Raw genomic sequence first — 57,671 nt, forward strand, 5'->3', positions numbered from 1 at the left:
GCTCAATTGGCTGGTTTTACACCTCAGCCCGGTGTTTTTTATTTTCTTGACGCAGGCTATTGTTGTATACTAGCTTTCAAACTATAATATTTTCATGGTTCGGCTCCTTTGAGGGTCGCTTTATCGCGTCCGTCTCTCAGGCACTTATTCAATATAGCTAACCTATTCAGGGCTGTCAACCTTTTTTCCAAGATTTCTGGAAAACATTTTTTCGTCGCTTCAAATGCTTCTACAGCAAGGCTTTTGAGATAGTGCTTCCCACGGGTGAAGTAAAGTCTATATTGATGGACTGTTGGGAAACAGAATTTTTTGTGGTCATGAGGGTAACTGGTTGAGTACCCACTTTAACCACTGTCCAAAGGAACTGACCGCATTTAAACGCCGGACACCAGGGGCGTGGGCTGAGGCAAGTCCATCGACGGCTACTAGGCAGGCGTATTGTAAGCCCAAGAAACTATCGACGGCTGCGTAAGGGCCGCCAAGGGTAATTGCCCCGGCTGCGTACATTTGTCCTTTACCGTTTCGCATTTCTGGGATTTCAAAGTTATTGGCGACGGTTAAGCGTCCGAGATGGTTTAAGGGCAAGTTGTATTGTTTTACTAGGTCTTCTAATAAGGGACTGGCTTGCACTTTGGCATCTAAACCAGTGGCATCAACTATGAAATCGGCTATGAGTTGCATTTGCCCGAAGCCTTTTTCTTGAATTTGGGTGATGGTGCGATTTTGTGAATCTCTTTCCACTCCCAAAACTTCGCCGAAGGTGATTTGATACCAGCCTTCTCTTAATCCTGCTTCTGTAATGCGTTGCCAGTCGAGGCGGTCGGCGGTGGTTGTACCACCCCAGTCTGTTAGTAAGCGTTTGCGTTCTTCTGGGGTGGCTTGTTCTAACATGACTCGAAGTTCACCACTCCAGCAGGCTTTGGGCCAATTGAAGGGTTGAAATTCGTAATGGTTTTTGACTAAACGTGTGGCTTTTTGAAATTTGTTGCCTTGGGGTTTGGGCGATCGCATCAAATGTAAAACTGTAATGTTAGAGTTTTTCCGCCTTGCTTCATAAATTCGCTGGACTATACGTGAAGCTACAATTCCTCTTCCGCGAATTAAAACTGTGCCACCTTGGCGTTCTAATTGTTCATATACATGATCGTGTGCTTCATAAGCATTGACGACGGATTTAAAGTCTTGATATTTTTCTCTATAAGTTTGCAAGTCTGGAAGAAACTGAATTGCTGGATACCCGGTAGCTAGGTGTAGATAGCGACTGACGAAAAAGGCATGATTGCCTTGTCCGCGAGAATAGGCTACACAATATCTACCATCATCTGTTTTGCGAATGGCTCTAACTCGCCCATAACGATAAATTTGACCCCAGCCGATGCGTTTGGCTTCTCGGTCGATGGAGTCGAAGACGTTACCTGCGCGGGGAGTATAAGTTTCGGCAAAGGTGGGTTCGGCGAATACCTGCCATAGATATTGTAGTGCTGTGTTTAGCTTACCTTTGGTGAAGTCCTGCCAAGCTTCTCGCCAAGCGTAACTCGGCCAACCCCAGATATTATCAGGGCAGGAGTCTGAGTTTGAACGCAGTCTTTCATGTAGGGGTATTTGGGAGTTGAGGCAAAGGCGTTTGTAACGGGCGTAAGGTTCGGCTTCTAAGCCCAATGCGACAATTTTTTCGGTACGGACACCGCTTATTCTCAATAAATCAGCCCAAATGAAACTACCTAGTCCTCCGCCAATTGTTAAATAGTCGCATTCATCCACAGGTAGTCTTATGGCGTGGAGTGCTTGTACTGAAACTTGTTCTGCTTGAAATGCTGGTGGGGGAAAATTACTTCCTAAAGGTGTGAAGGCAGGGTTTTGTGGTATGTGGGGATCGGGAAGGTTAGTATTGGGATTGAATTGGATTAAGGAAGGTGGACTGGTGACTGGTACTGTAACACTAGCTGCCAGAGTCACCATGATGATGTAGGGGCCAATTTGCAATGTATCGCCGTGAGCGAGAACGCCGCGCTTTTGTTGCTGGCTGTTGATGAATATACCGTTAACGCTACCTTGATCAATTACTACCAATTGATTGTTTTCCCAGACAATCAGGGCATGATAACGAGAAACTTCATTACTATTAAGTAAGATTCGTGAAACACGCTGTCCTTCCTGTTCCACAGGCAACCGGGCAAATTCTCGACCAAAGGCTATGGGCGCATTCAACTTTGGTTCTCGCCGTTCCCCTGTTGTTGGGTCTTCCCAACTTAATCGAATTTGTTGGTTAGTCATTGGTCAGTTGTCAGTTGTTTTATCTGCCTTATTGTTCCCAAGTCCTATCTCTTCAATTTGGTGCGACGAGTACGCTGACGGCTGCGGCTAGAGATGTACCACACCAAGGGCAACCAATTTGCAGATTTTCGAGTGAGGATACGCGATGGCATTTCGGACACTCTAAACCGTACATTTTTGGTGGTGGTGTTGGATGGTGATGATGTATCGGTGGTGGTGTTGGCTGTTGGCGTACTGGAGGGATAATTTGTTGACCATTTATAGGTGGTTGTGGTGGGGCTAGAATTGTGGCGGGAATGGTGTTGATGGTAATAGCAGTAACTTGGAGTTTGACTTGACCTAAGTGGATGATACTTCCTTGGTTTAAGGGTTTTTCGCCTTGTATAAGTTGCTGTCCGTCTACAAGAGGGGGGTTTGGCGATCGCAAATTTCTGATATAAAAAGTTTGTTGCTGTGGGTGAAAAAATATTTCTACGTGCAGTCCTGATACTGTTGGGTTAGTTAAAACAATATCGCACCGGAGAGGATCTCGACCAATGCGGACAGTACCAGGATTTTTACTTGGTTGTTGTTCGTAAATTTGTTGTTTTCTCTGCTGTCCAGAATCTTGCCACTGTAGAGTTAGTGCGTTCATTGTTTTAACTTGGGTAACTCTTTGATTTAGTTACTTCAACTTCCTTCTGTGCGATTCCTAACACGAGTTAGGATTGTCAGGCAAGGTTTGAGAACAAACTTTATACTAGATTGGTACAAATGAAGTCTCTCGTTATAGGTGATCATTGGTCATTAGTAATTGATCAAGGTATTGAGCGTATTGTTTTATCGATTGGATGCTAGTTTATCAGCTACACGAGTAGTTTCTGGTAGTCTGTACTTGGGTGTGCAGCGTAATACGTAGTCGATAGCTGTGTGTAAACTGATTTTATGACCTGTAGACACGTAGACTGGCTTTACTCCTGTACGAGTTCTTAACACGGCTCCGATAGTTTCACTTTTATGTATTAATGGTTGCCAACTGCCTCTTGTGTCTGGTAGTTCTTCATGTTTACCAATTAGTAATGATTTAGCTACACCAATTGTTGGTATGTTGAGCAAGACACCTAAGTGGCTGGCTATTCCTAATCTGCGAGGGTGAGCAATTCCTTGACCGTCGCATAAAATAATATCTGGTGTGGTTTTAATTTTTTCTAGGGCATCAAGTACTGCTGGTATTTCTCGAAATGAGAGAAATCCGGGAATGTAAGGAAACGATGTGGGACGATATGCTAGGTTGGTTTCGATGACTTGCAAATCGGGGAAACTTAGTACTGCGACTGCTGCGCGGCTAATTGTACCATCGGCTTCAAAACCCATATCAACACCAGCTACATACTCTACAGGTTGTTTAAACTGATCCTCTGTGATTACTTGGGTGCGTAATTCTTCTTGAATGGCTATGGCTTCCTCTACTGTCAAAGGCCAAGGATGAGGTTGAGAAGTCTTCATACTTATAAATTACGTATAAATAATAATTTTAGCAATTTCCATAAATTTACTTAGGTATAGTAAAGATTTTTAAATTTTTCATCTGCTGTTGTTTGTGTCGATGAATGGGGAATCCTAAGTGTAGAGGATTTATTGGCTAATTTTGGGCTTGATTTGCGTATGACACAGGCAAAACTCGTAAAACTCGCTAAACAGGGAAATACTCAGGCGATCGCATTCTTGATGAATCGTTTTCTAAAGCCTAAAGGTATCACGGCAAAAGTTATCTTGAAAGATGCTTGCTTACAGGTAATGTTAGAGTCTGCTAATCTTTCTAATCAACAAGCTTTAGTAGCGTTTGTTCATAAGGGAGTTACTAGTTTAGGTATTACATCTATTGAAAAGGTGAAAGTATACGGACAAACACCTGGCGAGGAATTACCAGTTTGGGCTGAAGAATTTGAACTAGAAGCAATAGAAAAAATAGAAGATAATCATGTTTTTACTGTTTCTATTATTTTAAATGGTAACAGTGAATGCGGTTTAAATAATCAAACTTTTGAAAGCATTGCTAATTTAATGACAAATGATATTTTGTCATCTTGTAAAGATTTTTTGATTAAAAAAGTAAGTATAAGTGATGGCGTATCTGTAATTACGAAAGAAGTTTAAACTCTCCAACTGGTTTTCATAGTAATTGCGTTATTCTCACGCTGTAGTAATTTTGTTATTTAGGCTTTCATAGCGGGGATTTTTTCAAACCATAAATCTGTTTGATTAACTGTAACAGGTAATCATAGCGCTGGTAAATTGATCGTGATGGTATTAGCATTAACTGATTATGACAAAGCCAAATTTTTTAGAGCAGGCCAAGCATAACCTGAGAGATTTTTCTTGGTCTGTATGGTTTCCATATCCTAGTTCTTGGCTTAGAGCATTAATTTTAGTACCAATTGCTTTACCAAGTACAAATCTAATAGTGTTTGGTTTAACTGGCATAATTATATCTTTAGTTGAAAGTAGTCCTTTACTTTTATCCTTTTCTATTTTAATTGGCTTAATATTACCAGCAAGTGTTTTAGCTTTTTTTTATCACTTTGTTTGGTATATATGGCATCAGCGTAGCTCAAGAAGTTACCTATCTAAACTTATGCCTAGTTTTATCAGCTTTTGGCATGGTTTGTATACTATTTTTGTATTAGCATTATCTTTTATTATTATCATGTCTGTCTTTTCAGAGCTAGCTTTTCTAGATTGTAAGGTTTCTGAAAAGTTAGAGTTTTTAAATGTATGTACAGGACGGTTTACTGAACGAGCATTAAAGTTAATTTTTAACAGTATTAACAATGGAGATTTTTTATTTAAACCTTGGTTTATAGTTTGGTTATTCAATGCTAGTTATCTATACCAAGTTGAGTACTTATTTAGGAAGTTTTTGCATAATAAAATCACAGCAATCTTTAAAAAGAAAAATAATATTTCTCCCAAAGATTCTAACTTAGAGTTTGGCTATGATGTTCAGGATGAGATAGCAGTAGTACCAGCCAAGAAAAGAAAGAAACAACAGACCCAAGTCGGATTAAGTGACCAGAATTATCGACCAAGAGCTAAAAGATTTAAAATAGTAAGATTAATCTTTAATTTATTAATTTTAGGTGGAGCCGGAATATACTTATATTTTAAGTTTCCAGAAATGAAAAATAATTTAAGTCTTTATATATCTTCTCCGCAGTTATCATACCCTGTTAAACAGGATGCAGGCATATTTCAAAAAGGGTTAAATAAAGCAATCAATGCAGCTAATTTAACAAAAACAGCCAAGTCTCACAAAGAATGGAAAACGGCTATCACTCAATGGCAAGCAGCGATCGCACTTATGAAAACAGTACCACCTTCTAGCCCTAATTATGCAATAGCTCAACAGCAAATTACTGAGTATAAAAAAGCTTGGGTTATGCAGAAAAAAATACTCAAGGTGCTAAGTAAAGCTATCGCATTTTTGTTAGCATACAAACAGAATAGCGATTTCACCTAAATTATGACAGCAAAACAGACCAGGCGTAACTTTCTGTTGACTAGTGCTGCTGTAACTGGAGGTATAATGGTGACAAGTGCTTTGCCACAAAATGCTAGTAACACTGTTACACCAACAGTAATCATGCCTGAACGCATTTTAGGGCGTACAGAAGTGAAAGTTCCTATTTTTGGCTTGGGAGGCGCAGGACAAACTCCGCTATCTTGGGAAGGAAAACAGTCTGATGCTGAAGCAATTATTCGCAAAGCTTTAGAAGTGGGTATTCGCTATTTTGATACGGCTGCAAGTTACGGGCCGAGTGAAGATTATTTAGGCAAAGTTTTACCACCCCATCGCAGTAAAATATTTTTAGCTAGTAAGACTGATCAAAGAGATAGGGATGGTGCATGGCGAGAATTGGAGCGATCGCTGAAACGTCTAAATACAGATTACCTTGATTTGTGGCAATTACATCACGTTTCTTTCCCCGAAGAACTCGATACTATATTTAGTCCCTCTGGTGCAATTAAAGCTTTAGAAGAAGCCATTACCCAAAAATTAGTTAGATTTACAGGTATTACCGGACACCGTGATCCTGAAGTAATTGTTGAAGGTTTACGTCGCTATCCTTTCCATACAACACTTATACCAGTTAACGCTGCTGACAAACATCACCCGCGTCCTTTCATCCCTGTAGTGTTACCAGTAGCGAAAGCAAAAAATGTAGGTGTAGTTGCGATGAAAGTCCCAGCTTATGGACGCTTGTTTAAACCAGATGGGTTGACGGGTATGGAACAAGCGATGGGATATACTTTGTCTCAGCCTGGAGTTCATTGTTGTGTAATTGCGGCGGAAACTGTTGCACAATTAGAAAGTAATGTGAAAGTAGCCTGTGCTTTTCGACCTCTACCGGAAAAAGAATTGGCGGCGATCGCTCAACTTACTGCTAGCATTTGGGAAGATAGTACATTCTTCCGTAGTTGGTCGTAGTATAGCAGGGAACAGGTGACAGGGGACAGGGTACAGCTTCAAAATCGGTTTGCCATAAAGACTTTATGATTCATCCATGTGGTGAATGCTGTAATTGGTAATTATAGCATTCACCACATATGTTAGGACAAAGATGAATCATAGAATCTTTATCGCAAGCGGCTTTTCAGCCTATCACCTGTCCCCTGCTATAATAGTCAACTGTCAACAAGTCCATATTTTTGTGCGGCTTGAGATATATTTAGTTGTAATAGCTTTTCCGCTCCCAATTCGTAGGATATACTGGGTTTAATAGGTGATATATTCAATTTGTGAATAATCTCTGCGGCGACAGCTTTGGCTAACAATGGCGGTACAGAGTTACCGACTTGACGAAAACCGTGCCATTTGGTGATGTGAAATCTAAACCAGTCTGGATAAGAATGTAATCTTGCTGCTTCTCTGACTGTAATACATCTTGATGTAAATGGATGAATCGGTCTAGGTGAAGTGAAAGAACCTCTATACTTGTCAGTTCCAGCCCTTAAGGTATTGCAGACACCAGCAGGATGTAATTTATAAAAACGGCTAACGGGTTCTCTTTCACCTGGAACTGTAGCTGCAAAACGTTCGATGGTTGCTTGTGAATGTTTGGTTCTCAAACTGGAGGAAAGCAGACGAGAATCAAATAGGCGATCGTATGAATAATCATCTGCTAGGCTATTAATATTGCGAAGTATTGCAGCGTAATTACTCGCCTTGCCATACTCGGCAATTATCGAATCTTTTGTTAACAAATCTGAGTATTGTTCTACCTCTGGTAAATCTCCGATCGCTTCCCAAACAGTAGGGCAAATTGGTAGATTAGATAAATCCTTAGCTTTTAATCTATTAGTATTGACTGGCTTAGTTATTGGCTGGGGATATTTTGGTAATTCCACATCTTCCCTAGCACCAAGTAGAAATAATCTTTCCCGCGCTTGCGGTACGCCATAATAGGTAGCATTAAGAATTTGATAATTTTCTTCTACTTGATAACCTTGGATTTTAAATTCATCAATTAAAGCTTTAAGGATTCGTTTATGTTCACCAACTGTAATTCCTTTGACATTTTCCATGACAAAGAATTTTGGTTGTAATTCTAAAACTAACCGATGAAAATGAAATACTAAGGAATTACGAGGGTCATCAAGAACCCTTTTACCCATCAGTGAAAAACCTTGACAGGGTGAACCGGAAATTACCACATCAATTTCCTTATTACCAATATGTGAGCGATCGCGGATTTCTTTTCCTGTCGTATCCTCTACACTTTTACACAAAACTGAGCAAAACGGGAAGTTATATTCGTGGACTGCACAGTGAATTGGATCAATTTCTACCGCCGCCAACACATCAAAGCCAGCCTGTTCAAAACCAAGCGTCATTCCACCCGCACCCGCAAATAAATCTACAGCAATGGGTCTTTTTGACAGAGGTTTGAGTTCTAAGTGCTGGGTGCTAATCATACCGATTATAGATTTAAAGCCTTTAGCTCAAAGTTCCAGAATTGCAAATAATAATATCTATTACAATGCAATATTTTTCTTGATTTAAGTGTTACTTTAAAAGTAAAATAATTATTAAAAGCATCAAGTAGGGAAATTATTACATACATTTAAATTTAGTATACTATATCACATAAAATACCCAAAAAGTATTTTTGTAAAACATCTCCATAATCTAATGAAACAGAAATTAGCATAGTATTGTCGCCGCTATCTCACTTATCTGTATGGTTATTAGTCCCTTGACATTGAACTTAGACACAGTTCATCTCACTGACGAACAGTTCTATCAATTATGTCAAAATAACAGTGAATTAAAATTTGAACGCACGGCTACTGGAGAATTGATTATTATGCCTCCTGTTGGTGGCGAAAGTGGAAATAGAGAGACAGACCTGATCGCTGATTTAGTATTTTGGAATCGGCAAACGGGACTAGGTTATACTTTTAGTTCTTCTACCATATTTAAGTTACCCAATGGCGCAGACCGTTCTCCTGATGCGGCTTGGATACGGCGGGAACGTTGGGCTGCACTCACTACTGAACAAAAACGTAGATTTCCCCCCATTGCACCAGATTTTGTCATTGAGTTAAGGTCAGCAACAGACGATTTAAAAAAGCTACGTCAAAAAATGCTGGAATATTTAGATGCTGGGGTGCAGTTAGGATGGTTAATTAATCCTCAACAGCAGCAAGTAGAAATTTATCGTCAAAGCCAAGAAGTGGAAGTGCGAAATCTGCCAACAGAATTATCAGGTGAAAATATATTACCAGGATTTAGTTTGAGTTTATCTTGTTATGGTCAATAGTCAACAGTTATTAATTCTATCTTCCAGCATTTGCAAAATTTCTTTAGCCGCGCGATCGCACACTCCCAATTCTCCCAAACAATGGCGCATTTGTTGATAATCTGCCAAGATTTGCGATCGCCGTTGCGAATTGAGTAATAATTCCATTGCAGCTTGAGTAATATTTTCAGGCGTTGCGTCTTCTTGCAACAACTCTGGTACAATTGGCTTCATCACTACTAAATTAGTTGGTGAGGCGAAGGGGATAGAACCTTTAAGAATCTTCCTGGCAATCCAAACTGTAACAGGATTCAAGCGGTAAACTACAACTTGCGGCACATTTAACAGTGCTAGTTCTAAATTAACTGTACCTGATTTAGTAATGGCGAGATCAGCTGCGGCAAAGATTTCTTTTTGTTGTCCGGAAACAACTGTCGCCCTTAAACCATATTTCTTAATAGCTTCCTCAATTGGTTGTCTATAAACCTCCAAAGATAAAGGAATCCAAAAATGAGCCTCTGGTAATTGAGTTTGAATAGTTTGGGCAGCTTGAAAAATTACTGGTAACAGATATTTTAACTCTTGCCAACGGGAAGCAGGCAATAGAGCGATCGCCTTTTGTTCTGGTGTAATTCCTAACTTATTCCGCGCCTCTTCCCTAGTCAGAACATCCTGCATCCGGTCAACCAAGGGATGACCTACCCAACTAACATTAGCACCGTTGTTACGAAAATAACGCGCCTCTTCTGGAAAAATTGCCAGCAGCTTATCTGTAAAGCCGACGATGCGCGAGGTGTTACGCAAACTTATCGACCAGACCCACTCCTGGGGCGCGATATAATATGCTACAGGTATATTTGGTAAATGCTGTTGCATATACGTACCAATACCGAGATTCGGCCCCATGTAGTCGATTAATACTACCAAGTCTGGGGGATATTGTTTTAAATAGGCGATCGCTCGACGCTGTACTCTCAAAGTAGGCAAGACATAAGGCAGAGACTCGAAGATCCCCATTGAACCAATACTAGTTGTATTGCCCAAAATCTTCGCCCCCGCCTCTGCCATTTTCTCGCCACCCAAAGCCACAATCTCTAACTCCAGCCCCATAGCCTCAGCCTGACGCATCAGCGCCGCAATCAACAGCGACCCTTGCAAGTCGCCAGATACTTCGCCAGTGCTGATAAATATGCGTATGGGGTTGGGGACTGGGGACTGGGGACTGGGGATTGGGGATTGGGGACTGGGGATTGGGGACTGGGGACTGGGGATTGGGGACTGGGGACTGGGGACTGGGGATTGGGGATTGGGAATCGAACATTTCTCCCCCCACTCCCTCATCTCCCTCATCTCCCCCCTCTCCCCCTGCATCCTACTCATCACTCCCACCCGATTTACTTCTACCGGGAATCAAACCCCGTCTTCCAGGCATTTGCGACAGTAAGAGAAAACGGCGTAGGTTTTGCAGGTGTTCCGTGTCCCCTAAAGATTCAAGCTGCTCTAACGCTTCCTTGAACGTGAGGTTAGAACGGTACAAAATGCGGAAGGCTTTTTTCAGGAGTTGCAAATCGCTAGCGTCCATACCAGAGCGTTTGAGTCCCACTAGGTTCAGGGTTCTAATTCGCCCAGGATTACCTTCTACCAACATATATGGCGGCACATCGCGGTCAATACGTGCCATCCCGCCTACCATTGCTTGTCTACCAATATGTACAAATTGATGGACACCCAAAACTCCGCTTAGTCTGGCACATGATTCTATGTGGACATGACCCGCTAAGGCTACGGAGTTAGCTATAATTACGGAGTTTTCAATCACGCAGTTGTGAGCCACATGGGTATAAGCCATTAACAAGTTATTATTGCCAATAATCGTGGCTTCTCCCGCTCCGGTAGCACGATTAATTGTCACATACTCTCGAATCAAGTTATCATTGCCAATTTTGACCCAAGTTGGTTCTCCCACAAACTTGAGATCCTGGGGTTCCATACCGATAGCTGCACCTGTAAAAATCTGATTTCGCGCCCCAATCTCACAAGGCCCTTCTAGCACTGCATGAGCGCCAATAATTGTTTCCGGGCCGACTTTGACTTGCGCTCCAATCACAGCATAAGCACCGACTTGCACTGTTGGGTGCAGTTCCGAGTTGGGATGAATTACAGCAGTTGGGTGAATAAGCGTCTTCAAGGTGAATCTCCAGAACTGTCTTGAGTAGCCAGTGCCTTGCTTTGATTGTCAAAGTTTCAGCACTTAGCGTTGCTGAGTGTATGAGTGTTCAGTGAACAATATGTCGGGCGAAGCAAGTTGAGTGTGTGAGCGGCGAAAATCAAGAAATTATAAGATGCTCTTGTGGCGATTTTTCTTTACTGCTATCCTTTTTCAGGATTGAGTTAAGGTACTTCACGGCTGTACCTACGCCACGAAAGCTAATCGTCAGTTAATCAGGGAGAACATTAACTCGCCTTCAGCTGCCAGTTGTCCGTCAACCTCAGCACGACCCTGCATTTTACCGAAACGACGCTGTTTGATCCACAACAGTTCCACCGTCATTACCAGTTGGTCGCCTGGTACTACTTGGCGGCGGAAACGGACTTTATCAATACCAGCAAACACAAATAAACCACCTTCTAGATCAGGTAGTTGTGTCATCACAATACCACCAACCTGTGCCATTGCTTCAACAATTAGCACTCCGGGCATTAGTGGTCTGCCAGGGAAATGTCCTGTAAAGTGTGGTTCGTTGACGGTGACGTTTTTAATACCTACCGCACTTTTTCCTGGTGTGTAGTCAATAATTTTGTCTACAAGCAAGAATGGGTAACGGTGGGGTAATAATTGCTGAATTTCTTCCGATGTAAAAGTTTTTTTAGGTTCTGGAGGTGTTGTTTCCGCCTGAGTTGGTGGTTGTTCAGTAGATGTGGGTGCTGTTACTTCAGAGATAATTGACATTAGCGGTGTGGTTAATTGGTAATCTGGGGGTTGACTGGTATAGTAGGGAATTTACTTAGTTACAGCGAGAATTTTTTGTGCCAGTTGAATGTGTAAATTGTGGCTGGCTTTATAAGCTAAGAAATGAGCGCGGGGAAAATACCCCAATAAACTCAAATCCCCTACTAAATCCAAAATTTTATGACGTACTGGCTCATTTGCAAATCTTAACGGTGGATTTAACCATCCATCAGGGCCGCAAACCAGCGCATTATCCAAACTACCACCTTTAATCAACCCAGATTTCTGTAAATATTCGAGTTGATGCAGTAAACCGAAAGTCCGCGCTGGGGCAATTTCTTGGGCAAAGCTTGACGCAGCTTGGTTTGGCTCGGTAGTGAGTAACCAACTGTGCCATTGATTACCAATTGCGGGTAAGTCAAAATCGATACCGTAGCTAAAACGAGTTTCTGGCGCTGGAATAGCAGCGACGAAAGCATCGTCTTGACGTATCCAAATTGGTTCGGAAATATCTAAGTAAGCTGAGTGACTGGTTGCTTGTTCTACTAAACCAACTTCAGCAATACTACTTACCCATTCCTTGGCTGAACCATCTAAAAGCGGTACTTCCGGCCCGTCAATTTCGATACGGGCGTTGTCTACACCCATCCCCGCTAAGGCTGCTAATAAATGCTCGACTGTGCGGACGCTGACTTCATCCTTGCCCAACTGAGTGGAAAGAACAGTCTGATGCACAGCCGCTACTTGAGCAGGAATTATCGGGGAATCTGGTAAATCTACTCGCACAAAGTAACGACTACTACCAGATTCAGCAGGCAGTATCCGTACCTGAGTAGCCACACCACTATGCAGCCCAACTCCCTCACGAGCGATCGCTCCCGCAAGAGAGTGCTGTTTAATACCTTGATCAATCATCTTTGGTAAAGACCCTGGTGTTAACGGTTAACTGTTGACGGTTGACAACTGACAACTGACAAATGACCAACTTAAAATCTTTCCCCAATACCGAAGTTAATCCGGCTTTCACCATCATCGTTGATACCATAGTCAACGCGAATCGGCCCCAGTGGTGATTGTACGCGCACACCAAGACCATAGCCATAGCCAGTACCATTTTTATCCAGCACTTCAGCTACTTTGGTGCTAGTTCCTAAGTCACTACCGAAATCGACAAATAAAGCACCACTGACAACAGAGAAGACCGGGAAACGATATTCAACAGTTGCTTGGACAAAACTGCGCCCATTACCTAAAGCACCGTCTTCGTAACCCCGCACGGAATTACTACCACCCAGAACAAAAGCTTCATAAGGTGGTAAATCACCAAAGACTGTACCGCCTTGGATGTTAAAAGCCAAGGTTTCCGGGCCTTTACCAAAACCTGTAAATCTCACGGGAACATATTGGCTGTAGCTACCCCGCAGTCTAGTTAGGAAAATATTACCTGAGCCTACTGGTACTGATTGGTCTATGCCGAAACGGAGGAAGGAACCGCTAGTTGGTTGCAAGGGGTTATTGCGGCGATCGCGTTGCGCTCCTAGTTGTAGTAGTAGTAAATCATCTTGCCCTGTACCAGAGGCGGTGAGGTCAACAAGCTCACTGGTAAGCTTGCCATTATCATCAAATACACCCCCTCGGCTTCTGATTCTGCCATCAGCATCAAGGGTACTGACTCGCTGATACTGAAAACCTGCTGAAGCTGTCCATTCTGCTCTTTCAAAGGGATTAGCTGCTAGAGGACGGGTAAAAGTGACACCGCCACCTAAACGAGTCACGCGGGGACGGTCTTGTCTGTCTGTATCCTCAGGTCTACTGCGGTCATATGTTCTTAAATCTTCATCTGGCCCGTCAAAAATCAGCGAAATGGAACGACGGCGGAAAATATTGGCTGTGTATGAGGTACGGTAAGGATCGCCAGCTATCCAGGGGTCGGTAAAGCGCAGGTCAAACAGTAATTCTCGCTCACCCAATTGTACTTCTGCACCTAGTTTTTGATTTCTCCCGTTGAGGTTCTGCTGTTGATAGCTGACTGTACCAAACAACCCACTAGCAGAACTGATACCAGCACCAGCCGCAATGGAACCGCTACTGCGTTCCACCACGTTGACGACTACATTCACCCTAGTCGGGTCTGTACCAGGGTCAAGAGACACATTCACATCTTCAAACAATCCTGTACCAAATACTCGTTGCAGGTCTTTCTGCACAGTGTTGCGGTTGAATACCTGTCCTGGTCGCGACTGCAATTCTCGCGTTACGATATATTCCTGTGTCCGTCCCCGAATTGGTTCTCCTTTTTCGTTGACATCCTGACCTTCTTTGTTGCGGAACCGGACGTTAATATTTTCTATCACCCCTTCTGCTACTTGTAGGGTGACAACTCCATCTTCGGAAACTTGGGGCGAGCCGACAACGTTGGCTAGGACAAAACCTTGGTCTTGATAGCGTTTAGTTAACTGCTTGATCCCTTCTTGTAAATCCCGCAAGTTGAGGATTCTACCATACTGGGATTTGAAGATTTCATCAGCAGTTGTTTGAGGTAGTACAGAGGCGACGTTAGTACCTGGGTTTGCTTGAACCTGTACTTTGGTTAATACAGGGTTGGGCTGAACAACAAAACTCACTCTTACCCCTAGTGGTGTGTCTTCTGGTACTGCTTGGACGTTGGAGAAAAAGCCAGTGCCAAAGATAGCATTAATATCTTCTTGTAACTGGGAACGGGTGGTTGTCCGTCCTGCTTGGGTACGAATTACATTGTAAACCTGTGTTTCTAATTCGGGTGTGAGTTGTCCTGATTGCGCTCTGACTGAGACTTCTGACACCAATACACGGGGTTCAGTATTTTCTGTTGGGGTGGGGTTGGGAGTGTTGAAATTTTCTGTCCCTGGTGTAGTTCCAGGGGTTGGGGTTGGTGCAGGTGTAGGTGTAGGTGTTTGCTGTTCGGTGGTGGGAGGGGTTACTTCTGGCTGGGTGTTTGGTTGTTGCTGTGGTGCTTGTACAAGCTGTTTGGCTGATGTAATGACAGTTTTGGGGTTGGGGACTCTTGACTCTTGACTGGGGTTCTGTTGTGGCTGTAAGGGGGTAAGTGCTACTGTGAGCGATCGCTGACTATTAATTGTCTGAGAATTCTTGCTTAAAGCCGCAGCTAATTTTGATTTGCCAACTTCCACAGGGGAAACTTTACTCACCTGTGGCTGTTCTACAGCCAGGTTTGGCGTTGCTGATGCTTCTAATGTCGGGACGATTATCTCTTTTTCTGCCGTTTCTGCGACTTTTGTTGATTTATCTGCGGAAACTTCCACAGATGGGAATGTAATATATGCCTGCGCTTCAACCGTTGGCAAACTAATATGTTGTTCTGGCTGCTGATTTGTCGCAGGTGGGAGCGCTTCTATTGTTTGTTCTAAACTGCTAGGAGTTTGGGCAGTTGCATTTAAAGTGCTGGTCAAAGGTGCTGTAATTGCTACAGCCGCCACAAATACGGGAGATAAACGCATCTTCATTTAATTCCTTTCTTCCTCTTCACATCCACACACACCATTACCGGGCAATTGCTGTTTTCTGCCAAAGGTAAAATAACAAATATACTTTTTTGTTTGGTAATAATCAAAAATTATTGCTTATTAACGTCAGTTGCTAGTAGTCAATTTAGGGACTGGTGATGGGTAATGAGTTCAACCAATTACCCATTCCCAGTTACCCCGTACCACATCAGCGAGTATATTCACATGACTAGCAATTTGATTTATTAACTTGGGTTGTCATAAATTTAACTTTTAATTTCTACTGCTTGTAGTACTCTTTGTAAAACCTCCTGGTAAGCATCTTCTACATTTCCCAAGTCGCGCCGGAAACGGTCTTTATCCAAAACTCGACGATTGGGATCTGTTTCTGTAGTGTTCCACAATCTACAGGTATCAGGGCTAATTTCATCAGCCAACAGCAACTGTTGTTGTGAATCTAAACCAAATTCTAGTTTGAAGTCTACTAGAGTAATACCGCAACGTTGCCAGAACACCTTGAGGAAATCGTTAATTTGCAATGCAAGATGAGTAATTGCGTTTACTTGTTCCACTGTGGCTAGTTCCATTAACAGTAGGCGATCGCTTGTTAGTAATGGATCTCCCAATTGATCGTTTTTATAATAAAACTCTACTAGAGGCTGTTTTAAAACTGTACCCAGTTCTATACCTGTTTGCTGACATAAGCTACCAGCCGCAATATTACGGATTACCACCTCTAAGGGTAGAATCTTCACAGCTTTTACCCGCATTTGATTAGGGCTGGGGCTATCAATATAATGAGTTTTAATCCCAGACGCTTCCAACTGCTGAAATAGCTGGCTGGAGATGCTACAGTTTATCCTCCCTTTGCCAAGGATACTGCCCCGCTTTTGCGCGTTGAAAGCAGTGGCATCATCCTTAAAATCAGCCAGTAAGATTTCTGGGTCGTCGGTAGCGTAGAGAATTTTCGCTTTGCCTTCGTATAGCTTGGAATAAACAGACATAGTTGGCGGTATTTGAGCAATGAGCAACTTTTGTCCTTTCGGGCTTCACCATTTTATCTTTAGTTATTCACCATTAGCTATTCGCCTGTGTCAGTAACCAATTTTGGCTTCACAAAATTAGAATACACAGCAAAGGAAAGGAATATTTAACTTAAGGCTTCACGCTGCCTTTTTTGGAAAATTATAAAGGATATGTTGAAAACCCTGTGACTTTAGTCCAGGGATGAAAACTATTTGGTAGGATGAGCGCCTACCAGTTTTGGTAAAATAGCTTTAGTTTCAACATGAGTAGGAATAACCAAGAGCGCGTTGAACAATCCTAGTAGGGGTGAAACTCCCGCACAGTAAGTCAGCCGTGATCATCGTCGCCTATACCACTGGCAGAAAATAGCAGGATTGGGAGCGTTCTTAACTTGTGAAATATGTGGACTCTGAAAGGGAAACTGCAAATAAAACTAGGTAACGTCACAGCTAAACCAAGGAGCGTTTAGCCAAGTACGGTAGGGGACGTTTGACTGTCCCACAAGGTTAATCCCTTGAAAGATAGCTGTGGAGAATGATGGCTAAAGCCTCAGCGCGGAACAACAGTTTGAATCACCGTGACTTTAGTCCGGTGAGAGTCAAATGAACTCTCTCTTTCAGTAGAAGACTATCACCTGTTATCTGCGGTATTCATTTAATACGACTGTGACGATTTATACAAGTATTAAGATTTACAAGTAAAAAATAATTTTTGTAACTATTCAAGTGTTTTTTATTATAAAAGGTATATATATATACTCTTATAGTGCCAATCAAAATTGTTAAGCAATTTACAGGCACTCTTCACATGGATGACAAAATTCTTACCTCTCATCCCTGATATCTAGCCTCACCCCTGTCTCAACCTGTACTGTATTGAAACAAAAAAATGCCTGATTATGAGCGGCCATAAGGTGAGGTTAATTATTAGTAGGAGGAAAATCAACCGTTTTGTTTTGTAGCTTTGACAACCAGTTTTTGAGAAAATGCTTAAAATTAAAACTGTAAGCATTTTCAGTTTTAGCTCCACCTTTCGATGTTCAGATAGTATATTTTCCCATTAGTCTGGTTATTAAATTAGGTCAATAAATGAAATTGATCTAACTCTGAGTTGAGAAAGCCAAGTTTGTAAAACATCAACAAAATTTTGCCCCGATAGTTTGAAAATTTATCTAAGATACGACAAACTCAATTAAGCATTTTAAAATAATCAAATACTATTATCTTGGTTTCATTTTTGTCAATGATGAAGCGGTTGCTAGTAGCAAGGGATATCCCGTAAACCATAATTGCATAGACTATTAGTGATTCAGCTTCAGCTATTAAACAAACAGGAGTCTAATAACATGGAGAAAACAACAATGAGTAAAGACAATTTTCTTTATCCCCGTGGTCGTTATTACGGCCAAGTAAAGCCAGAAAACTTAGTCTTTAATGCTAATTTACAAGAATTTGCTCAAAGAATAAGTTACATTTGCAACTTAGAAACTAATGGTAAATTATCACCTGAAGATGCTTACGACCAAATCAAAGCTTTGTGGAAACAGTTAAAACGCACAAAAAAACAACTGCAAATTGGCGAGAACCCATTTCAGGAAAGTGATGACAACTCCGAAGATTCAGGAAATTTATGAGATATTTACAGGTTCCCTAAATCCAAGGTGCAAATGTTTTGGCCCGTGGAATACAATATTATTTGCCCACTCAACTTTATCGTCTAATAACCTGAGTTCGGGTAAACGATTGAGTAAGACATTTAAGGCAATTTGAGCTTCGGCGCGAGCTAAGGCAGAACCAAGGCAGAAGTGTATACCACTGCCAAAACCACAGTGCTTGTTGTCTTGACGTTGAATATCAAGGACATCAGGATTGACAAAGCGAGCCGGATCTCGGTTGGCTGAACCAAGTATTAACCCTACGCTGTCCCCACGTCTGATCAGTTTGCTGCCAATTTCAAAATCAGCAAAAGCCCAACGTGTTACCATTTGCACAGGGCTGTCATAACGTATCAGTTCCTCTACTGCTCCAGTAATAAGTTCTGGATGAGAACGCAATAATTTGAGTGCATCTGGGTTACGCAGTAATGCTAGCGTTCCTTTACTAATTAAATTGATTGTAGTTTCGTGACCAGCTGTCAAAAGATGGATACATGTTGCTAGAACTTCTTCATCACTGAGTTTATCACCTTCATCTTGGGCTTTGACTAAAGCTGTGATTAAATCCTGACGTGGTTCGCTGTGCCGTTGGACAATTACCTGCTTAAAATATTCAATAAATCCCCAAGTTGCTTGTTCAGCTTTGGCATAAACTTCTGGTGAAGGAGTTAAGCGTGAAGCACTAGCGTGTTGTAAAGCCAACGCCCATTCTCGGAATAATGGGCGATCTTGCGGATCTACACCCAGCATAGTGGCAATTACCATAACTGGTAGAGGAAAGGCAAAATCGTCCACCAAGTCCATTTGACCATTAGCTTGCACCTGATCCAACAAACTATCAGCAATGTCAAAGATGACTGGACGAATATTTTCAATCATCTTAGGGGAAAAGACCTTATTAACGAGCGATCGCAATCTTGTATGGTCTGGCGGATCTCTAAACACCATCCAATTGTTGACCACCGTTCTAAACCCTCGATAAGCAGGTGGTACTGGTGCGCCTTCACCATCATCCCGCACTTTTGCCGCTTCACGACCGAATTTAGGGCTTTCCAGCACCTGCATCACATCTTGATAACGAAAAAGATACCAACTACCAGATAAGCGGGGGTTGGCTGCAAGTCCCCAATGAACAGGATCTAGCTCTCTATAGCGTCGGTAGAATGTATAAGGGTCTTGAATAACTTCCGGTATAAATGGGTTTAATCTCTCAACGGTAGAAACTGTCATTATTTTAGTATCCTATCATTAGATATACAGAGGGCAGAAGAAATTCTTTTGCCCTCTACTTTAGGTTGTTGGTACTGCTTCCAAAGGCGGCAATTCTAAAGGATATTGCAGTGCAGCTAGCATCTGCTTCATTTGCTCGTACCCATAATTTTGCACTTGCACTACAGAAGGTCTTGACTCTAAACGCCTCACATAATCTGTCAAATTGGGTAAATGCTGATAGCTGTAAACCATCCGCAAATATGTCAGAGTAGGAGCAGCAGCACAGTCTGCCAAGGAAAATTCTTCACCAGCTAACCAAGTACGCCCTTGAAGTTTATCCTCCAAAAGAGCGCAGGCTGTTTCTAATAGCCTTTTGGCTTTGATCACCTGTTTACCGCCTCGCTGATCAATTGGGCGTTGAGTGTCCGCAAATAATGCTTCACGTCCGCCGTTGATGTACACATCAACAACTCGTTCCAAAAGGCGAACCTCTAAAGCTAGCTCTGGATCTGTGGGAATTAGATGAGGTGCGTGAGGAAATTGTGCTTCTAAATATTGGATGATAATAGAAGCCTCAAAAATTACTTGACCATCATCAGTGATAAGGGTAGGAATTTTACCAAAAGGATTGATTTGCAGATAGTGCGATCGCACTTGTGGATCGAAAAGGTTCACCTGCCAGGGTGTAAAGTTAATACTTTTTTCCAAAAGCGCAATTAGCACTCGCTGACAGAAAGATGAACCAGGAGCATAATAAAGTTTCATTTTGGATTTGTGAACTCAGTAGCTATTCATTGGTTTAGCTTCAATTACAGAAAGGTGCGATCGTGTTGGCACAATTTTTACTATCTTCAAGCCAGCTGTTTCTAAAAGTTCACTGTGTTGTTTTACTGTACGCTCTTTGCTGCTGTGAATGACCATCATGTTAAGGTCAAGTTTGAGCTTCATACGTTGCATTGCATCGTGATCAAAAATTACCGTCTCGGCTAACAGCAACCGGGACTGTGGTTTCATAGCTTGATGAATAGTTTTATATATTTGAACTACTTGCTCATCAGGCCAGTTGTGAATCACATTTTTCAGTAGATACGCATCGACACCTGTGGGAACTGATTGAAAGAAATCACCAATCTGCAATTTTACCCGATTATCCATAGGGTCTTGTTGCCATTGTTCCTTAACTTCTGCCGTCAAGACAGCCTGTGTATCAAATAGAATACATTGCAATGAAGAATAGCGTTCAGCAATTTGTCTCAATAGATTGCCTTGTCCACCACCAATATCAGCTAGAGTACGGTAAACGGAAAAATCATAATCTTCAGCCACAGCTTGATCGAGGAGAATGCTGAGAGAAGCCATACTCTGATTATATATATCAGCAAAGTCTGAATATAGACTGTGATACTTAAAAAAAGGCGTATTGTAAGTAGAGGTAAAGGTATTCTCACCTGTTTTCACAGTATGTAGTAGATTAGCCCAGACGTTATAAGTCTCCTCATTGTATAAAAGCACTACAGGGCGCAAAGATTGGGGATGATAGCTAACCAGTAATTCCGAAACCTGGGTTAAGGTATATCTGCCGAGATGATCCTGTCCAAAAATCCCTAATTCGCACAGGTAGCGCATGATCCGCGCTAAGGGGTCAGCCTGAACCTTGAGTTCTTCAGCTAATGTTTGAATATGTTTAGGGCTATCAACTAAACAGTCTGCCACTTTTAATTTAGCCACCACATATAAGCATTGCCCCTGCTGAAAAGAACTTACCATGTCCAACAAACGAGCATTGGCTGGAATTTGAGATTCTATAAATTTAGTTAATTTGTTAGCCAGCCAGTTGCCCAACTTATGCTCAAGCCAGGAAGGTAAGGAAACGGAAGCTAGATTTTTAGCTGAATTTTCCTGGGGTTTGGAAGAAATTACTGTTGTCACTATACGCCTCAAAGATATCTGTAGCTGAATTTAGAGTAATTTAGAAGTAGCCTCTTATACGGTCAATCACTCCAGTTGGATCATCAGGCAAACTATCGCCTCTCCAAGCTACGTGTCCGTCGGGGCGTACTAAAACATAAGCACGCTCATAAATATTGGCAATGTCAGGATTGTTGATTTGGATGCTTGTAAAAGGTACAGATTTTTGCTGACAAGTTTTTGCAAAGTTTTCTACCCCTTGTTGTCCTTGGAAACACATCAAGACAAAATGATGACCAAATAAATCCAAGGTAGATTTACCAGGTTCTAACCAAGCATGAGGCGCTCGACAGCCTGGGTAGCTACTTTGCGTCCACTGGTGGGGATCGTTAGTAGGTAGTGGACAGTTATCAGGAATAATAGCAGGCGATTCGTAACGGAAACCGAAATGAATTCCTGGTGCTTCAAATTCCCTGCGTACATCACTGTGTTCCATTTTTTCAGCCATTTGTTGGCGTGCTTGCTCACCTGCGGGAGAGTCGTCCATGATTTCTGGAGCCAAGGTGCGTTTAAGAGTACGTTGTAAGTTAACGTTTGCTTCTTCCATATTTCGCAAAGCAATAGGACGGCGCTCAGTTTCGTAGGTGTCAAGTAGGTTAGAACCTGCCCAGCCTTTGAGAACAGCCGCCAACTTCCAACCTAGATCGGCTGCATCAGCAATACCAGTGTTCATACCAAAACCACCAGAAGGTGATAGTGTATGAGCAGAATCCCCAACAAAGAAGATGCGATCGCTACGGAAATTTTCAGCAACTCGGTGAGTAAGATACCACTGAACGCTGGAAAGTATTTTTATCGGTGTATTAATACCTAATGCCTCTTCAACCGCTTCTTGCGGATCGCGCGTTTCGCCGTCTACTTGTGGAACTGCTGTTAAGCGGTACAAGCCTTTACCGTCAATGGAGCGCAGAGGATAGCGCAACCTTTTGGGGTTGACCATATAAAAGACCAAAGCTTTACGTGAACCTAAAATTTCTGGTAACTCTGGAGCTTGAAAAAGAATGTTTTGAAATACTCTGGTGGGGTGATATGCTGGAGCATCTACGCCACAAGCCTTACGGATGAGGCTTTTAGCACCATCGCAAGCTACCAAATATTTGGCTTGAATTGTCTGTGTATTTCCACTCTCCAGATATGTAACTTGAGCGACTACACCATCATCTTGCTGCTCAAATTTCTCCATACGGCAGCAAAGACGTACCAGCCCATCAGGATATTTACCTAAGTTACTTATTAATAAAGGTATTAACCAGTGGTGCGGGCAAGGATGTTCTGGTTCTGGTGTGTAAACAGGTAATGGTCTTTCGCCAGCAGAGGGAAAATTCAGCCGGAAAATTTCATGACCAGCAACGGTTGTTACCCAAGCAATATCTAGAGGATGGTCGTAAGGCCAACCGGCATCGCGTAGTTGCTGGGCAATTCCCCAACGACGAAAAAGTTCCATTGACCTTGGCCCAACAGTACCTACTTTGGGATGGCTAATCACTCCATCGGATTCTTCAATAACGATGCAGTCAATTCCTTGGTAACGTAGTTCTAAGGCCATGGCTAAACCAACAGGGCCGCCACCAACAATTAAAACATCTGTGTTAATAGTTGTGTTATTCATATGTATAAATTTGTTGTGATTAAATTGGGTGATTACTAACTTGAAGCGGATCTCAGAGAAATAACACTTTCATCTTGAGCCAGCAAACTTCTTGCCCTAATGAAGTAGCCTTTGGGGATTATTGGCGAAATCTGCAAAAAATGTGGTGTAAAAATCGAACATCTCATAAATAGTGCTGGGAATCGCTTCACATTCCCTAGCTTGATGGCTTAAACGCTCAAATCGCCGGGCGATCGCTTCACAAGCAACTTCTGGTGTAGAGATATACATGGGCATGGCAATCTCAAAGCTCGGCCCTGCTGTCTTACCACGTTTACCAGAAGGCATACTCATTAATATTTCCCCTAAAGGACGCATCATCCCTGTCATCACGTCGATGGCCGCATTCATAATTCTTGAGCGCCGCAAGCTGGCGGTGGGTGTTAAGCCAAAATGTTGCACCATCAGTTGCATCATAATGAAGTAACACTCGTCAAAAATTTGCATGACAGCACGGGTTTCGGGAACTGTAACAACGCTGCTATTGTGATCCCGATAATGGAGTGTGGGATTACGTAATGCAGGATAGGCTGGGTTCCAAGGGATGGGACAATCTGTATTTTGAATTTGCTGTTGAGCTAATGCGTCAGCCATGCGTCGGTATTGCTGGAAGTGAGATTCTTCAAACTTGGGTGAATTGGGGTCGCATCCCTCTCCCTGTTCAACGATAAAATCTATGGCAAACAAGGCGCTTTCTACATCGTCAACTTGTAACTGATAATCTGGATGGACTTTGTTGAAGTCTTCCCGCAAAAATAAATGATGTTCGCCGCCGACACGACCCTTTTTGACAACAAATAAATCTGGGATATTCTCGATCGCTTGGCGGATTTGCCGATACAATTCACTCAACGAACCATAACCATGTAAACGGTCGGCTGTCGGATCATTTTCTTGGCGATCGCTATTTAAATCTTTTTCCAAAAAGTCAGGCAATTCAAAGCGCATGAAGCGTTGTATAGTCGCCGCACTCAAAGGTTCAAGGGCAAAATCCACTTCTATAGGAAAGCGACGATTCATTTCACTAAAGTTGGGTGTTGCTGGATAAAAAGGCTCACCCATCGCTATGAGGATATTATTTACCATCAAAAAGTGGATCATTTCCTCATGAGAAACTTCCAGCAATACTCCTCGCATTCCGTAATCACGCTTTTCTTCGCCGTTACCACAAGCTAGGCTTAGTTGTTCTGGTGTCCATAAACCGCGACGCACATATTCCTTACCTGTAACATAGTTGGGGATGGAATAAGCGGCATAAATGTATTGCAGCATTACTGCTACTTCTAATTCAGCCGCATGGCGTAAAGCGCTCACCAATTCCTCACGAGTTTGAATCAAGCGTTGAGTACGCTTTGGCGCTGGTTGAGCATCAGGCACATAACCCACTAACTGCTGATTATGCAGAAATTTACGTAGAAGCATAGCCTTTGGTGCTGATAAATCTCGTGATGGCGGCATATAGTATGTTTGATGGCGATTTTCGGGGTCGCACATTTGCCACATTAACCGGGCGTAAGTTTCTACCTTGCAGCGATCAGCCAGACTGAAAACTTCTGCTTTCATAAAAGAAAAGCACAGTTCGTAATAAGCCAAGATATGTTCATAAATCAGGTTGAAGTTGACTGCTTCATCTTCAACTTCTTCTAAATGCCAGTCGTTGGTCAATACTCGCACAGCAAAGGAACCAGCACTAGACCAGAAACCAAGCAAATTATCGTTATCGTAAGCAATGATTGCTTGGTCGGGATGATTGGGTTCACAAGGTAGCTCATCAGCTTGAGCCGACAACAAAATACGTGTTGTTCCTGATTGGATACCGCGTAGAGTTACCCACCCACGCCCCTGTGAGTTAGTGGAAATTACACAATTAACAGCAAAATCGTTTATTTCTTCCCGCTTACCTGGTTTGAAATGGACGATGTTCAGTTGAGAACTGGCGGGAAAGTGGAAACATTCACCAGCATTTGCAGGGTCGCGCTCAAATTCGTAACGTATCTGGGGCAATCCTTTGGGATTGTAGAATTGTCGCAAATAAACAGTTTCAATAGGTGCAGGACGACCCCGCACAAAGGAGCGTATTTCTATTTCTGGTGTATAGTCCTTGCCACGCTGTAAGTCAGCAAAATCTAAAAACAGACAACCGTCATCTACCTGAAGATTTATTTCTTTTTCTTGGGCAAGAATTTGTCCTTGTCGGTCTACAATACACAAACCTTGCTGTTCAATTTCTGTCTGTAGATTTTCAAAAGGTTCTGCTAGTGGTACATCTACAATGCCGCTTGTGAGATGATGTGCCTCTTTTTGGTAAGCTGCGCTAGGAATGCGTGCTACTAGACGTTGGCTTGTAATTGTGCGTAATTCCAAGTCACCAAAATCAAGTTTAGAAGCGATCGCATGAGTTGGCCCTGGCCCAGCTTTGACCGCCCGTCCCACACAAGGCACTGCAATCACCATATTCAAGCTAGCACATTGGGAATTTACCTGAACAGTCAGGTTAGATAAAGTTTTTCCCTCCCTTTCACCCTGTTTGTGAGCAGTCAACAACCGACCGTGAGGATAGGTACTCATTTCACCCTCACACCACAAACCGATACTTCCATGCAGTTCCCAAAAAGTTGCTGAATCTGGCTGCATTGGGCTGGACATATTGCTAACGCTAAACTGTACAACCAAACCCAATACATCATCACGGTTCATTGCCTCACGTAACAAAGATACCGTCGGTGAAAGTGCAGTTTCTTCATTCCACAGCAAATCTTTAGCTGTTTTAGGAATCGTGAACTGATGTACAGCCGCCCGTTGAAACTCGCTATTGAGACAATGGGGAGGTAATTCGCGGATATGGTGAAAATCGTGCCAGCGACTAGGCTGCATACCTACAACAGGAGCCGAAAGCATATTTGGCACTTCATGGGAATTGCCCAACCGCCCAAAAGTTAACTGTCCTACCATAATTGTAGATGTCCAGTTTGAGGCAGGATCGCAGTCAAAAATCCGCGCCCGATTGAAGGTAGTTCCCAAATATTCGTTGTAGTGACCCCACATATCAACGCTACGCCCCACTACTGGGTCGTTTTGGTCAATTTCCCCAAAACTGCGTTGGGTACTAACAATTTTTGCATCGATCGCAAAATGACCGTTACCGCCAAAATCCCATCCCATCGCCATGCTGAAAGGGCCGTTTTCATCCCATTCCCCTGCGGCGTTGAACCGAGGCCCTAATTTATATAGATATTCGTGGAATTCTGATAAAGAACGACGATGATCAAAGCGCTCCCCGTTCATATAAACAGTATTGCTACTTAGATCAACTAAACCGTTTTTTTGTCCTGTGGGTGCATGAATACGGGCAAAACCCTGAAAATGTAGACGGGGAAAATCTAAGATGCTCATAATAACTTTTTCAAAAAGGCAGGAAATGGGAAACAAGCAACAAGGGACTGGAGGCAGAAAAAACTGTACCCTGTCACTTATGCCCTACCTACTAATATGGGGGCTGTGACTTTACTACCAGACACCGATGGTATGGGAATTGTCGATGTTGTAACGGGTTTGTAAGCGGCAATATCGTAAACTGCCTCTAGAGAGGACTCGATCGCACCTTGAAGCCAAGCGGGAAATCTAGAGCAATGCTCACCTGCGAAAAACAGGGTGTTTTGGGGTCTGGCTGCTTCTAAATAATGGATGTGGTGGTTAGATTCACTGGTGATGTCGCCGCCCCAAGGAATAGAGCATCCACCCTGACTCCACTGGTAGTTACCCCAGGCGATCGTTGCCATGTCCAAAACCATACCAGGTTGCTCAATTTGCTGGTGCAGCTTGCTGACGGCGTTTTTAACGTAAGTATAGCGATCTGCTTCAGACATCATGCCCAAATGGTCTGCATCATCACCAATGGTATAACTAGCCAGCAATGTGCTACTAACAGTAGAAGCATTGTTCTTGATGGAAGGATAGTAAACTTGGCGAATACCTTCGTCGCTAAACGAAGCCCCACCTTTGATGCCATCTTTTTGCCAGAAGGGTTGGGCGCAGTGAAACAAAACTTTGGTAGCTGGACAGTAGAAGGTATTTTCAATAGAAGCCAGCTTTTTGTCGTCAAAACCACTCAGATCCATCTGACGCACGATAGAAAAAGGAATGGTACACAACACGTAATCACAACGACTTGTACGCAATTCGCCAGCTTCTAAAAAAGATACTTGCACATGGTCATTATTTATATGCAATCCCACCACTTGTTGATTGCATTTAATAGGACTCTTGATTGCCGCAGCCAGATGGTTGATGATTTGATCCATTCCTCCTTCTAGTTGCCATAAATCGTGACTTGTTTCCACCAGAATATCACTGAGGAACATATCAAGTGCCTTACTGCACCGCGCCCGTAAGCTAGGGTTCTGTTTGATTAAACTATGTAAATCTATAGTTTGGCCATCTTCGTTGAGATATGGCTCTAAATCTAACCTTTCTAACTCATCCATCAATTTTGAGGTGAGGTCAGATTCTAGACTATCGCGTAAATTTCCAGGGGAGATAGTATCTACGATGGTTTTCAGCCAAGCTGCAAACAACTTAGTCTGATAACTGTAACCTGTATTGGTAAAAATTTGGGGATAACGCTCTTGGAATAGTTGCGGTGCATCTTTCATCCGAAAAATATTACCCTGAATACTCATCAGAGCATTTGCTTCCTCAAACACGGTGACAAACTTGCACAACTTGTCTCCCAGTCCCAGTTCATTTATGTAGTGCAGAACAAATTTATGTTCATTAGGGATACGCATGGCTCCGAGTTCCCCGTAAACAGATTTTGGACTATCTCCAAAGCGATGAGTCCAGACTCGGCCGCCAATACGTGAGCTGCCTTCTATGATATCTACCTGATGCCCTAAACGCTCTAGTTCATAGGCTGCGATCAAACCTGCAATCCCAGCACCCAAGATGGTTACTCGCTTACCTTCTTGGTGATTGGCTAGTTTGCACATATCTAGCATTCTTTTAATATCCATCAGATTAATACTCCTAACTATGTAGCTTGGCGGGAAAATATTACGTGTTTTTACTGTAGAAATTTAGCAAGTTGTTCCAGTTTTTTCCAGGCATCACCACTATTAAGAGTTTCCCTGGCTAGAATCAGAGCCTGATTAAAATCGTTAAGATAATTACCAGTATCTGGTACTGCTTCACCAACATACAGAGCCAAAGCCGCATTTAAGACTACGACATCTTGCTGTGCTTGAGTACCTTTACCTTGGAGAACTGTTTGAAGAATATCTGCATTTTCTTGTACATCCCCACCTCTCAGTTCACTGGTAGAAGCAGGATTTAGTCCTAAATCCTCTGGTGCTAAAACCAGCATTTGCATTTGTTGATGAGAAACTACAACTAAATCAGTTTTATCGGCTAACCCTGCTTCGTCTAATTTTTCGCGTCCGTGTAATACGATCGCCCGGCGAATTCCTAGCTGCTGTAAAACTTGGGCAAAAGTCTCAATTACCTGGGAATCATTGACCCCAATTACTTGTCCTGTAGGTCGCAAGGGATTGAGTAAGGGGCCAAGCAAGTTAAAAATTGTCCTAACTTTCAGTGCTTTTCGTAATGGTGCGATCGCCTTTAAAGCTGGATGCCAATCAGGTGCAAATAAAAAGGTTATGCCAACTTCTGCCACTGCTTCTTGGATTTTTTTGCTGCTGGCTTTTAAATTTAAACCCAAAGCTTCTAATACATCTGCCGAGCCAGTTTTACCAGATGCTGATCGATTGCCATGTTTAGCAACCTTGACCCCAGCTGCCGCAGTCACAAAAGCCACAGCCGTAGAAATATTAAATGTTGCAGCTCCATCTCCACCAGTACCACAAGTATCAACTAGAGGTAATTCACCAACCACGCGATCGCGCAAGGTTGCTTTTACTGATTGAGAGTAAAGCACCTTCACCATACCCAGCAATTCTTCTGCTGATACTCCTTTAGCTTGAATTGCTGCTAAAATCGCGCCTGACATCACTGGGGGAATAGCTTCTGTCAACCATCCATACATTAAATCAGACGCTTGGGCTACCGAAAGTGATTGGCGATCAAGCAATTGCTGCAATAATGCCGACCAATTACTGGCATCATCTACAGGTGAGGAATTTTGTTCAACAATAATATTTGCTGTTAGCATAACTTATCGGGTAAAAGGAGATAGAGATGTGAGCGTGTAGGGAATTGGGTAATTTTTAGCTTCCTAATCCCTTTGATGCCACTGTTTGTACATCTTTGTCACCACGTCCAGAACAGTTGATGACAATTCGAGGGCTACCTGTAAGTTGCGGACAAAGTATTTCTAAATATGCGATCGCATGGGCTGTTTCTAGCGCAGGAATAATTCCTTCTAATTGCGAAAGACGTTGAAATGCTTGTAGTGCTTGTTGATCTGTGACGCTATAGTATTCGGCTCGGCCAATTTCTTTTAAATAACTATGTTCAGGCCCAACACCAGGATAATCTAACCCAGCACTAATTGAATGTGCTTCCACAATTTGACCATCTTCATCTTGCAATACATAACTCATCGCACCGTGCAGAACCCCAACTCGCCCTTTAGTCAGAGTTGCAGCGTGTTTTTCTGTATCAATACCTTCACCAGCTGCTTCCACACCAATCAAACGCACAGAAGATTCATTGACAAATTCATGAAACAGACCAATTGCATTAGAACCTCCACCTACACAAGCCAAAAGAATATCCGGTAGTCCTCCCCATTTCTCTTGTGCTTGAACGCGAGTTTCTTTGCCAATTACGGCATGAAAGTCCCGCACCATCATCGGGTAGGGATGTGGCCCCGCCACTGAACCCAGAATATAGTGGGTTGTTTCGACGTTTGTCACCCAATCTCGAATAGCCTCAGATGTCGCATCTTTAAGAGTCCCGGTTCCAGCTTCTACCGCCCTCACCTCTGCTCCCATCAAACGCATCCGAAACACATTCAGAGCTTGTCTTTCCATGTCATGGATGCCCATGTAAATCACGCACTGTAAGCCAAAACGAGCGCATACTGTAGCTGTAGCCACACCATGCTGTCCTGCTCCTGTTTCCGCGACAATACGTTGTTTGCCCATGCGCTTGGCTAATAATACCTGTGCTAAAGCATTATTGATTTTATGAGCGCCTGTATGATTTAAATCTTCACGTTTTAAATAAATCTGTGGCCCTGTACCATCAGGTTTAGCATAGTGGGCGGTTAGACGTTCGGCAAAATATAGAGGAGTAGAACGTCCCACATAATCACGTAACAAGCCTTGTAATTCTTCTTGGAACTGTGGATCAAAACGATATTGCTTAAATGCAGTTTCTAACTCAGCCAACGCCGACATCAAGGTTTCGGGTACATACTTGCCGCCGAATTTGCCAAATCTACCATTAACATCAGGTTGTTGATTCAGTTGTATTTGTATTTTTTGGGTTTCTACTAACATCAGCTTTCCTCAGAAAAACGTAATCCAAATTTTGTTTTCAGCGACAAATTCTCTTTCTCTGTGTCTGGAGTAAGGATGCAGACACAAAAAAATGTAATTATTTAGAAGTTAATCGCTTCTACCATTGACTTCTAAATAATTACTTGTAATCGATGTTTTTAATTCACCACAGAAATCTTTGATAGCTCGTAGTCCACGATAGGGCGTACTTTCCGATAAACGCTCTACAAAGGCACTACCCACGATGACAGCATCAGCACCCCATTCTTTTACCTGACGAGCTTGTTCTGGGTTAGATATGCCAAAACCAACACCGATAGGTTTATTTGTATAGCTACGAATTTCTTGCAAGACATCTCTAACACGAGTTTGGAGATGGGAGCGTGTACCAGTCACACCAGTCACACTAACGAGGTAAATAAAGCCACGAGATTGACGAGCGATCGCTTCTATTCTCGCTCTAGAGCTTGTAGGAGTTACTAGCAAAATCACTTCAATTCCTACACTATCAGCCATTTCTAATAAATCGCTGGCTTCATCCAGAGGTAAATCAGGTACTACTAGTCCTTTAATCCCTGATGCAGCTGCGCGTTCCAAAAACAACTGTTTGCCTAAATTTAAAATTAGGTTGTAGTAGGTAAACAAAATAATTGGCGATCGCAAAGTGCGAGTAACTGTTTGAGCCATTTGCAAAACATTCATCAACCGGGTTCCCTGCTTTAAAGCACGAGTTGCGGCTGCTTGAATCACTGGGCCATCTGCTAAAGGATCTGAATAAGGAATTCCCAATTCAATAAAATCCGCACCGCTAGCATCTAAAACTCTTAGGGCTTCGGCTGTAATTTCCAAATCAGGGTCGCCAGCTGTAATAAAAGGAATCAAAGCGCATTGATTCTTTGCTTGTAACAATTCAAACTTTTGCGATATAGATGTCATATGAAGTGTGAAATATCAAATGTGAAGTGTAAAACTTTTTAGCGTTTTTACTGCCTGTTCTAAATCAACTTGTTTGATTAAGGATTCTCCAACTAAAACTGCTTCAGCCCCGGCTTCAGCAACAAAAGCAAGGTCGGCACTTGTATATAGACCAGATTCACTAACAACTGTAATATCTAAACTGCTTAATCTTTCTCGACGCTCTTTTAATAGGCGTTGAGTAGTTTTTAGGTCAACAGTAAAATCCTGAAGATTACGGTTGTTAATTCCCATCAATTGCACATTTTGTAGTGCCAAAACCCGATCTAGCTCTGAAAGAGTATGTACCTCTACCAAGGCTATCATGCCTAAATTCTGAATCAGTTGGAGGTAATTTTGCAAAGCTTCATCAGATAATATAGCAGCAATTAATAATATTGCATCTGCTCCATGAACTCGTGCTAGGTAAATTTGATAAGGGTCAATAATAAATTCCTTGCACAACAAAGGTAGTGCTACACTTTTTCTAATTATTCGCAGATTCTCAAAACTACCTTGAAAAAATTTTTCATCCGTCAAAACTGATAGACAGTTAGCACCACCTCGCTCATATGCTTGAGCAATTTTGATTGGGTCGAAGTCTGGGCAAATTACTCCTTTACTGGGAGAGGCTTTTTTAACTTCTGCAATTAAGCTAGGCTTATGAGGATTTTGCCGTAAAGTACTTAAGAAATCTCGTAAGGGAGGAGCAGCAGAAATTTGATTTTGTAAATCTGCAAGCGGCAGTTGCTTGTGCAAAAATGCAACTTCTTTTTGTTTGTGCCAGACAATCTCTTCAAGAATGTGGCTTGGTTTATTTGAGGATAGACGCGAATATTCGTTTACCTCTATTTGGTAATTAATTTCTGGACTAGAAGCAATATTGCTGACATTCATAGTCAATTGTTGTAGTTGATAGTAATTCAGTAGCAGTCATCAACTGCTTACACCAAAACAAATAAAGTTCTAACTTCTTGTGTTTCTTGACTTTTATTTACTCTTATGCAGCGACAACTGGAGATGGTTTTTTAGTTGTATATGCCCTAACTACGTTCTTAATAATTGCTAAACCGACTCCTCCTGCTAAAGTCATGATTGATTCTGGATGAAACTGAACACCAGCAATAGGTAGGGTTTGATGCTCTAGACCCATAATTACACCATCATCTGAGATAGCTGTAACTTTGAGTTCTTTGGGTAAAGTTTCAGGTAGAGCATACAGCGAATGATATCTACCAACATCAAAAGATTGGGGTAAATCTTGAAAAACTAGAGAATTTTCCTCAATCACCGAAACACGAGATATTTTGCCATGTTGAGGATATGATAGGACTCCTAATTCACCTCCAAAAGCTTCCACAATAGATTGCAATCCTAAACAAACACCAAAGATAGGAATTTTTCGTTTGATGCAGGCTGCTATTGTCTCTGATACGCAGAAATCTCTGGGTCTGCCCGGACCTGGAGACAAAACAACAAGGTCTGGATGTTCTGTATCAAAGACTGATTCACAAAAACCATGACGTAGTGTTTTGACAGTGGCACCAGTTTGACGAATGTAGTTAGCAAGTGTATGTACAAAAGAGTCTTCATGGTCAATTAGTAATATATGCTTGCTCCGTTCCATACCAGCTAATTGCTGTGCAAGTTCTAAACTTTTGGAAAACTCAGTAGTTTTTTGCCTTGTTTGCTCAAGTGTCTGGAATAAGGCCGCAGCTTTGGTGATAGTTTCTTGGGCTTCAGCTTCTGGAATGGAATCATACAAAACTGTCGCACCAACCCGCACTTCAGCAATAGAGTCTTTCAACTGGATAGTTCTGAGTATCAAACCAGTATTCAAGTCTCCTTGAAAAGTCAAATATCCAACTGCTCCACCATACCAACGGCGAGGACTACGCTCATGCTGTTCAAGAAACTGCATTGCCCATCGTTTTGGCGCACCCGTCACTGTCACAGCCCAAAGATGCGTCAAGAAGGCATCTAAGGCATCAAACTCTGGTCTTAGCGTACCTTCAACATGATCTACTGTATGAATCAGATGGCTGTACATTTCTATTTGACGACGACCAATAACCCTGACCGAACCAGGTTCGCAGATCCGCGACTTATCGTTGCGATCTACGTCAGTACACATGGTCAACTCAGCCTCATCTTTATCTGAGTTTAGCAGCTTTAAAATTTGGTTGGCATCATCAATTGCATTATGTCCCCGTCTGATAGTACCACTGATTGGGCAAGTTTCTACACGTTTACCTTCTGTTCGCACAAACATTTCTGGAGATGCACCAATCAAAAACTCTCCGCCTAAGTTCAAAATGAATCCGTAGGGACTGGGATTAATCTGCTGTAGCTTCCAAAAAAGTTCTTTTGGCGACTGTTCGCAAATTTGAAAGAAGCTTTGACTAGGAACAACTTCAAATAAATCCCCACGTTGGAAGTATGAGAGTGCTTTCTCAACTTGCTGTTCATACTCTCCAGGTGCATGGTCAGAAGCATTTGTATAGGTCAGGCGTTTACCTCTGTAATCTATGATTTGACCATCTCTAGGTAAGCCTTTAGTAGTACCATTTTGGGTGACAAATTCATACTGCAAATGAAACGCGCTTTGCTGATAGTAGTCAACAATCAACAATTCATCAGGTAAATACAACACCAAATCTCTTTGATCTTCAGCACGTTGCAATTGCTTTGACATTTGCTCAAACTGAAAAACCAAGTCATAGCCAAATGCACCATATAGTCCTAAATGGCTATCCTCTGGGCTGGAGAAAGCTTTGATAATTTCTCTGACAATGCTGAAAACTGATGGTTGTTTGCTTCTTTCTTCTTCCGAAAAGACAGATTCTGTTGAGCGAACTGAGCCAGTTACACGATTAGCTTCTACTTTAACTTCTTGAAGTTGCGGTAACTTGTATAGACGTTCTGCTAAATACTCTAACAACACCATACCTCGCTCGTTAAGAGCTGTAAGTGTGAAATTGTTGCTGCAAGTAGCAAGTTCTAGAGGAGGATTTACAAAACCTATCGCCCATCTTTTATACCTGCCTGGATATTCATAGCTACTTTTAAATAAGCCTCCACGTTGAAAATCTAGACGTAACAATAACTCTTGAATAGCAATATCAATAGATGTTTTACTTGCAGAGCGAGAAACAATTATTTCGCCTTCGGTTTTATAGCAATAGATATCCGAATACATGAATATTTCCTCGAAAACTTGTTTAACATCAATTCGACGAATTTTAATTTAAAACATTTTTTATCAGAAAATCTTATTTTCATTGTAAAAAATGTTACGAGATATTAGCTATAAGCCTAATTTTAAAAAATGTTTAATGGCTTTATAACTTTTATTTTTTACTACTAAACTTTTTATCAAAATATTTTTTGAAGGTTTTTCATTTAACAGTAATTGCCATAAAATTGCTGCCAATTCTCATTTATTAATGTCTCTCGTTTTTGGTGACTACAAATAGTAATTAAACTTTGATTATTCAATATATTATCACCTAATTCCTTAATTCAAACAGAGTTCTTTATCATAATTGAAAATTTATCTCTGGCTCTAATAATCAATATTAAACGATATGCTAAACCTTGATTTACAGCCAAAAAATATTTAACTTTCCTCAATTACGGCAAAGTTGCACATTAATTTATCCAGGCGTAAAGCTGAATTCCTTTAAACCTGGGAAATTGTGAGTGTATGGTGGTTTTTATTTGACGTGAATACAAATATATGTTGTCAAACAGACAAAGGCAAAGCTAATTCTATTGCTATTTGAGAGCAGCATACGTCTTTGATAACTGAATCAGAGCTACCAACAGGAAAAATATATGCAATCGCACAACATATGTTTAACGTAATAAATGTTTTTCGATGTCATTTAATTTGACACAGCTAGAATAATAATATGCTTAACAGCTAACTTTATAGCTGGTACTGGCACAAATTCTTAGAACAGCATTTAAGAGTATATTAGCAGTGTAAGTTGATTTTCGATAGTGGTTAATCATAAGAAAATACGAGCAAAAATTAAAAAATAATAAAATATGTCAATATCTCCAATGGAGTAAGTTTAGGTATTAAAATTGACGATTTCAGAAAATATTACTTTTGTCAATATATTTTATGATATATATTTTATGAGTAATATCATCAAATTTAATTATTCAAGTTCCTTGACAGGAGACAGAAATAGAGGTTATTCGAAGAGATAAAAAAATTGCCGAATTAAAACTCTAAGCAAAATTAAGTTCTTAAATGTGTCTTAAAGAAAAGGCACTAAGAGGATGTTTGAAAAGTACTCTTATTAACATAAAAGTTTCTCAAACTTATATCTTCTACCACTTGCTTATTGCTAAAATTACAAGCCAAAAAGCCTACTACTTCTTAGGGTGGGCAGTGCATAGTTACTCCTTATTGAGAAGGTGCAAAATGTCAGCCAAACCTAATCCCATTGTCTCTTTCCTTATATACAGCACATTTTATCTGAGTGAGGTACACAAAGGCGGGCAAGATGCCCACCCCACAAAAATTTTACAATTTATATCTGTACCTCGTTAACCAGCAATTCGCTGTATAACGGTGAGTCATTGAACTAGGACTAAGGGTTATTACAATATTACGGCAGAGATTGTCAAATCGTTTCAGGATAAATACTTATAATTAAGGAAATTTTTAACCTTTTTGCATAAATTTGGAAACTATAATTAGTTATCCAATCTTGGCATTCTACCAATTTTCTCAAAGCCGATTATAAATAAAGTCAACAGAATGTATTGTTTTAGGGTAATTGATGCAATAATCTACTTGGTTAAATTGTCAATACTAATATATGAGTAGGGTTGCACAGATGTACGTCCCTACCATACAAAGGTATTATTTCACATCGTAACCAAATAAATTAGGATCAACTTCCCCTAATTGCAAATCGGCTAAACCATATTCCGCCCATCGCCTTTCTACCATCGCTGCTACATTTGCATCAGACTCTAAAGGCGCACCCCATTCATGGTCTGTTTCTGGGGGAATCTTAGTTGTAGCATCAATTCCCATACGTCCACCTAAGCCAATTTTTTCACTGGCAAAATCTAAGGTGTCAAATGGCGTATTCGGTAAAATGAATACGTCTCTTGTGGGGTCAACTTTAGAACTAATTGCCCATACCACTTGGCGTGGGTCACGAATGTTGATGTCTTTATCAACGACGATGACAAATTTAGTGTAGGTGAATTGAGGTAACGCACTCCAAAACGCCAAAGCAGCCCGCCTTGCTTGTCCGGGGTATGCTTTATCAATGGAAATAATCGCCGCTTTGTAACTTAAGGCTTCCATTGGTAAGAAGAAATCAACAATTTCTGAGACTTGTTGCCGCAGAATTGGGGTATAAATACGGTTAAGTGCGATCGCCATCATCGCTTCTTCTTTAGGTGGACGACCGCTAAATGTGGTTAAATAAATTGGGTCTTGGCGGTGCGTCATACAATGGAAGCGTACCAAGGGAGAATCCTCTACGCCACCGTAATAGCCCATGTGGTCGCCAAAGGGGCCATCCGGTAAAACTTCCCCTGGGGTAATAGTTCCTTCCAAAACAAACTCAGAATCTGCGGGTACTTCTAAGTCTACAGTTTTACACTTGGCTAACTGCACACCCGAACCACCATATAATCCAGCAAATAACCATTCCGATAAATCTACAGGGATGGGTGTAGCTGCTGCCATGATAATTAAAGGATCTACACCAAGTGCGATCGCCACCTCTAATTTTTGACCACGTTCAGCCGCCTTACGTAAATGTCTCGCGCCACCCCGCACTGATAACCAGTGGACTGTCATCGTATTTTGAGATTGCAGTTGCAAGCGATATACACCCACATTTGGCGTACCCGTCTCACAATCTTTCGTAATTACCAGTCCTAACGTGATAATTTTGCCAGCATCACCAGGATAAGGACGAATCAACGGCAACTTATTTAAATCTAAATCATTACCTTGAATCACCACTTGCTGACAAGCAGGAAAAAAGTCCCGTCCTGGTTTTGCCTTAATCACATCGAACAGCACCTTACCAAAATCTATGGCCTGGGAAATTTTCTTTGGCGGTTTTGGCTGTTGCAGCATACTCAACTTTTTACCCAGAGTCTCCAACTCCAGGGGATGCTGCATATTCATCGCCCAACATATCCTCTCCACCGTTCCCATTAAATTGACCGCCACGGGAAAAGAAGAACCTTTAACGTTTTCAAATAACAAACCCGGCCCGCCTTGTTGCAGCATCCGGTTAGAAATCTCAGCAATTTCTAAATCTGGGTCAACCAAAGCAGAAATTCGCCGTAATTGCCCTTTGTCTTCTAAAATCTTAATAAATCCCCGTAAATCTCTGGCCATAGTCAAACTAAATATTTAAGAACTGTAAAGCGCTCTCTTAATATTATGGCTTTTTATTCACCTGACTAGGCGCAAGAAAAATGTAGGGTGCGCTAGTTACGAGAAACCCTAGCTATACCAAGAAAATCTTCATACTGACGCACCCTACTAACTTTTCACGTCATGTGGAAAAGTTAACGACAGACCTAACCCCCCAGCCCCCTTCCCTACGTTCGCGTAGCGTGCCGAAGGCAGGGAAGGGGGAGCAATTAAAGCCTCTCTCCTTGTAGGGGAGAGGAATGGAAGTGGGGTTTTCCAGCCCGTGAAAAGTCAGATCAGTTCTCCAGTCCCCAGTTCCCAATCCCTACGGCTTTTTATCATCAATCACCTGACTAGGCGCAAGGCGTTCAATAGGAATGAGTGCTTCCATTACAGATTTTACAATGGGGGCGGCAACGGTGGAACCATAAGCGTTGGCTCCTTTTGGTTCATCAACTAATGCCAAGATTACATAGCGGGGGGATTCAACGGGGAGGATAGCAACAAAGCTGGTAATGCGAGCGCCCACAATGTAACCACCATTAGGACTGGCTTTTTGGGCTGTACCCGTTTTTCCGGCGATACGGTAGCCAGGGATTTGTGCAGGTTTCCCAGTCCCCTCTGTAACCACGGTTTCCATCATTTCTACAACTTTTTGGGTTGTGGTGGCTGAGAAAATCTGTCTTGGTGGGGGAAGATTGGGTGTGTAGTGAACTTGTCCTTTAGTATCTATTAATCCCCGGATGACATGGGGCGTTACCAGTTTACCACCGTTAGCTAAGGCTCCGTGCATTTGTACTAGTTGTAATGGTGTTAAAGAAAAACCTTGCCCAAAGGAGGTAGTTGCAGGTTCAATGGCGGAGCGGATAAATTTTTCTTGGCTTTTCAGCGTACCAGCTACTGCAAAAGGTAAATCTGTATCTACAGGTTGTCCGAGTCCTAGACGTTCTAGCCAGTTGTAGTAAATTGAAGGTTTTAAACGCTGCATCATTTCCACCATGCCAATATTGCTGGAGTTTTGCAGAATTTGTGCAATATTGATACGTCCGTAACTGTTGCGTTGAGCGTTTCTAATGACATGGGAGCCAATGCGAATTGCACCAGAATCATTAAACACATCATCCGCTTTAATGACACCATTTTCTAGAGCGATCGCCACATTCAACGGTTTAAAAGTCGAACCAGGCTCATACAGATCCGCTACTGTCCAGTTTTTGAACAGGGAAATATCGGACTTCGAGTATTCATTAGGGTTATAAGTGGGTTGAGACACCAAAGCGAGGATAGAACCATCCATCGCATCCATGACAATTACTGCACCCCGTTTCCCGCCAAACTTTTCTAACTGTTGTTTTAGCGCAGTCCGGGTAGCCCTCTGCAAACGAGTGTCAATAGTCAACTGCATCCGCAGGTCATCAGAATTCAAAAAGCCTTCAGGAGCATAATCAGGCATTAACGCCCCATTACCTGCCCTACTTAAGCGTACCGTTTTCACAGTCCGTTCTAGCCACTTCTCTTGGCTATATTCCACACCAGCTTGACCGCGACGATCAGCATCTACATACCCGACTATATCCGCCGCTAAATCATCCTGGGGATAGTAGCGAGAGTATTTAGGAATCATTTCCAAACCATCCAAGCCTAACGCTTTGACGCGATCGGCCAATTCTTCGGGTAAGTCAGCAGTTAAAGTAATACCACTTTTTTGACCTTGAAAAATTTTAACTAAATCAGCAGGGTTTCTACTAATAATGGGAGCGAGGCGATCGCTTATTTCCTCATTAGACTTTTTAAATAACTTAGGATGGGCATATAAAGTATAAACAGGGCGATCGACTGCCAACACATTATCATTACGATCTACCACCAAGCGACGGGGCATATAAGGACGCAAACTCACCATTTGCTGGTTGCGTGCGCGTTCTGTGAGTTTTTGTCCTTGCACAATCTGTAAATTGTACACATTGATTGCCAAACCCACTCCAGCAGACATTAAAATGCCCCACACAATCAAAAGTCGAGTTTTGACATTCACACTCTGCCCTTGGGTATGAGGAATTGTTTTTGTTTCCACCTTTTTCGATACCCTTTTGCGCCTCGTGAACTCTGGCTTTTGAAATTTCCTAAACTTTAATCTACTTGGTGACTTTTGCATTACCCTGCTCAGTTAGTTTAGTCAATAGTCATTAGTCAATAGTCATTAGTCAATAGTCCTATAGTCTATAGTTATTCTCCCCCATCTCCCCCCACCTTTCAAGGGCAGGTTTTTTACACTTCGACCCAAAAACACTGATTTTAGGGTGTAGGGGTATAAGGGTGTAGGGGTGTAGGGGTAGATGAAAGTCTGATAATTTACTGAATCTTATAGTCCTCACTGATTACTTTATGAAAAACCTGCCCTTAAGAGACTCCCCCTACTCCCCCTCTCACAAGTTTAGGTTTTTAATCTAGAAGTGAGTAAGGACTCTAAAACTAACGAGAAAATCATTGTTTTATTCACCCCTACACCCCTACACCCTTACACCCTTACACCCCAAACCAAGGTTTTTGGAACACCAATAAAAAACCTACACCTGTCAGTCTCCCCCCACTCCCCCCACTTCCCTCACTCCTACTTAAATTAATACCCTAATCGCGGAGAATTTAAAGGCTGTGTTTGTGGACTAGGTGCGACACTGGGCGATACTACCTCTGATTTATGAGGTGCTGGGGATAAGAAAATTGTTCTAGATGGAGTAGGTGATACCAACCCTGCCGATTGAGTTTCTGCTTCCTCAGCCATTTTATGAGTTAACGTTGCATTAGTTGTGGTAATTTGCCGCTCATCTCTCTGTAGTTTTTGTAGTCGGCTATAACTTTGACCCCAGAGTTCTTGAGTATATACCGTCAACCCATAAACCCCCAAAGCTCCTGCTACTAATAGGAACGCCGCAATTGAAGAGTAACGATGTATCCTATGTAATTGCTGCAACCACAAAGGTAATGCCTTGGCAGTGGGTACTACAGACACAGGCCTAAAATTTGACTGGGGATTTTTTTGTCTTTGGTTTGACTGGAATTTAAGATTGGCTGCTGGTTGTGCTGCTGAACCTTGCGTCCGCTTACTCACTGGAGACGATACATTCTTTGAAGAAGACCGTTGTCTTTTTGGGGGTGTGGATGAAGGTTCAGTAGTAACTGTAGAATCATTGCTTACTTTCTCTCCCATACGAGTCCGTCGCTTTCTTAGAGATGAGCTAGCACCTCGCCGAAACCAACCCCCAGTTGCAGAAATATTCGATTTGCGAACAGCATCCATAGTTTTTTCAAGATATAAAATATTGTATTTTAAACTGTTTATCCGATTTTGCTAAGGTTAAACTCACCTTTAAGGCGATAAGGGACTCCAAGTAAAAAATCATCAATTGTGAGGGGAGCAGTGGTTCGGCTGCGGGGAAATCGAGTTTCGACTACCGCGAAGCCGAAACTCAACTACCACGGAGTCGAGATTTACCAACCGGGAGCAGGGGAGCAGGGGGAAGGGAAGAAATTGTATAACTATTTTGCCTCTCACTCAATGAATAATTTAATTTTTGCAAGCCCCTTAGCACAGGTAAGCCGTTAGTTTTTAAAACACACACTCATCAGCTTCATTCATAAATGAGAGTCAACTGTCAACTGTACAATAGAAAAATATTACTTATACTCAGCCGTCTTTACCTCCTAGTGCTGATTTACAATCTATACAACTATCTGAACCATCAGAATAACGAAGAAATAAAAATTTCTTTCGTCTATTCCCTGTTCGTTGTTCCCTATCTTCAATCCAAATGCTACTAATCAGCCTTGTACATAATAACTAAATCAAATAAATCTCTAATATATCCTGTTCCAAAAACATGCAGTAAATAGGTTATCGTATTCAAGAGGCGCAAAATTTTATTGCCACAATTGGTGAAAGAGGAGTTATGAGAACTAAAATCTTTGGATTTGCTCTAATGTTAAGTCTGGCTGCTTTTCTCGGAGCCTGCGAAGGTGGTGGCGGCGGTAATACCACAACCACTCCTGCTGCTACAGGTGAGCCAACTGATACTGGAGCCGCTACCCCTGCTGCAACTACCCCTGCTGCAACCACCCCTGAAGCAACCACCCCTGCTGCAACCCCCACTGCTAGTCCCACTACCACCCCCTAGTTAATTGATATCGTTTACTAGCAAGATTTGGGACAAGTGCTTGCTACCTTACTGAAGGTATTGAGTTTGTACAAAAATACTCACCTCATTAAGTAGTTAAAGGTTGTTCAAATCAAGCTCAAAACGTACTCAAAACAAAAATTTTAGGTAAGGCTGTAATTAAGGACACTATTGATGATTACTACTTCATCACTAGTGTCCAAAATTATAAGTAGGAAAAATTGTTATCATGTCTTGACATATAAGAAAATTAAATATAAAACAATGTTCATTGACACAAGGTAGATCATTCATTTTCTAGTCCGTAACTTCTAGCCTATCTTTGGATAAAATAACAACGGGCGAAAAGTGTTGCTGATCCCTAATGAATCAAGAACTTTAGAGAATAGTCCATGAAGTGGATAAGGCTGTTTATCTTAATCCTTGGCAGTAGTATTTTGGTCTGGTTGAGTGGTAACTGCGGCAATTTAGTTGTGGCTTTACCTCCAGCAGAAGACATCCCAGAAGAAATATTACGAACAGAAATTATCATAGATGCGCGATCGCCTATAGATGGCAGCCCTCTAACTGCTGCTCAATACGCACAACTACAAGAACAGCTACAAACCAGCCCCCCGCGAAAATTAGACCCAACCATACGGCAAAATATATTCCTGATCCGGATACGCAGCTTGCTTAAGCAACTTTTCCCTTTCTTAAATCTTTAAGGGTAGATCATTAAGGTAACAAATTCTTAGCTTTCCGCTTTCCCTCGATCGCCTCATCCCCTTGGTTAATTGTGCGATACGATAACGGTGGGACAAAATTGCAAATAAATGTAAAGAATAGATATATACAAAACCCAATTTAGTCAATCAGTTTATTATTTGTAGGTAGCTTAATGTCCATGACCACGATCGCCCCTGAACAGGTTAACCGCATCGTCTGGAACCAGCATCATGATCCTTTTGAAATACTGGGTTCTCATCCCATAGAACAAAACGGTAAAAACGTTTGGGTTGTCAGAGCCTACCTACCAAACGCTAGTGCAGCTTGGGTAGTTCTCCCAGAACAACGGCAAGAATACCCCATGCAAACAGTACATGACCCCCACTTTTTTGAATGTACTATTGAAACTTCCGAGCTATCGAACTACCAGCTAAAAATTAAAGAGGGAGAGCATGAGCGTGTTACTTATGACCCTTACGCTTTTCGTTCCCCGCGTTTGACAGACTTTGATTTACATTTGTTTGCTGAAGGTAATCATCACCGCATTTACGAAAAACTAGGAGCGCACGCCACAGAAGTAAACGGAGTTAAAGGAGTTTACTTTGCAATTTGGGCCCCCAATGCTCGTAACGTCTCCGTCCTGGGAGACTTCAACCAATGGGACGGACGCAAACACCAGATGCGTAAAGGCCCCACAGGTGTTTGGGAATTATTTATTCCTGAACTAGGAGTTGGGGAGCATTACAAATATGAAGTTAAAAATTTTGAGGGTCACATCTACGAAAAATCTGATCCTTACGGTTTCCAGCAAGAACCGCGCCCTAAAACAGCTTCCATCGTCAGTGATTTAAACTCATACCAATGGAATGACCAAGACTGGTTAGAACAGCGTCGTCATACAGAACCCCTAACCCAGCCCATTTCAGTTTATGAGTTACATTTAGGTTCTTGGTTACACGCTGCTAGTGCAGAACCAGCTAAATTACCTAATGGCGAAACCGAACCTGTAGTTATTGCTTCCGAACTAAATCCAGGCGCACGCTTTTTAACATATCGGGAACTAGCCAACAGGCTCATTCCCTACGTTAAGGATCTGGGATACACTCACATTGAACTCTTACCAATTGCTGAACATCCCTTTGACGGGTCTTGGGGTTATCAAGTAACCGGATACTACGCCCCCACTTCGCGTTTTGGTAAGCCTGAAGATTTCATGTATTTTGTTGACCAATGTCATCAAAACGGCATTGGTGTAATTGTTGATTGGGTTCCTGGTCACTTCCCCAAAGATGGGCATGGTTTAGCCTTCTTTGATGGTACTCATTTATACGAACACGCCGACCCCCGCAAAGGTGAACATAAAGAGTGGGGAACTCTGGTGTTCAACTACAGCCGTAACGAAGTCCGTAATTTTTTGGTAGCGAATGCCCTGTTTTGGTTTGACAAGTATCATATTGATGGCATTCGTGTTGATGCAGTCGCTTCCATGCTCTACCTTGACTACTGTCGCAAACCGGGAGAGTGGCTACCCAACCAATACGGCGGTAGAGAAAATTTAGAAGCAGCAGACTTTCTACGTCAAGTCAATCACCTGCTTTTTAGTTATTTTCCCGGTGTTCTTTCCATTGCCGAAGAATCCACAGCTTGGCCGATGGTATCATGGCCTACTTACACAGGTGGTTTAGGCTTTAACCTCAAGTGGAACATGGGTTGGATGCACGATATGCTGGATTACTTCAGCATGGATCCTTGGTTTAGGCAGTTCCACCAAAATAACGTCACTTTTAGTATGTGGTATAACCACAGCGAAAATTTCATGCTGGCTCTGTCCCACGATGAAGTGGTGCATGGTAAGAGCAATATCATCGGTAAAATGCCGGGGGATAGATGGCAAAAATTAGCAAATGTGCGTTGTTTGTTCACCTATATGTTTACTCACCCAGGTAAGAAAACCATGTTCATGAGCATGGAATTTGGGCAATGGAGTGAGTGGAATGTGTGGGCTGATTTAGAATGGCCTTTATTACAATTTGAACCACACCAACAATTGAAAAAGTTCTTTGCAGAACTGAATAAACTTTACCGTTCTGAACCTGCTTTATACACCCTAGATTTTGCTAGAGAAGGGTTTGAATGGATTGATTGTAGCGATAATCGCCACAGTGTAGTTTCCTTTATCCGACGTGATAAAGACAATGGAAATTTTGTGGTGGTGGTTTGTAACTTCACACCTCAGCCTCATTCTCACTACCGTATTGGTGTACCGGAAAAAGGTTTTTACACTGAGTTATTTAACAGTGATGCTCGTCAATATGGCGGTAGTAATATGGGTAATTTAGGCGGTAAATGGACTGATGATTGGTCAATGCACAATCGTTCCTATTCCCTAGATTTATGTTTACCACCTTTAGGCGTTTTAATTTTGAAGTTGGATAAAGAAGAAACGGCTAAAGCGTTAGGTTCTTAATGTTGGAGGTGGGTATTATCCCACCTTTTTTATTCTTGAGAATCTGCAAGATTATCAAATAATGACTTTATTATTAATAATCTTCTGCCACAATTAAATATAACGCTGCAATAAGCCAATAACTACTTCTGGTAGTTCTAAATGTGGTAGTACTCCTGTGTCGGCGATCGCATAAAATTTCCTAACAACACCAGGGTTTAAGCTAGCCAAGCGCTGTCCTAATTTGACGCTAGTAAATTGTGCTTTCTCTCCCCAAAAAATTACGGTGGGAGTTAGCAATTGCTGCATATACAAACTCAGGTCAAAATAAAGGTCGCCTTTTAAAAAGGATAAGGCTGCAAACTTAGCATTAGGCTGTTGTGCAGAATATAAATAAGCGTCTACCATTTCTTGTGAGATACGTTGCGGTTGTGCAAACAGAAAACTTTGCAGAAAATTTCTCACTGCAAGTTCATTCTCTGCACCCAAGGCATAAATTAAATTATCTAACAAAGGTGTATTAATTACCGAAAGAGGAAGCCTGCGTCCAGCACCTTGACCAAAATCATCAAACCCAGAAGGACAAACTAAATATAATGAATCAAATAAATGGGGTTGGCTAATAGCTAAACGGATAGTCAAAGCCGCAGTTAAAGAAGAGGCGATGACTTTGACTGGTTGATGACAAGTTTGGGTGATGAATTGGGCGATCGCCGTCAGATAATCCTTTATCTGGTAATCTCTTACTGGATGTGCAGACTCTCCCCAACCAATTAAATCAGGTGCGAGAATGCGGTGTGTAGCTGCAAAAGCTGGATATACCTTAGACCATTCGTAAGCAGACGCACCTCCACCAAAATTATGGAGAAACAGTAACGGCGGTAAATTTTCATCAGCATTCAACCAGGGAGCGTCAATTTGAGTATAGTAAACCATTGCTCCCAAGGATGTATGGATGACTTTATGACCAAAGCCAGGCGGTTGAAACTGAAGCATAGGAGGTTAACTGTTAACTGTTGACTGTTGACTATCTTTTGTCACCTGTGATTTGCTCTAGTTTATCTAAGCGATCGCCACTAATGTGATAGATTGATCCAAACCCAATCACAAAACGTCCCTCCTTGGGAGTGAGTTGGAAAATCCGAAAATCAGCCAAGCCACGTAATACTTCAATAACTTGACCATAACGCTCTTGAAATTGGTCTACAATTTGCTTCCAAGTTTCAGACTCGCGCTCAATCAGCCTAGCTGTACAATCAAAGTTTAAACGACGACGTGCAAATATTTGATTAGCCTTTGCTTCATCCTCAATAAACAAAACATTAACATGAGGATTAGCCTCAATATTGCTAGTGTGAGTAGCAAGCCCACTTACATAAATATAAATATTTTTAGCATCATCTATCACAAAGGGAGCATAACTTCCATTTGGAATACCCTCCTTAGATACCGTACTAATGACAGCACTTGCAAACTCTTGAATAAAACCCTCATACTCAGCCTGAGCTTGTTCCAGTTGGCTCATAGTTAGATTTCTATTCGATTAATAATACTCACTTAGAGTATCCTAACGTGCTTCAGTGAGATGATAAGCAGGGAACAGAGAACAAAAAACAGCAGGTAGAAATTCATCATTCTCCCCTACACTCTTTTCCCCTCCTGGGAGGGGCTAGGGGTGGGTTACTCCCACCAATCGCTATCATGTAGCAAGATACTAAATTATGAGGACGCAATTATGACGGATAAAAATCGTTCTCAATGGGACTTAGGTAGGTTTATTGAAACGCTGACTTACTTCGAGGTCATACCTTTTTTGAACTGGGTACAGCAGTTAATTCAGGGTAGTCCCCAGAATTATCAACCTCGAACTGATGGAGACGAGAACATGGGTGTAATTTTAGTAGCTGGTGCAACGGGTGGTGTTGGTAAACGAGTAGTACAGCAACTACAGAAACAAGGTAAGCAAGTCCGCGCCTTGGTGCGAGACATTGATAAAGCAAGGTCAATTCTAGGTAATGATGTTGATTTAGTAGTTGCAGACATTACTAAACCAGAAACCTTAACTTCTCTTGTTATGGCTAACATCCAAGCTGTTATTTGTTGTACAGCAGTACGTGTGCAACCAGTAGAAGGAGACACAGCAGATAGAGCTAAATATTATCAAGGTGTAAAATTTTACCAGCCAGAAATTGTTGGCGACACTCCAGAAAATGTGGAATATCAAGGAGTAAAAAATTTAGTTACAGCAGCCGCAAAATATTTACCAGCAACAACTGAAAAAGTAATATTTGACTTTACACGTCCATCAACAGAGTTAAAAAATATTTGGGGTGCGCTAGATGATGTAGTCATGGGTGGCGTGAGTGCTAGTAATATTCAATTGATAGAAAATGCCGCTTTATTTGCTGGTAATGTTTCTACAGCTAACTCTGGAGGATTCGCTTCTGTCAGAACGAGGAACTTTGACCCGCCATTTAATTTATCCGGTTATGATGGCGTTGAATTGCGTGTCAAAGGTGATGGTCAGCGTTATAAAATATTTCTCAGGACAGACACTAAATGGGATGGATTAGGATATGGCTATTCTTTTGATACTGTTGCTAACACTTGGATAAACGTCCGCATACCTTTTGCCGAGTTGGTTCCTGTATTCCGTGCCAAAACTGTTAAAGATGCGCCACCAATTGACAGCAGTAAAGTCAATTCTTTCCAATTGATGTTGAGTAAATTTGAATATGACGGTGCTTTAAATCCCCACTTCTCAGCAGGCAGTTTTGCACTACAAATAGAATCTATCAAAGCTTACAGTGGAACAAACACACCAAAGTTTATTCTAGTCAGTTCCGCAGGTGTCACTCGCCCTGGAAGACCAGGAATTAATTTAGATGAAGAACCCCCCGCAGTCAGATTAAATGATCAATTGGGTGGTATTTTAACTTGGAAGTTAAAAGGCGAGGATAGTTTAAGAGAGAGTGGGATTCCTTACATAATTATTAGACCTTGTGCTTTAACTGAAGAGGCTGGTGGTAAGGAATTAATATTTGAACAAGGTGATAACATTAGAGGCAAAATCAGCCGTGAGGATGTGGCTGAATTGTGTGTGCGATCGCTACAACAAAAGGTATGTAATCTAACATTTGAAGTCAAGGAAGGTACGAATGTCACCCAATTCCTATATTGGCAGCATTTATTTACCAATTTAAAACCTGACTGATAAATGACACCAAAGAAATAGGGGAGTTGAGTAAATAATTATTTTATCAATTAACTCCCCCAAGGAGTAGATAAAATGTTTCGTAAATGGTTATTTGCAGGTGCATTAATAATTGTCATTTGGTTAGGTTTGTTATCAACTCCAGCATCATCACAGCAAATAGAGTCTCGCATCAACAATTTAGAAGCCGATTTTAATCGCGTATTATCAAGATTAAATCAAATCGAAGGACAACTTAATCAACGCCAACCAGGGTCTTCTTCTAGAACAACAATTACAGTTCCATCTGGTTCTAGAAGAAACTTGTCCCAAACCCAACGGGAGCAAATGTTTGATAGGCTAGCGACTTTAGTAGTGGAATTAAAGCAACAGGTTAATAAATTAGAGACACGAGTTGGTAAATTAGAATCACGCTAAATTTTCAGTTGTCAGTTGTTTTTGCATTGCTACTGACAACTGACCACTCACAACTGACATCTTACCTGTAATAACATTTATCAATCCAAACCCGCATTTCTTCTTCAGAACCGAAACAGGCTGAACGTCCTGTCATAGGGTCATAAGCACGCCAACAATCTGATTCTTGCCATACTTGTAAGTCAGAACTGCTAACCAGCCATGTGTGGAATGTTTGCCAAAGTTTGCGGATTGTTAATGAAAAATTAGATTTATTCATAGTGAAAGTGCCTGATAAATAATCAACTATTACTTTCACTTTCTCCTGATAATTAATAACGCGGAAGGTACAGTTTATCTAGATTTCTACTAGTACAGTCTGGCGCTATGACAACTGTTATAGTCAAAAATAACCGAACTGTACTAGGTAAAATAGACAAAAATCATTTATATTGCGATTATTGATGATTTTTTCCTCATTAATGAGTGCGCCAAGATGAATATTATTTTGGAACGGCAATCACGCAAACCGATTTATTTACAAATCCGCGATCGCATCAGTCATCTTATCAAATCAGGCGCACTCAAAGCAGGCGATCGCCTCCCGTCAATTCGCGCCTTAGCTGAAAGTTTACAAGTCAATAAGCTGACAATTATCGAAGCCTACAGCGTCTTAGAAGCAGATGGAATTATCGCCGCACGTCAAGGTTCAGGGTATTTTGTCAGCAGTGTCACGTCTTCTTGCAGTAACTTAAAGTCTACCTTTTCCCCCGTACAAAACGTAATGATTTTGGAATCATTGGGTAATGGTTCTTATTACGACACATACACACCTTTAATTCATGCACAAACACAGCCTGGAATAATTAATTTTGGTTATGGTTATCCGCCACCACCAAAAGATATTAACCAAATTGCTAGACGCGCACTTAAACAAGAAGACACAGATATTTTATTTCGCTATGATTTACCCCAAGGACAAGTAAATCTATGTAAACAAATTGCCCAGATGCTTGTACAACAAGGATTAGAAGTATATCCTGAAAACTTAATTATTACTAATGGCTCTCAGCAAGGATTGTCATTAGCAATGAATTATTATGTACAACCAGGAGATTGGGTAATTGTCGAATCTCCCACTTATTACGGTGCAATTTCTATCTTAGAAAACTTAGGAGCCAGAATAATTGGTATTCCTATGACGGCTGAGGGAATAAATCTTAACTTATTAGAACAATATTTACGCAGCCATAGCCCAAAATTAATCTACACTATCACCACCTTTCACAATCCTACAGGCTTAACCACAACTCAAGTCCACAGACAACAACTATTAGCACTAGCAGAAAAATACGAATGTCCAATTTTAGAAGATAACGCCTACGAAGGTTTACATTTTGAACCTGTACCAGCACCAATCAAAGCGTTAGATAAACATGATTTAGTAACATATTTAGGTACATTTTCTAAAACCTTACTGCCAGGTTTACGTGTAGGTTATATGGTAGTCACAGGTAAACATTATCCAGCAATTATTGAGCGCAAATTCCTACATGACTTTCACACTTCCAGTATTTCCCAAGCCATAGTCAGCGAATATCTCGCTTCAGGACATTATCGGCGACATCTCAACCGACTCCGCACAGATAACTTGCAAAGTCGCAATGCTATGTTGCAAGCATTAGAACGTTATTTTCCTGAAGAAGCACGATGGACAGTTCCCCAAGGCGGGTTGTTTCTTTGGGTGCAGTTACCGGATGATATTCCTATTCAAACACTGCGTAATGAAGCTTTAGCAGAAAACGTGTTTATTGCTTGTAGTTCGGCATTTTTCCCAGACAAGCAAGGTTATCCTGCAATGCGTTTAACTTTCCGTTTATCAATAGAAGAGATTGAAACAGGTGTAGAAATTGTAGGTAGATTATTGAAAAAGCATATTCGCAGGGGAGTTAAACCAGTAGTTAATTATCAACCACTGGCTCATAGTATTTAGCGATCGCCTACACAAATCCAGCATACCAGTTAAAGTACCCGCACTCACTCAGGTACTTGTACAATATAGGCGATCGCTAGTCTATAAATACTCAATCCATCCGCGCATTTCATCAGGACTCAAAACTTCATAAATCAAAATCAAGCTACGAATTATTTCACCTAAAGAACGAGTATTTTTCTGACAAAAAGCAACTCCCCAGTGAGATGTACTTTGACTTGCCAATCTTAAAAAATCTGTATCATGTGTAACTATTACCCGCCCTTGTTCACAAGCAAACGCTAATTGTACCTCATCTGGTTGTCCAAGTAAGCCCATCTCACGCGCTGTAGTAACATTAATGCCATGACGACGCAAAGCCAAGGCGACATCTGGATCAACATTTTCATCCAAATGAAATTGAATACGGTTACTCACTACCTAATTCCTTTAACTTTGCTTGCAAGCGGGATGGGTAATGAGTCTGCAACGCATGAGAAAATTCTTCATCAGCTTGAATACTTTGATCAATTTCAATTTGATGATCGTAATAATATGCCATAGCTGCATAAACTGAAGCTAAGGAAAGCTGATATTTTCCTGCAATCAAATCTAAAGACTGTCCCATGCGTAAATATAGCGTGGCAATATCAGCAACAGTTATGCGAGTACCTGCAATTCGTGGTTTACCACCTCTAATTCCTGGTGTAATTTCAATATGTTGATTGAGTGTAATTTCCATAAATATATACAATTTGGCTTTGTTAGAGAAACTTTTGGTAATTGCAAAATCTGAGCGATCGCCAAAGGCTTAAGCTTTGCTTATCGCACTCACCTACTTGTACAATATAAGCGATCGCCTATTCAGCTTTTCCTGTAATTTCATTAGGCATAGAGGCAATTACATTTTGATAAACTTCTGTCGCTAATTTATATGCCTTATTTAATTCTCCAGGGGTAGGAATAAAATCTTCTGTTGCTTCCATTGGGTAGCGATATGTTTGATTATACTGACTGAGATATCCTGCTTCTTTTAAAAGAGTGGCAAATTTTGGCTCAAATTTAGAAGCTAATTTGACTAAGCTATTAATGTTGTGAGTATCTCCTGGGTCAGTATCATGAAAAACAAGAAAGCCTTTAAGAGCTTTTTCTGCTCCTTTTTGACAATGATAAATTGCTATATCCGGTAGTTCTGGAGCTAATTTTTGTGCTGCATTCAAATCACGTTGGGCTTTTTCAACCAAAACTGTACCAGAATGCGTTTTGCTTTGTCCATAAAGTAATCTACCTTGTTCTACAATTTTTCTGGTAAGGGATGCAGGCACAGTTTTAAACGTTTCTACATCAGTTCTGGTCTTAATCAAAATATCGACATCTATCATCAAGTCTTCCAGCGAGTTTATTGCTTGCACTCCTAACTCAATGCGGTTAAAGTTTGGTATGTTATCTGGTAATATAATACATAAATCTAAATCACTATACTCATGGGGAGTTCCCCAAGCATAAGAACCAAATAAAATAATTTCTTCAGGTTTTAATAACGCTACTAATCGACGAGTAATTTCTGAGATTAGGGAATTAGTAATGAGTGTCATATTACAACCACAATGTATTCTAATTTCTACAACTAGACTAGTTCAATTATTGAGCGATCGCTACGTCCGCCGTTCGCAAAGTGTCTCGTAGAGAAGGCATCGTACTCATTGACAATTGTAGATTGCCTTTGCTGATAACAGGATGTCACACAAGATGGGAGAGGGCATAATCACGAATTGCGAATTATCTTTTTAGCCAATTGCCACAATAAATAAAACGGTAAAATTATTATCAGTAACAAGAATTGTAAAAATTGACCTAACCATCTTTTCCAAGCTGGGACGGGAGTTAACTAACCTTGCAGAATTGCTAAATTTTTCCTCACTGTTATTGTAGTGGGATGCTCATCCCCTAACACCCGTTGACACATCGCCAAAGCTTCGATGTACAAGGATTCGGCTTGACTTAACTTGCCTTGGCTACGGTAAAGAGCAGCTAAATTGTTCAAACTTCCTGCCACATCGGCATGGTCGCCGACAAACAAGCGCTTTCTCATCGCCAAAGCTTCATCGTACAGGGGTTCGGCTTGATTTAACTTACCTTGGCTATAGTAAAAAGCAGCTAAATTGTTCAAACTTCGTGCCACATCGGGATGGTCGCCCACAAACAAGCGCTTTCTCATTGCCAAAGCTTCATTGTACAGGGGTTCGGCTTGACTTAACTTACCTTGACTATCATAAAGGTAAGCTAAGTTGTTCAAACTTTGTGCCACATCGGGATGGTCGCCCACAAACAAGCGCTTTCTCATTGCCAAAGCTTCATTGTACAGGGGTTCGGCTTGACTTAACTTGCCTTGGCTATAGTAAAGTGCTGCTAAATTGTTCAAACTTAGTGCCACATTGGGATGGTCGCCCACAAACAAGCGCTTTCTCATTGCCAAAGCTTCATCGTAAAGGAGTTCGGCTTGACTTAACTTACCTTGGCTACGGTAAAGTGCAGCTAAATTGTTCAAACTATCTGCCACATTGGGATGATCGCCAACAAACAAGTGCTTTCTCATTGCCAAAGCTTCATCGTATAGGGGTTCGGCTTGACTTAACTTGCCTTGGCTATAGTAAAGTGCAGCTAAATTGTTCAAACTTCGTGCCACATCGGGATGGTTGCCAACAAACAAGCGCTTTCTCATCGCCAAAGCTTCATTGTATAGGGGTTCGGCTTGACTTAACTTACCTTGGCTATCATAAAGTGCAGCTAAATTGTTCAAACCATGCGCCACATCAGGATGGTCGCCCACAAACAAGCGCTTTCTCATTGCCAAAGCTTCATCGTACAGGGGTTCGGCTTGACTTAACTTGCCTTGGCTATGGTAAAGTAAAGCTAAATTGTTCAAACTATGCGCCACATGAGGATGGTCGTCTAAAAATAAAGTTTGACAAACATTGACACATTCTTTGCTCCAAGGTTCTGATAATTGATATAGTCCTTGGCCTTCATAAAATCTTGTCACTCCCACAAATACCCAACTCACTTGATCATGCGGAACTGATGCTGGAGAGATGATTTGTACTTCTGCTACTTGCTTAATTTCGGCAATTATCCTATTTCCTAAGTCTTCAAGATGAGGCACAACATCGCTGAAAAATTCAATATGGTTAGAAGTAGGTGATTGGGGAAGTGTTTGAGCCAAAACTATCATTGCCTTAGCGAAAGTCGTTTCTAAAATTGATTTCATTTCCCCAGACTCAGCTAACTGTGCTTGTAAAAACCACCGCACTAAAGCATGAATCTTATAATATCCTTCGCTGTCTTCTAACTGTTGCAACAAATTACGTTTGTAGAGTAGCTTTTTTGCCTCATTTAATTCTTCCGCTTGTAAACCTATACCTCTAAACTTTTCTTTCTCATTAGGTAATGGCGATGTCACAACCTCTTCATCCGTCGGGGAAACATTAGCAGATTCCTGATTTTCTTCCTCACCTCCACCAGTCGCCACCCACACCACCAATTCCCACAGAATCACCTGGGGAGAAAATAAACTCAAAAATATACCTAATTTTTGCGCCACTGGGTCAAGTTCATCCCATGTTAAAGCAAAGGCGGCTTTAACTCCTAGTTGAGTTGAGGTCAGAGTTTCCCTATCTTGTAAAGCTGCTTCTGTTAATTTGCGTGCTTCCAGTCGCCTTAACATTTCCTCTAGAGATAACTGCAAGTCACCGACTAAATAACCCCCCACTAACTGTATCCCCAACGGCAAATATTCCAGACATTCACATATTTTGCTGGCGGCTTCTGCTTGCTTGTCTACTCGTTTGTCCCTGTTCCCCAAAAGTCGTTTTAACAGTTCTACGGCTTTATCTGGTTCTTTTTCTGGTGAAAGAACATCTAAAAGAATTTCTTGAATAAAATTTGCGTCTAAATTTCGCAGTCGAGTAGTCACCAAGACGCGAAAGCGGTTATCGCTGGGTACAACCTCCCGCAAATTAGCTAAGTCTGTCACATCATCGAAGACAACTAAGATAGGTAAACTAGATTCAGGATATCTCGACCAACACCAAGCAACTTGTTGTTTTAGGGTTAACAGTCTTCCCCCTAATTCTTGGGGAATCTCCAAACCAAGGCTGATAAAATACTCTAAAACTTCCCCAGCCAGATTGCTTGACCTATCATTAAACCAAGCAACACCGTCATAATCATTTTCATATCTTCTGGCGTATTGAATGGCTAACTCTGATTTACCTACCCCTCCCATCCCTGATATAGCCACATAATTACCACGCTGCAAATCTTCATGCAGCAATATTAATTCCTGTTCACGACCAACAAAATGAACAGAACCGCGAGGGATAAATTTTGTCGGAGTTAGCTGTTTCTGCCCTTCAATTATTTGTGTACCAATGTTAACTTGACCACCAGGGGCAACATAAGCACCAACTTTATTAGCAAATTTCCCAAAGTTGTCAACCATAAATGGTTAAAGGTTGCTGTTTGTGTTTATATAATCTGTAAAATCTTTCTCAACTTCTCTGACTTTTCACGGGCTAGAAAACCCCTCTCCAAACCTCTCGCCTGAAAGAAGAAAGACTTTAACTGTTCCCCCTTCCCTGGTAGGGAAGGGGGTTAGGGGGTTAGGTCAACAAATAACTTTAAAACGACATATTTTGAATATTTCCCGTCCCACCAGACATAACTACCTGACCAATTTTATCTGCCAATTTTTGCAGGTTGGGCGTAGCCATAATTTCCGTAAACTTAGGATTTGTTTCTGCTTTGGCTGCTGCGGCTAAATCCTGCACAGCTTGTTTAACTTCCGGGTTAGCCTTTGCCACCGATTCTAGCTCAACTACAGCCTTACCATAATCTAGCGGTTCCTCTGGTGCTTTCTCAATTGCCACTACAATCTGAGGAGAGTGTTTTCTGAGAGTGACAAGAAACTCACCTGTCTTATTCCACAGAGTTTCCCCGACCATTTCACCCGTTCTTTCTAAGGCTTTGGTGGCTACAACAGTCCCAATAGCGATCGCCGCAGTAGTTAGAGGTTCCATGTGCTACTTTCTTCAGGTATATAGTATCTCTTTATTAGCACATGATTTCTCTGTATATTTTCGCAACTCAACAAAAAATTAAGCATAGATAATCCTCGTCACCATAGAGAAATGCGATCGCACCTGCAACTAGTTAATAGGCGATCGCATCTCATAAAAAATTGCCCTAAAACAAAATAAGGGACAAGACCTTGCCTTATCCCTTATTTATCATGAGTAACTAAACTCAAACCTTAAAAATTCAAACTAAGCAGCAGGTTCCAACAATTGAATATTAGAAAAGACAAACTCTTGCACCGATAATTGTCCTCCTGTTTGCGTGCGAATTTCCCGACGATTGAGAATAAAATAACCCCCAACCTTTTCGTATTCATCAACAAAATTACTAACTCCGCCTCTTTGTTCCCCGGTTGCTGGGTCATGATAAACAGAGTCATAGGTGTGAGGCAAATAACCTTCCCCAGTCTCATGAACATCAAAGGTATTGATAGTCACAACCACACCATGAATATGACGGTGAACCAGAGTAACTACATTATTGTGGACTTTATAGCGATCGCCTTCAGCCTTACCGCCCATCAAAATTTCTACAGCACCATTCTCATCAGTCGCACCATAACGGAAAGTGTTTGCACCGTGAGTTTCCTCAAAAGTGCGGCGGACACGGTGAATAGCAATTTCCCAAGCTTGTCCGTGAATAGCTTTCTTAGCTGACTCATCATCTACACCCAGAACTTCCGCCTTGAGTTCCGCATTAACGATGACCTTCCCGGTAATAACCTTATCGTTATCTCTAAAAGTGATATCTGCCGAGTAACCAGGAAAATTCTTATCCCAAGTGTAGCGGTTGTCATAAGCAGCCCGGAAAAGTTCCTGAGCAGAGAGTTGTGTAACTGTCATGTGCTTCTCCTAGCGCAATTAGTTATAGTCGCTTTTTACCTTTACTGGTACTAGCATAGAAGTAATTGTTGAGTCTCGCATAGACCCCAACTGGGTACACTTATGGCTAATACTCTACATGATGTATTTGGTGCGATCGCCAACCTACGTAGTGAGCAAGAATTACAACCAACGCTCATGGATAAGATTGGTGAATACTTTGGTGTGCAACGTTGGGGCATATATCTAATAGATAATGAAACAAAAGCAGACACCAAAGCGCAAACCATCCCCGCCGTCTGCTTAGAAAGCAACCCCGTAGGCCGCTACGTAGTTGAGCGCCACGCCCCCGCCCACGAACAGTTAATACTAACCCCAGAAGACTGGAAAGACTTCTGCCCACGCCACGACCACGGCCACGTCATGACCGGGCCGATAATTTGTGATGGTCGCCTCATCGGTACTATCAACTTCGCCCGCGACAAAGGCAAACCAGCCTTTACCGCCAACGACCTAGCCGACCTCAGCGCCGTTTGCATCCATCTATCAACCAAACTCTCCACGCTCAAAACCAACCCCACAATATTCAAACCATCAACATCCAATCCCCTAACACCGCGCGAATTAGAAATAGCCGAACTAGTAGCCCAAGGACTAACCAACGCAGAAATCGCCGAAAAACTGTGGATTACTCAAAACTCCGTCAAACAAGCCCTCAAAAGAATGTTCCGCAAACTAGGAGTCTCAGCCCGTGCCGAAATGGTTGCCAAACTACAAGACTTATTAGTTCATAAATAAAAATCTTAGAGGCTGTAAAGCTTGTAAATCATGACTTACAGCCTCTTATACTCACAAATCTTGAAAAAACATTGATTCACCTCTTGACGCTCCTAAAAAAACTCGCTATTCTAGATAAGTGTCAAGGCGAGACAGCCAAGACAACCGAACCGAGAAAAAAGAATACTT

The 57,671-nt window shown here is 41.7% G+C and carries 45 protein-coding genes; 12 read left to right on the forward strand and 33 right to left on the reverse strand.

Going from position 1 to position 57,671, the window contains the following annotated elements:
• Positions 1-315 precede the first annotated feature (315 nt).
• The 3 genes from H6G83_RS27615 to nfi form a co-directional block, all read right to left on the reverse strand.
• Positions 316-2,274: an FHA domain-containing protein gene (locus tag H6G83_RS27615; RefSeq protein ID WP_190478015.1), complete on the reverse strand. Its 1,959-nt coding sequence runs from the start codon at positions 2,272-2,274 to the stop codon at positions 316-318.
• Positions 2,275-2,326: 52 nt separating this feature from the next.
• Complete coding sequence (locus tag H6G83_RS27620) at positions 2,327-2,908, reverse strand: FHA domain-containing protein (RefSeq protein ID WP_190478017.1); 582 nt, start codon at positions 2,906-2,908, stop codon at positions 2,327-2,329.
• A 185-nt stretch (positions 2,909-3,093) separates the two neighbouring features.
• Positions 3,094-3,759 carry a deoxyribonuclease V gene (gene nfi, locus H6G83_RS27625; RefSeq protein ID WP_190478019.1) on the reverse strand — a complete coding sequence of 222 codons (666 nt, stop codon included), beginning with the start codon at positions 3,757-3,759 and terminating at the stop codon, positions 3,094-3,096.
• 132 nt (positions 3,760-3,891) lie between these two features.
• Between nfi and H6G83_RS27630 the strand changes: the two genes are divergently transcribed.
• The 3 genes from H6G83_RS27630 (at position 3,892) to H6G83_RS27640 (ending at position 6,742) form a co-directional block, all read left to right on the forward strand.
• Positions 3,892-4,410 carry a hypothetical protein gene (locus H6G83_RS27630; RefSeq protein WP_242044856.1) on the forward strand — a complete coding sequence of 173 codons (519 nt, stop codon included), beginning with the start codon at positions 3,892-3,894 and terminating at the stop codon, positions 4,408-4,410.
• A gap of 169 nt (positions 4,411-4,579) precedes the next feature.
• Complete coding sequence (locus tag H6G83_RS27635) at positions 4,580-5,773, forward strand: hypothetical protein (RefSeq protein WP_190478020.1); 1,194 nt, start codon at positions 4,580-4,582, stop codon at positions 5,771-5,773.
• A 3-nt stretch (positions 5,774-5,776) separates the two neighbouring features.
• A complete protein-coding gene (locus H6G83_RS27640; protein WP_190478022.1) occupies positions 5,777-6,742 on the forward strand; it encodes an aldo/keto reductase in 966 nt (321 codons plus the stop codon).
• A gap of 197 nt (positions 6,743-6,939) precedes the next feature.
• Here the strand turns inward: H6G83_RS27640 and H6G83_RS27645 are convergent, their stop codons facing one another.
• A complete protein-coding gene (locus tag H6G83_RS27645; protein ID WP_190478024.1) occupies positions 6,940-8,229 on the reverse strand; it encodes a DNA cytosine methyltransferase in 1,290 nt (429 codons plus the stop codon).
• A 266-nt stretch (positions 8,230-8,495) separates the two neighbouring features.
• On the opposite strand from H6G83_RS27645, the gene H6G83_RS27650 reads away from it, so the two are divergent.
• Positions 8,496-9,077 (forward strand): Uma2 family endonuclease, encoded by a 582-nt coding sequence (locus tag H6G83_RS27650; RefSeq protein WP_190478026.1) that lies wholly within the window; start codon positions 8,496-8,498, stop codon positions 9,075-9,077.
• Here H6G83_RS27650 and lpxB read toward each other — a convergent pair whose 3' ends face one another.
• The 6 genes from lpxB to purC form a co-directional block, all read right to left on the reverse strand.
• Positions 9,078-10,253, reverse strand: coding sequence for a lipid-A-disaccharide synthase (lpxB, locus tag H6G83_RS27655; RefSeq protein WP_190478095.1), 1,176 nt, complete (start codon positions 10,251-10,253; stop codon positions 9,078-9,080).
• Between the two features lie 175 nt (positions 10,254-10,428).
• Positions 10,429-11,244, reverse strand: a complete 816-nt coding sequence (gene lpxA, locus H6G83_RS27660; RefSeq protein ID WP_190478028.1) for an acyl-ACP--UDP-N-acetylglucosamine O-acyltransferase — start codon at positions 11,242-11,244, stop codon at positions 10,429-10,431.
• Between the two features lie 246 nt (positions 11,245-11,490).
• Positions 11,491-12,006 (reverse strand): 3-hydroxyacyl-ACP dehydratase FabZ, encoded by a 516-nt coding sequence (gene fabZ, locus H6G83_RS27665; protein ID WP_190478030.1) that lies wholly within the window; start codon positions 12,004-12,006, stop codon positions 11,491-11,493.
• Positions 12,007-12,057: 51 nt separating this feature from the next.
• Complete coding sequence (gene lpxC / locus H6G83_RS27670; protein WP_190478097.1) at positions 12,058-12,906, reverse strand: UDP-3-O-acyl-N-acetylglucosamine deacetylase; 849 nt, start codon at positions 12,904-12,906, stop codon at positions 12,058-12,060.
• Positions 12,907-12,992: 86 nt separating this feature from the next.
• Positions 12,993-15,503 carry a BamA/TamA family outer membrane protein gene (locus tag H6G83_RS27675; protein WP_190478032.1) on the reverse strand — a complete coding sequence of 837 codons (2,511 nt, stop codon included), beginning with the start codon at positions 15,501-15,503 and terminating at the stop codon, positions 12,993-12,995.
• Between the two features lie 272 nt (positions 15,504-15,775).
• The gene (gene purC, locus H6G83_RS27680; RefSeq protein WP_190478034.1) at positions 15,776-16,513 is read right to left on the reverse strand and encodes a phosphoribosylaminoimidazolesuccinocarboxamide synthase; all 738 of its coding nucleotides are present in this window, start codon (positions 16,511-16,513) and stop codon (positions 15,776-15,778) included.
• Positions 16,514-17,895: 1,382 nt separating this feature from the next.
• Here purC and H6G83_RS27685 point away from each other — a divergent pair.
• Entirely contained in the window at positions 17,896-18,168 is a 273-nt protein-coding gene (locus tag H6G83_RS27685; protein WP_242044857.1) for a DUF7219 family protein, read from the forward strand.
• Here H6G83_RS27685 and H6G83_RS27690 read toward each other — a convergent pair.
• The 14 genes from H6G83_RS27690 to H6G83_RS27755 form a co-directional block, all read right to left on the reverse strand.
• The gene (locus H6G83_RS27690) at positions 18,163-19,419 is read right to left on the reverse strand and encodes a cytochrome P450 (protein ID WP_190478039.1); all 1,257 of its coding nucleotides are present in this window, start codon (positions 19,417-19,419) and stop codon (positions 18,163-18,165) included. The two genes, H6G83_RS27685 and H6G83_RS27690, sit on opposite strands and share 6 nt — an antisense overlap.
• Before the next feature lie 60 nt (positions 19,420-19,479).
• Entirely contained in the window at positions 19,480-20,166 is a 687-nt protein-coding gene (locus tag H6G83_RS27695) for a glutathione S-transferase family protein (RefSeq protein ID WP_190478041.1), read from the reverse strand.
• A 15-nt stretch (positions 20,167-20,181) separates the two neighbouring features.
• Positions 20,182-21,330: a methyltransferase gene (locus tag H6G83_RS27700; protein WP_190478043.1), complete on the reverse strand. Its 1,149-nt coding sequence runs from the start codon at positions 21,328-21,330 to the stop codon at positions 20,182-20,184.
• A gap of 40 nt (positions 21,331-21,370) precedes the next feature.
• Positions 21,371-22,978 carry an FAD-dependent monooxygenase gene (locus tag H6G83_RS27705; RefSeq protein WP_190478045.1) on the reverse strand — a complete coding sequence of 536 codons (1,608 nt, stop codon included), beginning with the start codon at positions 22,976-22,978 and terminating at the stop codon, positions 21,371-21,373.
• A 96-nt stretch (positions 22,979-23,074) separates the two neighbouring features.
• Entirely contained in the window at positions 23,075-26,410 is a 3,336-nt protein-coding gene (locus tag H6G83_RS27710; protein ID WP_190478047.1) for a ferritin-like domain-containing protein, read from the reverse strand.
• 77 nt (positions 26,411-26,487) lie between these two features.
• On the reverse strand, positions 26,488-28,029 hold the full coding sequence (locus tag H6G83_RS27715) for a flavin monoamine oxidase family protein (protein ID WP_190478049.1): 1,542 nt from the start codon (positions 28,027-28,029) through the stop codon (positions 26,488-26,490).
• Between the two features lie 50 nt (positions 28,030-28,079).
• Positions 28,080-29,183, reverse strand: coding sequence for an anthranilate phosphoribosyltransferase (gene trpD / locus H6G83_RS27720; RefSeq protein ID WP_190478051.1), 1,104 nt, complete (start codon positions 29,181-29,183; stop codon positions 28,080-28,082).
• A 55-nt stretch (positions 29,184-29,238) separates the two neighbouring features.
• The gene (gene trpB / locus H6G83_RS27725) at positions 29,239-30,477 is read right to left on the reverse strand and encodes a tryptophan synthase subunit beta (RefSeq protein WP_190478052.1); all 1,239 of its coding nucleotides are present in this window, start codon (positions 30,475-30,477) and stop codon (positions 29,239-29,241) included.
• A 108-nt stretch (positions 30,478-30,585) separates the two neighbouring features.
• Positions 30,586-31,413 (reverse strand): tryptophan synthase subunit alpha, encoded by an 828-nt coding sequence (gene trpA, locus H6G83_RS27730; protein ID WP_190478054.1) that lies wholly within the window; start codon positions 31,411-31,413, stop codon positions 30,586-30,588.
• Positions 31,414-31,428: 15 nt separating this feature from the next.
• Entirely contained in the window at positions 31,429-32,328 is a 900-nt protein-coding gene (gene trpC / locus H6G83_RS27735) for an indole-3-glycerol phosphate synthase TrpC (RefSeq protein WP_190478056.1), read from the reverse strand.
• 103 nt (positions 32,329-32,431) lie between these two features.
• Positions 32,432-34,630, reverse strand: a complete 2,199-nt coding sequence (locus H6G83_RS27740) for an anthranilate synthase (RefSeq protein ID WP_190478058.1) — start codon at positions 34,628-34,630, stop codon at positions 32,432-32,434.
• A gap of 1,683 nt (positions 34,631-36,313) precedes the next feature.
• On the reverse strand, positions 36,314-37,822 hold the full coding sequence (locus H6G83_RS27745; protein WP_190478060.1) for a UbiD family decarboxylase: 1,509 nt from the start codon (positions 37,820-37,822) through the stop codon (positions 36,314-36,316).
• 343 nt (positions 37,823-38,165) lie between these two features.
• Entirely contained in the window at positions 38,166-39,995 is a 1,830-nt protein-coding gene (locus H6G83_RS27750) for a peptidoglycan D,D-transpeptidase FtsI family protein (RefSeq protein WP_190478063.1), read from the reverse strand.
• A gap of 465 nt (positions 39,996-40,460) precedes the next feature.
• Positions 40,461-41,138 (reverse strand): hypothetical protein, encoded by a 678-nt coding sequence (locus H6G83_RS27755; protein ID WP_190478065.1) that lies wholly within the window; start codon positions 41,136-41,138, stop codon positions 40,461-40,463.
• Positions 41,139-41,787: 649 nt separating this feature from the next.
• On the opposite strand from H6G83_RS27755, the gene H6G83_RS27760 reads away from it, so the two are divergent.
• From H6G83_RS27760 to glgB, 3 genes are all read left to right on the forward strand, one after another.
• Entirely contained in the window at positions 41,788-42,012 is a 225-nt protein-coding gene (locus tag H6G83_RS27760; protein ID WP_190478068.1) for a hypothetical protein, read from the forward strand.
• A gap of 392 nt (positions 42,013-42,404) precedes the next feature.
• Positions 42,405-42,719 (forward strand): hypothetical protein, encoded by a 315-nt coding sequence (locus H6G83_RS27765; protein WP_190478070.1) that lies wholly within the window; start codon positions 42,405-42,407, stop codon positions 42,717-42,719.
• Between the two features lie 173 nt (positions 42,720-42,892).
• Positions 42,893-45,187, forward strand: a complete 2,295-nt coding sequence (gene glgB, locus H6G83_RS27770) for a 1,4-alpha-glucan branching enzyme (protein ID WP_190478072.1) — start codon at positions 42,893-42,895, stop codon at positions 45,185-45,187.
• Between the two features lie 93 nt (positions 45,188-45,280).
• Here the strand turns inward: glgB and H6G83_RS27775 are convergent, their stop codons facing one another.
• Together H6G83_RS27775 and H6G83_RS27780 are read right to left on the reverse strand one after the other, a co-directional pair.
• The gene (locus H6G83_RS27775) at positions 45,281-46,162 is read right to left on the reverse strand and encodes an alpha/beta fold hydrolase (RefSeq protein ID WP_190478074.1); all 882 of its coding nucleotides are present in this window, start codon (positions 46,160-46,162) and stop codon (positions 45,281-45,283) included.
• Between the two features lie 31 nt (positions 46,163-46,193).
• The gene (locus H6G83_RS27780) at positions 46,194-46,691 is read right to left on the reverse strand and encodes a HugZ family pyridoxamine 5'-phosphate oxidase (RefSeq protein WP_190478076.1); all 498 of its coding nucleotides are present in this window, start codon (positions 46,689-46,691) and stop codon (positions 46,194-46,196) included.
• 210 nt (positions 46,692-46,901) lie between these two features.
• Here H6G83_RS27780 and H6G83_RS27785 point away from each other — a divergent pair, with 210 nt between their 5' ends.
• Both H6G83_RS27785 and H6G83_RS27790 read left to right on the forward strand, forming a co-directional pair.
• On the forward strand, positions 46,902-48,380 hold the full coding sequence (locus tag H6G83_RS27785) for a CIA30 family protein (RefSeq protein WP_190478078.1): 1,479 nt from the start codon (positions 46,902-46,904) through the stop codon (positions 48,378-48,380).
• Positions 48,381-48,455: 75 nt separating this feature from the next.
• Positions 48,456-48,797 (forward strand): hypothetical protein, encoded by a 342-nt coding sequence (locus tag H6G83_RS27790; protein ID WP_190478080.1) that lies wholly within the window; start codon positions 48,456-48,458, stop codon positions 48,795-48,797.
• Between the two features lie 61 nt (positions 48,798-48,858).
• Here the strand turns inward: H6G83_RS27790 and H6G83_RS27795 are convergent, their stop codons facing one another.
• Positions 48,859-49,056, reverse strand: a complete 198-nt coding sequence (locus H6G83_RS27795; RefSeq protein ID WP_190478082.1) for a hypothetical protein — start codon at positions 49,054-49,056, stop codon at positions 48,859-48,861.
• A gap of 216 nt (positions 49,057-49,272) precedes the next feature.
• Here H6G83_RS27795 and H6G83_RS27800 point away from each other — a divergent pair, with 216 nt between their 5' ends.
• Positions 49,273-50,769, forward strand: coding sequence for an aminotransferase-like domain-containing protein (locus H6G83_RS27800; protein ID WP_190478084.1), 1,497 nt, complete (start codon positions 49,273-49,275; stop codon positions 50,767-50,769).
• Between the two features lie 81 nt (positions 50,770-50,850).
• Here the strand turns inward: H6G83_RS27800 and H6G83_RS27805 are convergent, their stop codons facing one another.
• From H6G83_RS27805 to H6G83_RS27835, 6 genes are all read right to left on the reverse strand, one after another.
• Positions 50,851-51,186 carry a DUF5615 family PIN-like protein gene (locus tag H6G83_RS27805; RefSeq protein ID WP_190478085.1) on the reverse strand — a complete coding sequence of 112 codons (336 nt, stop codon included), beginning with the start codon at positions 51,184-51,186 and terminating at the stop codon, positions 50,851-50,853.
• A complete protein-coding gene (locus tag H6G83_RS27810; protein ID WP_190478086.1) occupies positions 51,179-51,490 on the reverse strand; it encodes a DUF433 domain-containing protein in 312 nt (103 codons plus the stop codon). The genes H6G83_RS27805 and H6G83_RS27810 overlap by 8 nt, the downstream gene beginning before the upstream one ends.
• A 118-nt stretch (positions 51,491-51,608) precedes the next feature.
• Positions 51,609-52,343: a HEPN domain-containing protein gene (locus H6G83_RS35595; RefSeq protein WP_242044861.1), complete on the reverse strand. Its 735-nt coding sequence runs from the start codon at positions 52,341-52,343 to the stop codon at positions 51,609-51,611.
• A 293-nt stretch (positions 52,344-52,636) separates the two neighbouring features.
• The gene (locus H6G83_RS27825; RefSeq protein WP_242044863.1) at positions 52,637-55,249 is read right to left on the reverse strand and encodes a tetratricopeptide repeat protein; all 2,613 of its coding nucleotides are present in this window, start codon (positions 55,247-55,249) and stop codon (positions 52,637-52,639) included.
• Between the two features lie 178 nt (positions 55,250-55,427).
• Positions 55,428-55,826: a hypothetical protein gene (locus H6G83_RS27830; protein WP_190478087.1), complete on the reverse strand. Its 399-nt coding sequence runs from the start codon at positions 55,824-55,826 to the stop codon at positions 55,428-55,430.
• Between the two features lie 246 nt (positions 55,827-56,072).
• Positions 56,073-56,726, reverse strand: coding sequence for a DUF3386 domain-containing protein (locus tag H6G83_RS27835; protein ID WP_190478089.1), 654 nt, complete (start codon positions 56,724-56,726; stop codon positions 56,073-56,075).
• 102 nt (positions 56,727-56,828) lie between these two features.
• Here H6G83_RS27835 and H6G83_RS27840 point away from each other — a divergent pair, with 102 nt between their 5' ends.
• The gene (locus H6G83_RS27840; RefSeq protein WP_190478091.1) at positions 56,829-57,503 is read left to right on the forward strand and encodes a LuxR C-terminal-related transcriptional regulator; all 675 of its coding nucleotides are present in this window, start codon (positions 56,829-56,831) and stop codon (positions 57,501-57,503) included.
• The last annotated feature ends 168 nt before the right edge of the window (positions 57,504-57,671 follow it).

The sequence above is a fragment of the Anabaena azotica FACHB-119 genome, assembly GCF_014697625.1.
Lineage (GTDB): Bacteria > Cyanobacteriota > Cyanobacteriia > Cyanobacteriales > Nostocaceae > Trichormus > Trichormus azoticus_A.

What these genes read in the sequence shown, in the direction of transcription:
- H6G83_RS27785 (WP_190478078.1), top strand. Translation starts at nt 46,902, where the DNA reads ATGACGGATAAAAATCGTTCTCAATGGGACTTAGGTAGGTTTATTGAA.
- H6G83_RS27635 (WP_190478020.1), top strand. Translation starts at nt 4,580, where the DNA reads ATGACAAAGCCAAATTTTTTAGAGCAGGCCAAGCATAACCTGAGAGAT.
- H6G83_RS27760 (WP_190478068.1), top strand. Translation starts at nt 41,788, where the DNA reads ATGAGAACTAAAATCTTTGGATTTGCTCTAATGTTAAGTCTGGCTGCT.
- H6G83_RS27650 (WP_190478026.1), top strand. Translation starts at nt 8,496, where the DNA reads ATGGTTATTAGTCCCTTGACATTGAACTTAGACACAGTTCATCTCACT.
- H6G83_RS35595 (WP_242044861.1), bottom strand. Translation starts at nt 52,343, where the DNA reads ATGACACTCATTACTAATTCCCTAATCTCAGAAATTACTCGTCGATTA.
- H6G83_RS27750 (WP_190478063.1), bottom strand. Translation starts at nt 39,995, where the DNA reads ATGCAAAAGTCACCAAGTAGATTAAAGTTTAGGAAATTTCAAAAGCCA.
- H6G83_RS27745 (WP_190478060.1), bottom strand. Translation starts at nt 37,822, where the DNA reads ATGGCCAGAGATTTACGGGGATTTATTAAGATTTTAGAAGACAAAGGG.
- H6G83_RS27705 (WP_190478045.1), bottom strand. Translation starts at nt 22,978, where the DNA reads ATGAATAACACAACTATTAACACAGATGTTTTAATTGTTGGTGGCGGC.
- H6G83_RS27780 (WP_190478076.1), bottom strand. Translation starts at nt 46,691, where the DNA reads ATGAGCCAACTGGAACAAGCTCAGGCTGAGTATGAGGGTTTTATTCAA.
- H6G83_RS27690 (WP_190478039.1), bottom strand. Translation starts at nt 19,419, where the DNA reads ATGACAGTTTCTACCGTTGAGAGATTAAACCCATTTATACCGGAAGTT.
- H6G83_RS27775 (WP_190478074.1), bottom strand. Translation starts at nt 46,162, where the DNA reads ATGCTTCAGTTTCAACCGCCTGGCTTTGGTCATAAAGTCATCCATACA.
- trpD (WP_190478051.1), bottom strand. Translation starts at nt 29,183, where the DNA reads ATGCTAACAGCAAATATTATTGTTGAACAAAATTCCTCACCTGTAGAT.
- trpC (WP_190478056.1), bottom strand. Translation starts at nt 32,328, where the DNA reads ATGAATGTCAGCAATATTGCTTCTAGTCCAGAAATTAATTACCAAATA.
- H6G83_RS27715 (WP_190478049.1), bottom strand. Translation starts at nt 28,029, where the DNA reads ATGGATATTAAAAGAATGCTAGATATGTGCAAACTAGCCAATCACCAA.
- fabZ (WP_190478030.1), bottom strand. Translation starts at nt 12,006, where the DNA reads ATGTCAATTATCTCTGAAGTAACAGCACCCACATCTACTGAACAACCA.
- H6G83_RS27800 (WP_190478084.1), top strand. Translation starts at nt 49,273, where the DNA reads ATGAATATTATTTTGGAACGGCAATCACGCAAACCGATTTATTTACAA.
- H6G83_RS27835 (WP_190478089.1), bottom strand. Translation starts at nt 56,726, where the DNA reads ATGACAGTTACACAACTCTCTGCTCAGGAACTTTTCCGGGCTGCTTAT.
- H6G83_RS27685 (WP_242044857.1), top strand. Translation starts at nt 17,896, where the DNA reads ATGAGTAAAGACAATTTTCTTTATCCCCGTGGTCGTTATTACGGCCAA.
- H6G83_RS27840 (WP_190478091.1), top strand. Translation starts at nt 56,829, where the DNA reads ATGGCTAATACTCTACATGATGTATTTGGTGCGATCGCCAACCTACGT.
- H6G83_RS27830 (WP_190478087.1), bottom strand. Translation starts at nt 55,826, where the DNA reads ATGGAACCTCTAACTACTGCGGCGATCGCTATTGGGACTGTTGTAGCC.
- trpA (WP_190478054.1), bottom strand. Translation starts at nt 31,413, where the DNA reads ATGACATCTATATCGCAAAAGTTTGAATTGTTACAAGCAAAGAATCAA.
- H6G83_RS27740 (WP_190478058.1), bottom strand. Translation starts at nt 34,630, where the DNA reads ATGTATTCGGATATCTATTGCTATAAAACCGAAGGCGAAATAATTGTT.
- H6G83_RS27695 (WP_190478041.1), bottom strand. Translation starts at nt 20,166, where the DNA reads ATGAAACTTTATTATGCTCCTGGTTCATCTTTCTGTCAGCGAGTGCTA.
- H6G83_RS27795 (WP_190478082.1), bottom strand. Translation starts at nt 49,056, where the DNA reads ATGAATAAATCTAATTTTTCATTAACAATCCGCAAACTTTGGCAAACA.
- H6G83_RS27615 (WP_190478015.1), bottom strand. Translation starts at nt 2,274, where the DNA reads ATGACTAACCAACAAATTCGATTAAGTTGGGAAGACCCAACAACAGGG.
- nfi (WP_190478019.1), bottom strand. Translation starts at nt 3,759, where the DNA reads ATGAAGACTTCTCAACCTCATCCTTGGCCTTTGACAGTAGAGGAAGCC.
- H6G83_RS27640 (WP_190478022.1), top strand. Translation starts at nt 5,777, where the DNA reads ATGACAGCAAAACAGACCAGGCGTAACTTTCTGTTGACTAGTGCTGCT.
- H6G83_RS27790 (WP_190478080.1), top strand. Translation starts at nt 48,456, where the DNA reads ATGTTTCGTAAATGGTTATTTGCAGGTGCATTAATAATTGTCATTTGG.
- H6G83_RS27710 (WP_190478047.1), bottom strand. Translation starts at nt 26,410, where the DNA reads ATGAGCATCTTAGATTTTCCCCGTCTACATTTTCAGGGTTTTGCCCGT.
- trpB (WP_190478052.1), bottom strand. Translation starts at nt 30,477, where the DNA reads ATGTTAGTAGAAACCCAAAAAATACAAATACAACTGAATCAACAACCT.
- H6G83_RS27755 (WP_190478065.1), bottom strand. Translation starts at nt 41,138, where the DNA reads ATGGATGCTGTTCGCAAATCGAATATTTCTGCAACTGGGGGTTGGTTT.
- H6G83_RS27825 (WP_242044863.1), bottom strand. Translation starts at nt 55,249, where the DNA reads ATGGTTGACAACTTTGGGAAATTTGCTAATAAAGTTGGTGCTTATGTT.
- H6G83_RS27675 (WP_190478032.1), bottom strand. Translation starts at nt 15,503, where the DNA reads ATGCGTTTATCTCCCGTATTTGTGGCGGCTGTAGCAATTACAGCACCT.
- H6G83_RS27765 (WP_190478070.1), top strand. Translation starts at nt 42,405, where the DNA reads ATGAAGTGGATAAGGCTGTTTATCTTAATCCTTGGCAGTAGTATTTTG.
- H6G83_RS27645 (WP_190478024.1), bottom strand. Translation starts at nt 8,229, where the DNA reads ATGATTAGCACCCAGCACTTAGAACTCAAACCTCTGTCAAAAAGACCC.
- H6G83_RS27810 (WP_190478086.1), bottom strand. Translation starts at nt 51,490, where the DNA reads ATGGAAATTACACTCAATCAACATATTGAAATTACACCAGGAATTAGA.
- glgB (WP_190478072.1), top strand. Translation starts at nt 42,893, where the DNA reads ATGTCCATGACCACGATCGCCCCTGAACAGGTTAACCGCATCGTCTGG.
- purC (WP_190478034.1), bottom strand. Translation starts at nt 16,513, where the DNA reads ATGTCTGTTTATTCCAAGCTATACGAAGGCAAAGCGAAAATTCTCTAC.
- H6G83_RS27620 (WP_190478017.1), bottom strand. Translation starts at nt 2,908, where the DNA reads ATGAACGCACTAACTCTACAGTGGCAAGATTCTGGACAGCAGAGAAAA.